The organism is Methanolobus bombayensis, assembly GCF_017873415.1.
In the GTDB taxonomy this organism is placed as follows: Archaea; Halobacteriota; Methanosarcinia; order Methanosarcinales; family Methanosarcinaceae; genus Methanolobus; species Methanolobus bombayensis.
Genome location: NZ_JAGGKD010000017.1, coordinates 1 through 44,375, shown reverse-complemented (window position 1 = coordinate 44,375; position 44,375 = coordinate 1). Strand labels below are relative to the sequence as shown.

43 protein-coding genes and 2 pseudogenes are annotated in these 44,375 nt (G+C 40.7%); 24 read left to right on the top strand and 21 right to left on the bottom strand.

The window, feature by feature from the left end; genetic code table 11:
- Nucleotides 1–203 precede the first annotated feature (203 nt).
- The gene (locus J2746_RS13030; RefSeq protein WP_209621872.1) at nucleotides 204–482 is read left to right on the top strand and encodes a ribbon-helix-helix domain-containing protein; all 279 of its coding nucleotides are present in this window, start codon (nucleotides 204–206) and stop codon (nucleotides 480–482) included.
- 188 nt (nucleotides 483–670) lie between these two features.
- Here J2746_RS13030 and J2746_RS13025 read toward each other — a convergent pair whose 3' ends face one another.
- Complete coding sequence (locus J2746_RS13025; RefSeq protein ID WP_342451847.1) at nucleotides 671–820, bottom strand: DUF4258 domain-containing protein; 150 nt, start codon at nucleotides 818–820, stop codon at nucleotides 671–673.
- A gap of 412 nt (nucleotides 821–1,232) precedes the next feature.
- Here J2746_RS13025 and J2746_RS13020 point away from each other — a divergent pair, with 412 nt between their 5' ends.
- Complete coding sequence (locus J2746_RS13020) at nucleotides 1,233–4,013, top strand: tetratricopeptide repeat protein (RefSeq protein ID WP_209621869.1); 2,781 nt, start codon at nucleotides 1,233–1,235, stop codon at nucleotides 4,011–4,013.
- 6 nt (nucleotides 4,014–4,019) lie between these two features.
- Here the strand turns inward: J2746_RS13020 and J2746_RS13015 are convergent, their stop codons facing one another.
- On the bottom strand, nucleotides 4,020–4,190 hold the full coding sequence (locus J2746_RS13015) for a hypothetical protein (protein ID WP_209621867.1): 171 nt from the start codon (nucleotides 4,188–4,190) through the stop codon (nucleotides 4,020–4,022).
- Nucleotides 4,191–4,431: 241 nt separating this feature from the next.
- Between J2746_RS13015 and J2746_RS14770 the strand changes: the two genes are divergently transcribed.
- The 3 genes from J2746_RS14770 to J2746_RS13000 all read left to right on the top strand — a co-directional run bounded on the left by J2746_RS14770 (nucleotide 4,432) and on the right by J2746_RS13000 (nucleotide 5,443).
- The gene (locus J2746_RS14770) at nucleotides 4,432–4,545 is read left to right on the top strand and encodes a type II toxin-antitoxin system HicB family antitoxin (protein ID WP_245250169.1); all 114 of its coding nucleotides are present in this window, start codon (nucleotides 4,432–4,434) and stop codon (nucleotides 4,543–4,545) included.
- A 247-nt stretch (nucleotides 4,546–4,792) separates the two neighbouring features.
- Nucleotides 4,793–5,101, top strand: a complete 309-nt coding sequence (locus J2746_RS13005; RefSeq protein ID WP_245250168.1) for a nucleotidyltransferase family protein — start codon at nucleotides 4,793–4,795, stop codon at nucleotides 5,099–5,101.
- A 51-nt stretch (nucleotides 5,102–5,152) separates the two neighbouring features.
- On the top strand, nucleotides 5,153–5,443 hold the full coding sequence (locus J2746_RS13000; RefSeq protein WP_209621865.1) for a HepT-like ribonuclease domain-containing protein: 291 nt from the start codon (nucleotides 5,153–5,155) through the stop codon (nucleotides 5,441–5,443).
- Between the two features lie 90 nt (nucleotides 5,444–5,533).
- Here the strand turns inward: J2746_RS13000 and J2746_RS12995 are convergent, their stop codons facing one another.
- The 3 genes from J2746_RS12995 to J2746_RS12985 form a co-directional block, all read right to left on the bottom strand.
- Nucleotides 5,534–5,800, bottom strand: coding sequence for a type II toxin-antitoxin system RelE family toxin (locus J2746_RS12995; protein ID WP_209621862.1), 267 nt, complete (start codon nucleotides 5,798–5,800; stop codon nucleotides 5,534–5,536).
- Nucleotides 5,797–6,033 (bottom strand): DUF7557 family protein, encoded by a 237-nt coding sequence (locus J2746_RS12990; protein WP_209621853.1) that lies wholly within the window; start codon nucleotides 6,031–6,033, stop codon nucleotides 5,797–5,799. The genes J2746_RS12995 and J2746_RS12990 overlap by 4 nt, the downstream gene beginning before the upstream one ends.
- A 298-nt stretch (nucleotides 6,034–6,331) precedes the next feature.
- Nucleotides 6,332–6,472, bottom strand: coding sequence for a hypothetical protein (locus J2746_RS12985; protein ID WP_209621836.1), 141 nt, complete (start codon nucleotides 6,470–6,472; stop codon nucleotides 6,332–6,334).
- Nucleotides 6,473–6,650: 178 nt separating this feature from the next.
- Here J2746_RS12985 and J2746_RS12975 point away from each other — a divergent pair.
- Nucleotides 6,651–6,842, top strand: a pseudogene (locus J2746_RS12975) (type II toxin-antitoxin system HicB family antitoxin); the annotation flags it as partial.
- 98 nt (nucleotides 6,843–6,940) lie between these two features.
- Here J2746_RS12975 and J2746_RS12970 read toward each other — a convergent pair.
- The 5 genes and pseudogenes from J2746_RS12970 to J2746_RS15020 all read right to left on the bottom strand — a co-directional run bounded on the left by J2746_RS12970 (nucleotide 6,941) and on the right by J2746_RS15020 (nucleotide 8,094).
- Nucleotides 6,941–7,174 carry a type II toxin-antitoxin system HicA family toxin gene (locus J2746_RS12970; protein WP_245250166.1) on the bottom strand — a complete coding sequence of 78 codons (234 nt, stop codon included), beginning with the start codon at nucleotides 7,172–7,174 and terminating at the stop codon, nucleotides 6,941–6,943.
- Nucleotides 7,171–7,395 (bottom strand): type II toxin-antitoxin system HicB family antitoxin, encoded by a 225-nt coding sequence (locus J2746_RS12965; protein WP_209621834.1) that lies wholly within the window; start codon nucleotides 7,393–7,395, stop codon nucleotides 7,171–7,173. Before J2746_RS12965 ends, J2746_RS12970 begins: the two co-directional genes overlap by 4 nt.
- A gap of 218 nt (nucleotides 7,396–7,613) precedes the next feature.
- Complete coding sequence (locus tag J2746_RS12960; RefSeq protein WP_209621830.1) at nucleotides 7,614–7,787, bottom strand: YgiT-type zinc finger protein; 174 nt, start codon at nucleotides 7,785–7,787, stop codon at nucleotides 7,614–7,616.
- 39 nt (nucleotides 7,788–7,826) lie between these two features.
- Nucleotides 7,827–7,886, bottom strand: a pseudogene (locus J2746_RS15025) (hypothetical protein); the annotation flags it as partial.
- A 46-nt stretch (nucleotides 7,887–7,932) separates the two neighbouring features.
- Nucleotides 7,933–8,094 carry a hypothetical protein gene (locus tag J2746_RS15020; protein ID WP_425342654.1) on the bottom strand — a complete coding sequence of 54 codons (162 nt, stop codon included), beginning with the start codon at nucleotides 8,092–8,094 and terminating at the stop codon, nucleotides 7,933–7,935.
- Nucleotides 8,095–8,310: 216 nt separating this feature from the next.
- Here J2746_RS15020 and J2746_RS12950 point away from each other — a divergent pair, with 216 nt between their 5' ends.
- The 6 genes from J2746_RS12950 (at nucleotide 8,311) to J2746_RS12925 (ending at nucleotide 13,836) form a co-directional block, all read left to right on the top strand.
- Nucleotides 8,311–8,808 carry a PH domain-containing protein gene (locus J2746_RS12950; RefSeq protein ID WP_245250165.1) on the top strand — a complete coding sequence of 166 codons (498 nt, stop codon included), beginning with the start codon at nucleotides 8,311–8,313 and terminating at the stop codon, nucleotides 8,806–8,808.
- Complete coding sequence (locus J2746_RS12945; RefSeq protein WP_209621827.1) at nucleotides 8,801–10,270, top strand: PH domain-containing protein; 1,470 nt, start codon at nucleotides 8,801–8,803, stop codon at nucleotides 10,268–10,270. Before J2746_RS12950 ends, J2746_RS12945 begins: the two co-directional genes overlap by 8 nt.
- Nucleotides 10,252–10,479, top strand: a complete 228-nt coding sequence (locus J2746_RS12940; protein ID WP_209621824.1) for a hypothetical protein — start codon at nucleotides 10,252–10,254, stop codon at nucleotides 10,477–10,479. Before J2746_RS12945 ends, J2746_RS12940 begins: the two co-directional genes overlap by 19 nt.
- 261 nt (nucleotides 10,480–10,740) lie before the next feature.
- A complete protein-coding gene (locus J2746_RS12935) occupies nucleotides 10,741–11,622 on the top strand; it encodes a DUF1638 domain-containing protein (protein ID WP_209621821.1) in 882 nt (293 codons plus the stop codon).
- 146 nt (nucleotides 11,623–11,768) lie between these two features.
- The gene (locus tag J2746_RS12930; protein WP_209621818.1) at nucleotides 11,769–13,364 is read left to right on the top strand and encodes a BCCT family transporter; all 1,596 of its coding nucleotides are present in this window, start codon (nucleotides 11,769–11,771) and stop codon (nucleotides 13,362–13,364) included.
- 97 nt (nucleotides 13,365–13,461) lie between these two features.
- Nucleotides 13,462–13,836 (top strand): hypothetical protein, encoded by a 375-nt coding sequence (locus J2746_RS12925; protein WP_245250164.1) that lies wholly within the window; start codon nucleotides 13,462–13,464, stop codon nucleotides 13,834–13,836.
- Nucleotides 13,837–13,895: 59 nt separating this feature from the next.
- Here the strand turns inward: J2746_RS12925 and J2746_RS12920 are convergent, their stop codons facing one another.
- The 7 genes from J2746_RS12920 to hdrA2 form a co-directional block, all read right to left on the bottom strand.
- Nucleotides 13,896–15,161: an argininosuccinate synthase gene (locus J2746_RS12920; RefSeq protein ID WP_209621816.1), complete on the bottom strand. Its 1,266-nt coding sequence runs from the start codon at nucleotides 15,159–15,161 to the stop codon at nucleotides 13,896–13,898.
- Nucleotides 15,136–18,360, bottom strand: a complete 3,225-nt coding sequence (gene carB / locus J2746_RS12915) for a carbamoyl-phosphate synthase large subunit (protein WP_209621814.1) — start codon at nucleotides 18,358–18,360, stop codon at nucleotides 15,136–15,138. The genes J2746_RS12920 and carB overlap by 26 nt, the downstream gene beginning before the upstream one ends.
- Nucleotides 18,360–19,457, bottom strand: a complete 1,098-nt coding sequence (carA, locus tag J2746_RS12910; RefSeq protein WP_209621811.1) for a glutamine-hydrolyzing carbamoyl-phosphate synthase small subunit — start codon at nucleotides 19,455–19,457, stop codon at nucleotides 18,360–18,362. Before carA ends, carB begins: the two co-directional genes overlap by 1 nt.
- Before the next feature lie 93 nt (nucleotides 19,458–19,550).
- On the bottom strand, nucleotides 19,551–20,648 hold the full coding sequence (locus J2746_RS12905; RefSeq protein ID WP_245250170.1) for a TolB family protein: 1,098 nt from the start codon (nucleotides 20,646–20,648) through the stop codon (nucleotides 19,551–19,553).
- A gap of 10 nt (nucleotides 20,649–20,658) precedes the next feature.
- Nucleotides 20,659–22,560 carry a Glu-tRNA(Gln) amidotransferase subunit GatE gene (gene gatE / locus J2746_RS12900; RefSeq protein ID WP_209621806.1) on the bottom strand — a complete coding sequence of 634 codons (1,902 nt, stop codon included), beginning with the start codon at nucleotides 22,558–22,560 and terminating at the stop codon, nucleotides 20,659–20,661.
- Nucleotides 22,561–22,668: 108 nt separating this feature from the next.
- A complete protein-coding gene (locus tag J2746_RS12895; protein WP_209621803.1) occupies nucleotides 22,669–23,988 on the bottom strand; it encodes a 4Fe-4S binding protein in 1,320 nt (439 codons plus the stop codon).
- Nucleotides 23,985–26,339, bottom strand: coding sequence for a CoB-CoM heterodisulfide reductase HdrA2 (hdrA2, locus tag J2746_RS12890; RefSeq protein ID WP_209621800.1), 2,355 nt, complete (start codon nucleotides 26,337–26,339; stop codon nucleotides 23,985–23,987). The genes J2746_RS12895 and hdrA2 overlap by 4 nt, the downstream gene beginning before the upstream one ends.
- Nucleotides 26,340–26,752: 413 nt before the next feature.
- On the opposite strand from hdrA2, the gene J2746_RS12885 reads away from it, so the two are divergent.
- The 4 genes from J2746_RS12885 (at nucleotide 26,753) to J2746_RS12870 (ending at nucleotide 31,738) form a co-directional block, all read left to right on the top strand.
- Nucleotides 26,753–27,166 carry a peptidase domain-containing protein gene (locus J2746_RS12885; protein WP_209621797.1) on the top strand — a complete coding sequence of 138 codons (414 nt, stop codon included), beginning with the start codon at nucleotides 26,753–26,755 and terminating at the stop codon, nucleotides 27,164–27,166.
- A gap of 57 nt (nucleotides 27,167–27,223) precedes the next feature.
- Nucleotides 27,224–27,886, top strand: a complete 663-nt coding sequence (locus J2746_RS12880; RefSeq protein ID WP_209621794.1) for a winged helix-turn-helix transcriptional regulator — start codon at nucleotides 27,224–27,226, stop codon at nucleotides 27,884–27,886.
- Nucleotides 27,887–28,182: 296 nt separating this feature from the next.
- Nucleotides 28,183–28,986, top strand: coding sequence for a dienelactone hydrolase family protein (locus tag J2746_RS12875; protein WP_209621791.1), 804 nt, complete (start codon nucleotides 28,183–28,185; stop codon nucleotides 28,984–28,986).
- A 1-nt stretch (nucleotide 28,987) separates the two neighbouring features.
- The gene (locus J2746_RS12870; protein WP_209621787.1) at nucleotides 28,988–31,738 is read left to right on the top strand and encodes a UPF0182 family membrane protein; all 2,751 of its coding nucleotides are present in this window, start codon (nucleotides 28,988–28,990) and stop codon (nucleotides 31,736–31,738) included.
- Nucleotides 31,739–31,846: 108 nt separating this feature from the next.
- On the opposite strand, the gene J2746_RS12865 is transcribed toward J2746_RS12870, so the two are convergent.
- On the bottom strand, nucleotides 31,847–33,421 hold the full coding sequence (locus tag J2746_RS12865; RefSeq protein ID WP_209621784.1) for a right-handed parallel beta-helix repeat-containing protein: 1,575 nt from the start codon (nucleotides 33,419–33,421) through the stop codon (nucleotides 31,847–31,849).
- 355 nt (nucleotides 33,422–33,776) lie between these two features.
- Between J2746_RS12865 and hcp the strand changes: the two genes are divergently transcribed.
- From hcp to J2746_RS12835, 6 genes are all read left to right on the top strand, one after another.
- Complete coding sequence (hcp, locus tag J2746_RS12860; protein WP_209621782.1) at nucleotides 33,777–35,462, top strand: hydroxylamine reductase; 1,686 nt, start codon at nucleotides 33,777–33,779, stop codon at nucleotides 35,460–35,462.
- Between the two features lie 70 nt (nucleotides 35,463–35,532).
- Nucleotides 35,533–35,871, top strand: coding sequence for a cupin domain-containing protein (locus J2746_RS12855; protein WP_209621777.1), 339 nt, complete (start codon nucleotides 35,533–35,535; stop codon nucleotides 35,869–35,871).
- A 153-nt stretch (nucleotides 35,872–36,024) separates the two neighbouring features.
- Nucleotides 36,025–36,303 carry a ferredoxin-thioredoxin reductase catalytic domain-containing protein gene (locus J2746_RS12850; RefSeq protein ID WP_209621774.1) on the top strand — a complete coding sequence of 93 codons (279 nt, stop codon included), beginning with the start codon at nucleotides 36,025–36,027 and terminating at the stop codon, nucleotides 36,301–36,303.
- A gap of 79 nt (nucleotides 36,304–36,382) precedes the next feature.
- Nucleotides 36,383–36,844, top strand: coding sequence for a (Fe-S)-binding protein (locus J2746_RS12845; protein ID WP_209621771.1), 462 nt, complete (start codon nucleotides 36,383–36,385; stop codon nucleotides 36,842–36,844).
- Between the two features lie 36 nt (nucleotides 36,845–36,880).
- The gene (locus J2746_RS12840; protein WP_209621768.1) at nucleotides 36,881–38,131 is read left to right on the top strand and encodes a formylmethanofuran dehydrogenase subunit B; all 1,251 of its coding nucleotides are present in this window, start codon (nucleotides 36,881–36,883) and stop codon (nucleotides 38,129–38,131) included.
- Entirely contained in the window at nucleotides 38,131–38,535 is a 405-nt protein-coding gene (locus J2746_RS12835; protein ID WP_209621765.1) for a molybdopterin dinucleotide binding domain-containing protein, read from the top strand. Before J2746_RS12840 ends, J2746_RS12835 begins: the two co-directional genes overlap by 1 nt.
- 36 nt (nucleotides 38,536–38,571) lie before the next feature.
- On the opposite strand, the gene J2746_RS12830 is transcribed toward J2746_RS12835, so the two are convergent.
- Nucleotides 38,572–38,778: a hypothetical protein gene (locus J2746_RS12830; RefSeq protein WP_209621763.1), complete on the bottom strand. Its 207-nt coding sequence runs from the start codon at nucleotides 38,776–38,778 to the stop codon at nucleotides 38,572–38,574.
- A 351-nt stretch (nucleotides 38,779–39,129) separates the two neighbouring features.
- Between J2746_RS12830 and J2746_RS12825 the strand changes: the two genes are divergently transcribed.
- Nucleotides 39,130–39,600 (top strand): SRPBCC domain-containing protein, encoded by a 471-nt coding sequence (locus J2746_RS12825; RefSeq protein ID WP_209621761.1) that lies wholly within the window; start codon nucleotides 39,130–39,132, stop codon nucleotides 39,598–39,600.
- On the opposite strand, the gene J2746_RS12820 is transcribed toward J2746_RS12825, so the two are convergent.
- The gene (locus J2746_RS12820) at nucleotides 39,575–40,672 is read right to left on the bottom strand and encodes a citrate/2-methylcitrate synthase (RefSeq protein ID WP_209621758.1); all 1,098 of its coding nucleotides are present in this window, start codon (nucleotides 40,670–40,672) and stop codon (nucleotides 39,575–39,577) included. The genes J2746_RS12825 and J2746_RS12820 overlap by 26 nt on opposite strands.
- Before the next feature lie 161 nt (nucleotides 40,673–40,833).
- Nucleotides 40,834–43,617 carry an aconitate hydratase AcnA gene (gene acnA, locus J2746_RS12815; RefSeq protein ID WP_209621755.1) on the bottom strand — a complete coding sequence of 928 codons (2,784 nt, stop codon included), beginning with the start codon at nucleotides 43,615–43,617 and terminating at the stop codon, nucleotides 40,834–40,836.
- A 369-nt stretch (nucleotides 43,618–43,986) separates the two neighbouring features.
- On the opposite strand from acnA, the gene J2746_RS12810 reads away from it, so the two are divergent.
- Nucleotides 43,987–44,375: RNA-guided endonuclease InsQ/TnpB family protein (locus tag J2746_RS12810; RefSeq protein ID WP_209621751.1), on the top strand; the 389-nt coding region annotated here is incomplete at its 3' end.

Genomic DNA, 44,375 nt, shown 5'->3' with positions numbered 1-44,375 from the left:
CTTTGTGTTTTCGGTAGCAGATAATGCTAAGGGGACTAATCCTTTTTAAATTATTATGTTAAAATAAAATGGAAAGTAGGTTTTCTACAAAGCCGAAATTTTATTGACTTATACCATTGTTTGAATGTGAAGGATTTCTACAGAGCTCTTCTTTCTTCTTCAACGGAATTTATATTTACTTAAAGGCAAATACTAGTATTAAGATGTCAGAAACGGCTACAGATGTGAATATTGGTGAATATCTGGTCCGCAAGATAGATTCCCGGGTAAAGGCAGGTTATGCTCATTCCAGGGAAGAACTTGTAAAAAAGGCTATAGTTCACTATCTTGAAGACTTTGATCTAAGTAAAAGACACTCCGAACTGTTCATGGAAACAGGTCATTCAGCAGAGCTTATGCACAATGCCTGGAAACAGCCTGTTCCGGCAGATGAAGCTCTGGAAATCCTTGCGTCTGTTGGCAGGGATCTGGAGAACAAATGATATTTCTTGACTCTTGCATATGGATACATGCCTTCTTAAAATGAGTTTGCCTTTACAAAAACTACATTTATCCGGGATTATTGATTATCAATCCTTATTTTGTCTTCAACCAATTTATCTTTTGCCGGTTAATAAACGGTTATTATTCTGAAATTATCAATACAATCTGCCACTACTATATGACATGCTTAATTGTTCACAAGATCTAAAAGAAGAACCAAAGGACATGGTTTATCTTCAGGATATTCTTCTATAATAGTTGAGTTGTTAACAACTTCGATCAATTCATCAGTTGAGACATTTCTTTGGAACATTCTTGTTCTTGCATGATCTGAGATAATGAACTTATCCTGTAAAACCAGATGTTTTTTCTACTGGCATCTTTTCCGTAACTTGTTCTGTCATAATATCAGACGGTGGCCAGTGTTTTACAAAATTTGCTTTGCACATTTGTTATTATTCTTCTAAAAAATATAATTCATCACTATGTGACTATTTAGATGCAAGTTAAAAACAGAAATTTCCTCGATACTAACTAGCAAAATAAGCGAACCAAGTGATAAAGACCAATACAACTTTACGCCTCATGCGGCATATTTCTTCATCACAGACAAAGAAAAATGTTGGATACATAAAGAACTATCTCTAAAATGATACTATTTTAAAAATAAATATATTCATTAATAAAAATTAATTCGAAAGTTAAATATAGATTTGAAGCTAATACTTAATTGGGAGTGGAGTAGAGACATGAAAGTAAATGAGTTTATTGACGAATGTCTCACTGTATACGATGAGTCTCTTGGTTTTCAGGCTAATGTAAGTGAAATTGAAAAGAGAATACAACAAAATCGATTTTGGGTTCTGATGATATATCCGGCATTAAAGACATTTCCGGATAAGCTAAGATCGAGATTGGATTATGAGCCCGAAAAAGCTTGTGCTATTGAATGTATTGTATATGCACTTTTAATTAATACAAAGCTGCATCATTTTAGATCAGATCTCTATGAAATTCTTAATGATTGCATAATCTCTTGTTGCCGTAATGAGCTATACAAAGAAGATGCCAAATTAGATATTTGTATCAAAAGTTTTACACATAAACTAAATATCCTAAAGCCTGATTTCGATCAGCTATTCAATAGAATAATAAAACTTTCTGATAGTGAATACAACCTGGCATATGCTCTGGCTCGTGCTCTTGCTAAATATTACTTTTTCAGTGCAGTACACACATCTAAAGCCAGAATACTTGCTACCTATATCAATTCGAGGATAGCTAAAAAAATAGTTTTGAAAGATGATTTTGAAAATGTTCTTAAATCACAAAAAGATTTTGAACTTGCATATTATACATATGCGCTTTTCCTTAGAGATGATGATAAAAACATAGAGGCCGACAAAAGGATAAAAGATATGATTAAAAATTGTGGAAATAATCCAAAGGCACTTACATTATACGCCATCTATCTTTATCGCTACAAAAACAATCTTACAAATGTATTCAAAGAGCCTATTTTACCGGAGATCGAAGCAAAGTTGAAAGATGCTGTCAAAATAAATAATGATATAGCAGATAAACAGTTTACTACAGTTAAGCGATCCACTACACATAAAAACTACCCCCTGGCTTACTACACATACGCTACGATCCTTAAGGAAAATGGAAGGAAAAGAGATGCTTGTGAAATATTTGAAAAGGCCTTGGAAAAAAAAGCAAATCAAAATAATGAATTGGTACATTTTTATTATGCATATTTTCTGGCTGAATATTGCCTCTATGGGAAAAATGCTAAAGATGCCAAAGCTTGTATTTCAGAAGCCAAAAAGCATTTTATTAAGGCAATAAAACTTGATGGCAACAATCCAAAGATACATTTTAAATATGCAACTTTTCTTTACGAGATCTGTGGAAAAAGTTATGAAGCTAAAGAACAGTTTTCCTTAGCTGTCAAGCAAGATCCTACTTTAATGATGGCACGTTTCAGGTATTCAAGTTTTCTAATTGATTGTGTAAATAAAGTAAAGTCAAAAAGAAAGCATAAACCAATCCGTGTTAATTGCTGGTACCAAACACTGATACGAAAATTACATCGAATACTGGCACATAAACTCTATATTTATTTAAAATCAAATTTTCTTATTGATTGTGCTAATAAAATAAATTTAAAAATAAAACATAGATCAATCAGTGTTAATTGCTGGTACCAAAGACAGATCTATAAGCCCTATATTTATATTGACAATTATGTTGACAGTTTAAAGTGTTTGCATTATTTTAGAGACACTAAACGTACCAACGACGCAGTAGAATGTTTTAGAAGAGCATTGACTTTCGACCCGGATGATTTAACATATGCTCTGTATGCAGCTTTGCTCAAGGATATAACAGGGATGGATAAGGAAGCAGAATGGCACTTTAAGCATGCAATAAGTCTGAATAAAAAGAATCTCATTGCTCGCTTTTATTATGCCCTGTTCCTGAATGATTGCGGACGTAATAATGAAGCTGAAACACAGTGGAAAGAAATGTGGGAAATAATTCATAAACAGAGTGAAAAAACAGATCAGATTGCTCCAGAATATTCTGTTTTGATGGCAGCATACGCCAACTTTTTGTCAAAATCTGCAATTGAGGAGGAAGAACTATGCAACTATCACCTTCTAAAGAACAAATCTGGAAAGGAAATAGTACCCTATATCAATGCTCAGTACCAGATCTATTCCGCAAACAGAAAAAGAGAGGCAAGCAAAAGAGAATACGAAAACGCTCTCAAGTCTGACCCAAACAATGTTGTAATAAGGTATAGCTATGGACTTTTCTTAAGTCAGCAATATGAATTGCACTATGATGCCATGCGTGAAGTTAAAAAAGCAATGGAAATGGAGCCTTCAAATCCGTATGTACTCTTTGCATATGGGGATATTGCTGCAAATGAGAAGCAGTATAGTGAGTCTATAAAATGGTATAAAAAAGCACTTAAAAATCCAATCGCATTACACTTTGTTACAAAATCGGCTATTTATAACAATCTGGGGTGGTCCTATGCTAAATTAGCAGATACTTCATCCTTCTGGAAACTATGGTATTATAGTCAGGCGAAGAAATTTATCAGGAAGGCAATTATAGAAGATATGTATAACATCAAAGCTCTTCGTAATCATCAATCATTTAAAAATAAGTGGAGTCTTTGTGCAAAGACAAAAACCATACTTTACAGGGCATTTCCCTCCATACTTATGGTAATAACTATAACATCTGCATTCCTGCTTTACTTGGGGAACATAGATTTTGCAATAGATATCTTTGGGCGGTGGATGCTGGAAGGAAAGTTGCTTTTACTGTCATTCTTTATGTCGACACTAATTCTGTTCTATATGTACATAAATAAGATCAGAGGTATGAATGTAGCCGGAATACAAGTTGACTTTAATCTTGAGAAGAACAATCCACTAAGTAACGAGAGGATCGATTCAAGGCCTTGTGAGATCCTTCAGCCCAGATTTTTGTTCCTAGGGTATCTATGATGCTTGTTATTGTAAACTGAAGGGATTAAGGGTCCCATCTTTTCTTCCTGCTGAGACCCCACTGATGCTCACTGCTGTGCATGTACGATAATTGGGCTTTGGTGCACGGGCAGGATCTGCGGTGAGGTGAGGCATAATCAGACAATACAACCATACTCCGAAGGCGGAGCATTCCATAACTTCCACTAGAAAAATAGAACTAAAGATTACATGACTATAAAATCAAAATTGCCTTTTTATTCTATCTAAAGAGAATTGAGATCAGATATCTAAATGATTCCTCTTGATTTTTCGATAATCTCTATAGTTACTTTATCAAAAAATGACCATACTCTATTATGCGTTTTAAAGTGATCCTTGAGGAAGACGAAGAAGCAGGCGGTTTATTGTAAGTTGTTCCGGTTTACCAGGTTGTGTTTTGCAGGGTGATAGCATTGAAGAAGCACTGGATAATATGAAAGAAGCTATACAGGCACGTCTGGAATCCCTTGCAGAGGATGAGCTAAATGTTTGTATGGCACGGTCTTTTTAGCATCTGCCAGCAGTAGCCTGCTCATACGGTGACCTCGATCTGCTGTAGACCAACAAACTCAGGGATGTATCCTTGTCCTCCTTATGCCATTGCCTGTGCAATCATTCCGCCGCAAGCGGCGTATTCCATAACGTCTGATCAACAAAACTAAAAGAGAGGCATTATATATCTCATTCGATACTTCTGACAGGGCAAACAATTATACATATGAAACTACTATATAAAAGCAAATAAGACATTTTTAACGATGCACATGGCGCAAAGGAACGACGTTGAAATATACAGGAAGAAGCTCCGGGAAATGCTGCCGGAACTGGAAGAGGAATATAATGTCAGTTACATAGGACTATTTGGCTCCTTTGTACGGGGAGAGAACACACCGAAAAGTGATCTCGATGTTCTGGTGGAATTCAGTCGAACCCCTACTATTTTCAGTTTCGTTCATCTGGAAAACTATCTTTCTGATGTTCTGGGAATTAAAGTGGATCTTGTCATGAAGGATGCGCTGAAACCAAATATAGGCAAATACATACTTAAAGAAGTCAAAGCAATTTGAGGGATAAGCATTCGTGATGTAAGGGACTATGTACAGGACATCTACAATGCTATGGAAGCAGCAGAGGGCTTTGTGGACCAATGTACTTTTGAAGAGTTTGCCGAAGATGTCAAAACCCAGTATGCTGTGATAAGAGCTCTTGAGATAATTGGTGAAGCTGCAAAGAACATCCCTTTTGAAATCAGGCAAAAATATACATCTGTTCCCTGGAAGGATCTGGCAGGAATCCGGGACAAATTGATACATGCTTATTTCGGTGTGAATCTTGAAGTGGTCTGGCTAAGTGTAAAAGAAGGGATTCCCGAAGTAAAACCAGTGATTTGGGATTTGCTGAATCATTGATTTTTTGCGAATTAACCACCAAAAGCAACAGTTCCGCCGCAAGCGGCACATTCCACAACTTCTTATGACAGATACTTAACAGTTATCAGATCAATATTTTCTGTATATCTTACTTCGATGGCCCATTTCAAGTATCAGAATTAGTAATCTGTCATTCAATATATCAAGAATGACCCGGTATTCTCCCACTCTGTGGGTATACAAAGGATGTCTTTTTGTTCCTTTAAGTTTCTTAACAGCAGCAAATGGATTATCTTTTAATTCATTTACAGAAAGAATTATCTGCTTTGATACCTCTGGCGGCAATTTATGAAGTTCTTTTCTTGCCCTTTCAGTATATTCTACCCTGTAACTCATAGCAATCCGAATTCTTTCATAATGGCTTCTTCAGAATGAATTCTTCCTGCTTTGATATCTTCCAGAGCCTCTTCCAGACCTGTTATAGCCTCATCACTTAATTTATCATTATCACATGCCATATCAACAAGCCTTGATATTACATCGTTATAAGATTCACGGGGATTCTGTTTCAATTCAGAAAGGACATCTTTAAGATCAGAATTGACTTTGATAGTAGTGCTACCTGCCATATACTTAAGTTTACTCCGATATACCATATAAAACTTAGCACCATGAAAGATTCCCTGCAACCAAACATAGGCAAATGCATACTTAAGGAAGCCGAAGCTATTTGAGGGTTCTCTATTCATAAATTGACTTGTTATATTATAATAATCCTTCAAGGTATAAGCAAAATAAGAATGAGCCTGACTCCCTTCCCGATGAAATCGGTTTCCAACCTTATCTTATGTGTCATTCTGACACGTCAAACGTTGTATGGTACACATAGTATTCCGAAAACCTCTAGTAAAAATCCTTTCCTCATTCTTAAAGCTCGATCTCATTGAGGCTGATCTCTCCCGCAGCAAGTGGATGAACCCGTAGGGAAGAATCATGGAATTTTTGCATAACCTTATCTATACGCTTGACGTTTCCGGTGTATAATATGCTTCTTCGCATTCCTGGCAAATGAAAGCATCAACATCCTGAATGGCAAGCACAGTTTCACCTATCTTAACAACGAATTCATGTTTGCCTTCATTACTACATGATATGCCTCTCTATTGACAAAAAAGGTCATTAAAGCGTTGGGTTCTGGTTTTTATTCTTATTCGTCTGAAAGGTAGCCACTTTTCATGCAGCTCTTGAAAAAGCCAGATATGATCTCATTGAGGACGATGAACCTTACTATGGTGAGGTGCCTGAGCTTAATGGTGTGTGTGCCACAGGGAACACTCTTGAAGAATGCAGGAAAAACCTGGAAGAGACAATTGATGAATGGATAGTTTTCAGGCTCAGAAAAGGATTTACATTACCATTTATTGAATATGACTATTAGATTCATGGTATTGTCTGTCAACACTTCCACTACAGGCTTTGTTGCATTTTACAGGTATTACATCTCTGTCGGACTAATATTCCCGAAAAAAGTCACAATCAAAGATTCCTGATCAACTCATTGTACTCTTCAATAGAAATGTTGATCTCATTAAGAATAACTCTTATTAGGGGTCTGGCAAGCTTTTTACTTGAATGGAAAGGGATAGTAGTTGTCCTGCCATCAATATGTTTGTAAAAAGCATGACTTCCTTTTTGCCTTGTTTTTTCAAATCCGAGTCGAAACAATATCTTTTCCATTTTTTTAGCATCTACCAGCGGTAGCCTACTCATACGGTGACCTCTATTTGCTGAAGACCAACAAACTCAGGGATGTATCCTTTGTCCTCTGGATCCATTTCTTCAAGACAGAGTTCGATCACTTCTTTTAACCTTACCTGTAACTCATCCAGCGTATCCGCCTGTGTATGAGCTCCTGGGATGCCCGGAACAATTGCAACGTAACAATCTGTTTCTACGTCTTTCTCAATGTATGCGGTGAATCTGGTCATCATTTTCAATCACTATGATATTTACATTTGTACTATATATGGACTCTGGAATAGAATGATTAAAACATTTCACTCAGGAAAATTGTCACATTAGATTTCTGTGTGCTATTGCCAGTGCAACCTCTCCGCCGAAGGCGGCACATTCCATAACTTCTAAAAAACGAATAGGAACAAGTAGTTCCGTGATTATCTTAAAACCACACATCTATTCTTAACAATTCTTAAGCCTCGATGTCATTGAGACTAATTTCTCCTGCAGCAAGCGGATGAACTCGCAGAGAAGAATTGTGGAATTTTTGCATAACCTTATCTATACGCCTGGAAGTTTCCGGTGTATAATATGCCTCTCCGCATTCCTGACAGATAAAAGCATCGGCATCCCTTATAGCAAGCACAGCTTCACCTATTATCTCTATCCTTCTGATAACAGCATCCTGTAGCTGTACATCTTCAAGAAAGTCATCCTTAGACTTGTTGTTTGTGAAATCCTCTATTTTTCTATAGAGTCTATTATATGTACAATAAAGACTTAAGGATCCTTCATAATATCTTCACTTCTTCTTTAAGGACCCGTTCTTTTATAAGTGGGGTTATGGAGTCATAAGTAATGACCTCAACCTTTCTCAGAGCTACCTTCTCAAGTTCCATTTCTAATCTGGCAAGATCGAAGAGACCTTTTCTCTCTTTGAAATGAAAAAGAATATCAATGTCACTATCTTTTTTTCTTCATTTTTTGCAAAAGAACCAAATATGCCAGTTTTATCTACATCATTTTTCAACAGTATTAGAACTATTGTCTCCCTATACTCATTGATTTGTATTTTCCATGTTATCACATTTCATTGTAAATTACAATGAATAAAACATATATGCAGACACATACATTAAGTTCTTTTGAAATGAATAACAAAAAATGGAATGAAGACATTGCTTGCTAATGAACCTTCTGAACGTATCGATCCGCGGGCATTGAAGGCCTGGTTTATCGGAGGGATACTGAAAGGACTTGTTCTCCTTTTCGTCCCTGTAGTGTATCTTGTACTGATAAAGGATATTTTCCGGAGCCTGCCTGATATATGGGGATGGATAGGTGTTGGGGTTATTGCATTTTATACCATATGGGATGCAATAATAGCACCTCAGCTCAGGATAAGGTTCTGGCGTTATGATATCCGGGAAGACGAGATAGATATACAGCATGGTATCTTCATAATAAGGCGCACTCTCATTCCAATGATCAGAGTTCAGCATGTGGATACTGAGTATGGCCCTCTGATGCGATATTTCGGATTGGCCACATTAAGGATATCAACAGCTGCCACGGATCACCGGATTCCGGCACTTTCAAAGGAAAAGTCCTCACAACTTATGGGGGAGATAGCTGCTCTGGCCAGAGTGAGTGATGAAGATGTCTGATATAAAGCGTCAGCATCCTTTAATGATAATAATGGAAGCTGTAAGAAGTTTTGTCTATATGCTTCCGCCTGTTTTCCTGTTTCTGCTGTCGATAAGCGAAGACATAGAACTGAGTGCTGTTCTCTCATATATCTGGATATTAGTCATTCCTGCTGTTGCTTTTTTTGCGCTTTCAACGTTAAGATGGTACCTTTATACTTACAGTTATGAAGAAGGATACCTGCACATAAAACGAGGTCTTGTATTCAAAAAGGAGAGGTCTCTCAAAAAAGAGAGGGTACAGACCGTAAATATCCGCACCGGTCTTCTGCAGCGTTTACTGGATGTTGCGACTGTGCGGATAGAGACAGCCGGCGGTGGAATGGAATCCGAGGTCATCCTTAAAGCGGTAAAAATGGAAGAAGCACAAAGGATCAGGTCATATTTAGAGAGCGGACCAAAAAGCAAATCTTATACAACTGATGAGGAAAGCACAAAAACGACATCTGGCACAGGATCAGAACATGACACCGAATATGGAATAACAGCAAGCTATGTTTTACCTATGAGGGAGATATTCCTGGCAGGGGCAACTTCCGGAAGGTTCATGCTGTTATTTTCCTTTATAGCAGCTGCGTTTTCTCAGTTCTATCCTTACATTCCGGAATATATCACTGATCTTCTTATTGAACAACTGATCCCTGAAAGCAGCACTGACATACTTTTGGTCGTGATAATATTACTGTCATTGCTGATACTTTCATGGCTTGTGTCAGTTCTTGCCTACATGGTAAAATATGCGAACTTTACCATACACAGGCAGCATGAATATCTCAAGATCTCATGGGGACTGATAGAGCAGAAGGAATTCACATTAAAGATCAACAGGATACAGGCCCTGTCAATACAGGAAGGATTGTTCAGACAGCCCTTTGGTCTGTGTGCGATCAATTCAGAGGTTGCAGGCGGAGGTCTTCGGGATCAGGAATATGTGACCATTATCTGTCCTCTTTTGCATAAAAGGGAACTGGCAACCTTTCTGGAACAAATATTACCGGAGTATAAAATACCCGCATCCATGACATCAGTACCCCGAAGAGCCAGAAAACGTTATCTTTTCCGCACAGTTGGAATTGCAATTATAATTATTCTGCCCCTGCAATTATTACCATACGGCTGGATGGCATTGTTTTTATTGTTACCTGCGTTCATATTGGGACTTTCACGTTACAGGGCAGGAGCTACATCCATAGATGATAAGCAACTGACCTTCCGTTTTCGTAACATAAACCGATATATCGTCCTTATGATGAAAAACCATATTCAGTCTCTGGAATCCGGTTCTAATCCTTTCCAGCGAAGAAGTGATCTGAGCAATATAAGTACATCAGTGTTATCATCTCCTTCAGGAAAGACATTTCATGTGGATAATGTTGATGACCGGGAAGCAAAGAAGATATGGAAATGGTTCTCCGGAAATTGAAAGCTATTGCATTGTTTGCGTTCTCTGTCATAGCTGTGTCTTGCCCTTATTATGCTGACCACCGATTCCAAAACCCGTTTACATCTTATGAAAGTACTACATCTGATACGGTCACATTCAGTGCGATCAGCATTAATATCGTACTTGCGTTTGATCCCGGCAGGACTTACATAGAAGGATTTGATGCAGAATATTCTATAGTTTGGTAGATCAGGCTCAGCTAAAGATCATCCCGATTTCTGAAGTTCTAATTTTATTAGCTTTTTCTGTATATTATATTTTACAGTTCACTGCGTTAACAGCATACTTATATGCAATAATCAATAAAGCAAAAATAATCAAAGTCATTGATATTATCAACAATATCTATAAAGTCACATGTTTTGTAAATAATAACAGTGTCGATAAAACAAATGGTATTACCAATGTCAAAGGCTCCGATCTGTAATTCATGTCATAGAGGACCAAAGATGACAGTAATCAATATAACAGGATGCCGGATGTTTGAGGACGAGATCATTGATACGCTATGTAATGATCCTAAAATTGATGACATAGTTGTTATTGAGAATGACGAGTCCTCGGGCATAACAGAGAAGCTGACAGAGTGTGGTCTTTCTTACAATATCATGTCTTTAGATGATGTTTCAAAGGTATACGATTCAACAGATACCGCTAATTATGTTGTAACTATCAATATCCTTGGTCTTTCATTACATGGGGAACCCCGCTACCTGAGAGAGCAGGTTTACAGGAATGTAAAAGAGATCTCCGAATTCTCCGATGGCATATTTTTATTCTATGGCCTGTGTGGCAACGTACTCAGGAAAATAGAAAAGGATCTGGAACAACTCTCATGTCCGATTTCGATTCTGAAAGATAATGAAGGAAAGATCGTTGATGACTGTATCGGTGCGGTAGTTGGCGGAAGAAAATCCTTTTTGAAGATGGTATCCGGCTTTAAAAGAAAGAGCACCATCGTAATGACTCCTATGTGGGTTCAGAACTGGCAGGAGATGTTCAAACACAGCGGTTTCATTGAAAATGCTGAAGATACTGATATGGCTAAATTCGTTCTGGATTCCATGGGCTATGAAAGTGTCGTGAAGATAAACACCGGTTCACAATATACTGAAACTTATCATGAACAAATACAAGAATTTGCTGACATATTCCAGTTGAATATTCTTGAGGTAGAGGGCAACCAGGAATTGGTCAGCAAATCATATGCCGATTTCAGAGATACTATTATGAGAGGCTGGTCGATAGAATCTGCGACGGTGTCTGTTTCACGGGATATATTCACTGATGCTGGAAACGAGAGTAAAGGTCAGATAGTTAAAACCGTTTGATCTCATTTTGGTAGCACTATGTCAGCAAAAGGAAATTTTTGCGCTACTTCATGTGAATATTTATTGTGTGTTATTGGACCAAAATATCGAAACTTTTTTGTATTTTGTTCTCTGCCATTATTATCTCAAACCTGAGGATCGATTTAATGGACAGAAAACCCGCTTTCAAGCTTAACTTTCATGTATTTTCCGTATCGTCAGCTCTGGTGCTATTTTTTGTACTTACAGGAGTTCTTTTTACTGAAAAGTTAACCTCAGCGTTCACAACTGTGCAGGATCTTATAGTAGGCAATTTCGGATGGTTCTATATTCTGTCAGTGGCTTTTTTCCTGTTATTTGTTATCTGGCTTTATTTCAGTCCCTATGGTAAGATAAGGCTGGGAAAAAGCTCTGACAGACCTGAATACAGGGATACTACCTGGTTTGCAATGCTTTTCAGTGCGGGAATGGGGATAGGTCTGCTTTTTTACAGTGTTGCCGAGCCAATAATCCATCTTGCTTCTCCCAGAGATGCCCCACCGGGAACCATCGAAGCAGCGATCGAAGCCATGAATCTCACCTTTTTCCACTGGGGACTCCACGCATGGGCGATCTATATCATCGTTGGTCTTTCTCTTGCATATTTTTCCTACAGGCATGATATGCCACTTACCATTCGATCCACACTGTACCCTATATTCGGTGACAGGATATACGGAATACGCGGCAATATAGTCGAAGTGCTGGCTATCTTCGGCACACTTTTCGGTGTTGCCACTTCACTTGGCCTGGGTGTTATGCAGATCAATTCCGGTATGGATTATCTTGGTCTGATGTCAGTATCAGTAAATAATCAGATTATTCTCATCGCGTTCATAACACTTGCAGCCACAACTTCAGTAATGTCGGGACTGAACCGCGGAATACGCATATTGAGTCAGATGAACATTTTTCTGGGACTGATACTTGTTATCTTTGTCTTTGTGATGGGGCCCTCTGTCTTTCTTTTGAGTTCCTATGTTCAGAGCATAGGTTATTATCTGCAGCATATTGTTTTCCTTACATTCCAGACCGATGCCTTTACAGGTATTGAATGGCAGAAGATGTGGACCATGTTCTACTGGGGATGGTGGATATCCTGGTCTCCTTTTGTTGGAATGTTCATTGCCCGTATATCCCGGGGACGTACTATAAGAGAATTTATTCGCGGAGTACTTATAGCTCCTGTACTGGTAACCTTCATATGGATCATCGTTTTCGGGAACACGGCAATATATATGGAGATATTCGGGAACGGAGGAATTGTTCAGGCAGTGGAGACGAGTATCCCCACAGCTCTCTATGTCCTGCTGGATGAACTACCAGGTTCTCTGCTCAGTTCCGCTCTTGCAACAATAGTTGTCATGACATTTTTTGTAACTTCCTCTGATTCAGGATCTCTTGTGATCTCCATTCTCTCTTCAGGAGGCGACCCGAAACCTGCAAAACCTCTCAGATTATTCTGGTCCCTGTTACAGGGTGCGGTTGCAGCAGTCCTTTTATTGACCGGGGGTCTGGTTGGCTTACAAACCGCTGCACTTACCACTGCTTTACCTTTCTGTATTGTCCTGATCCTGATGTGTTACAGCATTTACAAAGGACTTAAAGCCGAAACAGATGGTATTGATACTCCGGATCATGAAAAAAGATCACCGGAAGATACATCAGGTAATAAAGCCAAAAAAATGGTTGGCGAGCTTTTAGGGGGTAAAACAAATAAGTAGCTGGAAACGAAAACTGAGAGATATATTTCAGGTAGAGCAGGAAGATGAGAGAAACAGGACTCCTGAAGAAACGCATAAGAAATTTTCAGAGCTTAATATGCGGGATTTTTTCAAACATGTTGTTTTCCCTGTTTATGATGATCTAAAAAAAGAGATAGAAAAATATGGAAGAAAAGCCGTCATAGATGTCGATGATACCGGTCTGATATCTGCTTCACTGACCGTTTATGCTCCTGCGGATAACACTTCTGATGAAATGATAGAGGAATTCTATTTTGAGATAAGGGGAAGAGCCTATCAGAAAGGTGAGTTTGCTTTTCCTGTGCATGCTGATGAGGATCAGCCACGTATTCCAAAGGTGGAAATATTACTTAGAAGCGGCACTATAAGTGAATATGATATTAAGGATCTGTCCGGGGCTGACATAGTAGAATGCTTTGTAAATGAATATTCCAAGTGGATAAAATATTAATATCAAAAATCAAGAAAAAAAGAGTATGCATGCCTCCACGGCACACAATCAAAAAAGAATCATTTCTCAATAACCTTCTTATACATCCTTGCCTGGAAGCCATGGTACTTTGCAAAGCCCTCAGCATCCTTCTGGTCAATGGTTGCACTGTCAAAGGATACAAGATCTTCTGAGTAGAGTGCATACGGGGATGTACGTGCGAGAATGATCACACTGCCCTTGTGTAGTTTCACGGTCACAGTACCGCTAACACGCTGCTGTGTCTTGTCGATGAAAGCATTGAGGTCTGCGTAGAGAGGTTCGTCCACAAGACCGTAGTAGGCAAGCTCTGACCACTGCTCGTCCACATTCTTCTTGAACTTCAGCTCTGATCTTGTGAGCACAAGTTTCTCAAGGTCTTTGTGAGATGTGAGTAGAACTGTAGCTGCAGGGTGCTCGTAGTTTTCACGTGCCTTAAGTCCAAGGACACGGTCCTCGATCATATCAGTCCTGCCGACACCGTGGGAACCTGCGATCTCGTTGAGCTTGATGATAAGGTCAACACCGTTCATCTCTTCACCGTCAAGGGATACAGGAACACCGTTCTCAAAGCCGATCACAAGTGTCTGACCTTCAGGAGCTGCTTCAGGGGAAACTGTCCACTGGTAGATTTCCTCTGGTGGAATAAATCCAGGGTCTTCCAGTTTGCCACCTTCAATACTGCGGCTCCAGATGTTCTCATCAACACTCCATGGCTTTGCGGTTGTAACACCTACTGGTATGCCGTGTTTCTTAGCATACTCGATCTCCCAGTCACGGGTGAGGTTCATATCCCTCATTGGTGCAATGACATCCATGTCTGTAAGACGGAAAACAGCCTCGAAACGAAGCTGGTCGTTACCCTTTCCGGTACAGCCGTGTGCAAGTGCAACGGCACCTTCCTGCTCTGCGATCTCAACTACCTTCTTGGCGATAAGTGGACGTGCAATGGATGTACCCATTACGTATCCTTCATAGTCACCATTGGCTTTGATAAGTGGGAAGATGTAATCGTTAACGAACTCCTCACGCACATCAAGTGTGAAGTGCTTGTCACTGATCTTCTGTGCCTTCTCTGTAGCCTGTTTTACGTCTTCCTGAGGCTGTCCTACATCAACGGCAACTGTGATTACCTCATCGTAGCCGTATTCTTCTTTGATAAGCGGGATGCACACTGAAGTGTCAAGCCCGCCTGAATAAGCAAGTACTACTTTCTTTGTCATAATAATCTGACCTATGTAATCCTTAAAAATAATATGGAGACCTGGGAATCCTGAAAACTCAGGCCATCTCCCTGTGATATTCATTTATTGATTTGACCTCGCCTTCACCCTGCTTCATTGCTGCAATTGCGTTGGCTGCTGCAATTGCTGCCTGGATAGTGGTGATGTAAGGTACCTTGAAGTCAACTGCTGCACGGCGTATCCTTGAACCGTCCTCACGTGAGAGCTTGTCTTCCGGTGTATTGATGACCAGTGCAACCTCGTATCTGCGCATCATATCGATGACATTCGGGCTGCCGTCATGCACCTTCTTGACAATTCCCATCTCTATTCCATGCTCTGAAAGGAAATCAGCCGTACCTTTTGTACCAAGAAGTTCGATGCCTGCACTCACAAGATTCTGTGCTACATCAAGGAGTTCATTCCTGTCTTCATCCTTTACTGACAAAAAGACCTTTCCTGTAAGTGGTAAAAGGTTGTCAGCACTTAGCTGGGCTTTGAAGAATGCCCTTCCGTAATCCGGATCAACACCCATTACCTCTCCGGTACTCTTCATCTCCGGACCAAGCAGGGGGTCTGCTCCGGGGAGCTTGTCGAATGGCAGGAGAACTTCCTTCACGGAGACATGTTCGACCTGTGGCTCATCACATGTTGAATATCCCTGCTCTTCAAGTGTCTCTCCCATGATAACACGGGCTGCAATCTTTGCAAGTGGTAGTCCTACAGCCTTGGAAACAAATGGTATTGTCCTGCTTGAACGCGGGTTTGCTTCAAGAACATATATCTTGTCTCCTCTCTTTGCCATCTGGATATTTACAAGTCCTTTAACATTCAGTGCAAGGGCGATCTTGCGTGTATAATCGCGTACAGTTTCAAGTACTTCCTCAGAAAGTGACTGTGGCGGGATCACACAGGCAGAATCTCCTGAGTGGACACCAGCTTCCTCGATGTGTTCCATGATCGCACCGATAAGCACATCCTTACCGTCACAAACTGCATCAACGTCGATCTCAACTGCTCCCTCAAGGAAGTCGTCAATAAGGATCGGATGTTCAGGTGAAACCCTTACAGCTTCACGCATGTATCTTTCAAGGTCTGTCTGATCATAGACTATTTCCATTGCACGGCCGCCGAGAACATATGAAGGACGTACAAGTACCGGATAACCGATCCTTGTAGCAATCTCTATAGCCTGGTCCTGTGAAGTTGCATAACCTGCATCAGGCTGGTTGATACCAAGCTTTCCCATCCTCAGGTTGAATTTCTCACGGTCCTCTGCAACATCAATATCTTCAGGTGATGTTCCAAGGATAACTGTCTTAAGATCTGTACGCCTCTTGAGCTCTTTCTCCAGTGGGAGTGCAAGATTCACAGATGTCTGTCCACCAAACTGCACAAGCACTGCATCAGGATTCTCCTTATCGATGACATTCATCACATCTTCAAGTGTAAGTGGCTCGAAGAAGAGCTTGTCTGATGTATCGTAATCAGTTGAAACAGTTTCAGGATTGTTGTTAATAATATGAGCTTCGATTCCTGCTTCACGGATCGCAGCTACTGCATGTACTGTACAGTAGTCGAACTCTATTCCCTGTCCTATGCGTATAGGACCTGAACCAAGGATCACTATCTTCTTGCGATCAGATGGCTCGGCTTCACACATCTGCTCGTAGCATGAGTAATAATAAGGTGTTTCTGCAGCAAATTCCGCAGCACATGTATCTACCATCTTATAAGTAGGAATGATGCCTGCCTCACGCCTCTGGTCATTGATCTCTTCGCGTGTCTTTCCGGCAAGTTCAGCAATACGGGCATCGGTAAGTCCCATTTGCTTTGCATCCTCTAGCAGTTCGTCGGATAACTTTCCTGCAGAAGCTTCCTCCCTAATGGTATCTTCCATATCAACGATGTTCTTCATTTTTCTGATGAAGAATATATCAATACCTGTAAGTTTTGAAACCTCTTCCATTGTAAAACCATTACAAAGTGCATGGTACATAACGAACAGGCGCTCACTGGTAGGTGTCTTGAGAAGGGTCTTGATCTCGTTATTCGACCATTCGTCACTTCCAAAGTCCATATCAATGTCAAGTGAACGTACAGCTTTCAGCAGTGACTGCTCGATGGTTCGTCCAATAGCCATTACCTCTCCGGTACTTTTCATCGAAGTTGTAAGGGTCTTATCGGCTGTGACGAACTTGTCAAATGGCCACCTTGGGATCTTGGTAACAATGTAGTCAATGGTAGGCTCGAAGGATGCAGGTGTCTTTTTTGTCACATCGTTGAGGATCTCATCCAATGCCATTCCTATTGCTATTTTTGCTGTTACCCTGGCAATTGGGTATCCTGTTGCCTTTGATGCAAGGGCGGATGAACGTGAGACACGTGGATTTACTTCCACTATACGATATTCACCGTCTTTTGCAGCGAACTGGATATTACATCCACCTTCAATACCGAATGTCCTGATTATCTTGATAGCTGCAGTTCTCAGCATCTGGTGCTCTTCATCGTTGAGGGTCTGTGATGGTGTAACTACAATGGATTCACCTGTGTGTACTCCCATTGGGTCGAGGTTCTCCATGTTACATATTACTATACAGGTGTCATTTGCATCACGCATGACCTCGTATTCGAATTCCTTCCAGCCCAGTACACTTTCCTCAATAAGTACCTGACTGATACGACTGCGGCGAAGTCCTCTTTCAGTTATCTCAAGGAGTTCTTCCTTTGTGTGTGCAATTCCTCCTCCAGCGCCACCAAGGGTATATGCCGGACGGATGATAAGTGGCAATCCAAGCTCGTCAATAAGCTCTTCTGCTTCCTTGAGTGTGGATATGGCCTTGCTGCGTGGAACTTTTTCACCAATGTTCTCCATTGTCTGTTTGAACAGCTCACGGTCTTCGGTATTCTTGATCGCTTCAAGGTTTGTTCCAAGAAGCTTGACGTTATACTTCTCAAGGATTCCTGCTTCAGCAAGTTCACTTGTAATATTAAGACCTGTCTGCCCTCCAAGACCTGCTATGATACCGTCAGGTCTTTCCTTGGCAATGATCTTCTCAATAGCTCTGGCTTCCAGGGGCTCTATGTAGACCGCATCAGCCATTTCCGGATCGGTCATTATAGTTGCAGGATTTGAGTTCACAAGAACAACTTCAAGTCCTTCTTCCCTGAGTGACCTGCAGGCCTGGCTGCCTGAAAAATCGAACTCAGCTGCCTGTCCTATCATAATAGGTCCGGAACCTATCAGGAGTACTTTCTTAATGTCTTCACGTTTTGGCATTATTTCTTACCTCCTGCAAGTTTGAGAACCCTGTCAAAGAACAGTTTTTCAGAATCCATTGGTCCCGGATGTGCATCCGGATGGTACTGGACACTGAACATATCGAGGTATTTGTGTTCGATACCTTCCACTGTTCTGTCATTAGTATTATACTGGGTTACAGTCACCTCAGCCTCCTCAAAAGAATCAGCATCAACGGCAAAGCCGTGATTCTGGGATGTAATATGCACTACTCCTGTTTCAAGGTCCTTTACAGGCTGGTTCGCCCCCCTGTGTCCGAACTTCATTTTATATGTTTCTGCTCCAAGTGCAAGGGAGATTATCTGGTGACCCAGACAAATTCCAACTACCGGAAGTTCACCTGTAAAGTTTTTTACCGCAGAAATTGCATCCTGAGCCTGCAATGGGTCTCCGGGACCATTAGAGATAAAGAGAAGGTCCGGATCATATGACTCGATTGTGGAAATTGATGAATTCCCGGGTACTACCGTTACATCCATTCCCCTTGCCATCAGACTCCTTTCAATACTCAACTTGCGGCCGCAATCTATCAGGACCACATTGATAGGGTTATTGGGATCTCTGCTTGGACTTTCAAGTTTAAAGGGTTCAGGACATGTTACCTGAGACATATAATCTATCTCGGAAATGCTCTTCTGTGCACGGGCAAGTCTTACTGCTTCCTCACCGTCATCACTGCCATTGATGAGGGCTGCACGCATTGTTCCGTGTTCACGTGTCTTAATGGTAAGCATTCGAGTGTCAACGCCTGCAATGCCGGGCTTGCCTTCTTCCTCCATAAGCTCAAAAATAGTCTTTTTAGATATGTGGTGAGACGGCTCGGGACACGCCTCCCTGACCACAAGACCTTCGGCTTTTACACCATCGGATTCCATACAGTTGCCACTGACACCGTAATTACCGATGAGAGGATAAGTAAACATAAGAATCTGGCCTTTATATGAAGGGTCTGTAAGTGCCTCCTCATAGCCAGTATATTGGGTTGTGAAAACAAGTTCGCCGGAAACGATACCTTCGGCACCAAAACCAGTGCCTTTTATAATTGTCCCATCTTCTAATCCTAATACTGCATTCATCTTAAGAACCTGCGAATACATGTAAGGAATAGGCTATAAGCGTTGCGATGGCCTTTGTATTTTTTGCAGAGAGTGATTGCGGGTTGTTAATGATTATGATATCTTACGCAGGAATGTACCTACTATCATAACTACAAACAGGAATGATCCCAAAAGAACTATACCAATGAACTCTCTGGGATTGTTTGCAGCATAGTCCCGCAGTTTGAGTACATACTGATTGTCGATGACCCTTTCCTTTATTTCCGGGACTTCTTCAACTTCCTCAAGCTCGATACTGCCATTCTCAACTGTCATGACCCATATATTGAACTCTCCATCTTTGTTGGAGGCATAAGCTATTTTACTTCCATCCGGACTCCACTCAGGTGCTCTTTCATCTGCAAAGTCACTGGTGAGTTTCATATGTGAACTTCCATCGGCACTCAATATCCAGAGGTCGTAATCCCCCCCAACATTGGAGGAATAGACAATGGAGTTCCCATCCGGACTGTAGGATGGTTCTATATTATTATATGTATCACCTGTAAGTTGAACAGGTCTTATGGCATTTACACCAATGGTAAAAATATCTCCCATTGCGGAATAAACTATAGTGTTCCCATCCGGACTCCAGGCAGGAGAACTTTCATCCCCTTCTGCATCAGTAAGTCTTTCCCTGTCCTTCCCGTTTGTTGACATGGTCCATATATCATAATTTCCGGATTCTCTTGATGCATATACTATTCTGCTCCCATCCTGACTTACAGACGGATTCCGTGAATCAGCTGTTTCGGTAAGTTTCACACCATCGCTGCCGTCGCTGTTCATCACATGGATGCTGATGTAACGTGCAGAAAATGCCTTTTTGCTCTCGGCTGCAAAATAGATCTTTGAACCATCTTCATTAAAAACCGGTTCACCTTCCCACGCCATGCCGTCGTAAAGTTTCTTTTTTCCGGAACCGTCACTGTTCATGATCCATATGGCCTGGTTGGCTGCATAAACAATTTTCTCCCCATCCGGGCTCCATGAAGGGTGATTGGCATTGGAAGTGTTCGTAAGTTGTACATCGCTCTCAATAACAGGAGCTGCTGCCGTACATGAAATGAATAATATAAAAAAAGTGAGCAGGAATAAATTTCTGCTTTTTTTGCTTATGATCTTCCTGCCTGTTAATTTCCTTGACCGAATAGTAAAAAGTACACACATCAAAAATATATTATGCACTTATATGTTCATTAATCTTTTGTTTTAACATTTCACTCAAGGTCTTGCCGTCTACCTTTCCTCTTACTTCCTTCATGACAATTCCCATGAGGGGACCAACTGATGCCATGCCTTTTTCATTCACAAAGTCCTGGCGCTCTTTTATCACAGACTCAACCATACTTTCCACATCGGACATATCAAGGCTTCCAAGTCCCATCTTTTCAGCAGCATCCTTTGCACAGAGTGCAGGTTCACATGCAAGCGCACGGAGCAAGCCATCAATGGCTTCCTTTGCTGCTCCTCCTTCTGCTATCAGGGTACAGACATCAATGAAGTGTTTGTCCTCAAGATTATCGATATCAACACCATCACGTTTCAGTTCTGGTAACGTTCCTGTAAGAGTTCTCACAACAAGTGTTGCATTGACATTCTCATTGTCACCGAGTATCTCCATTATCTCTTCAAAGAGAGGGAGATAGGTGGAATAGACTATCTTCTCTGCAAGTTCCCTGTGAAGTCCGAATTCAGACTCAAAACGCTTTGCACGTTCTGTGAGCAATTCAGGCATCTCTACGGATTCGAAGTATTCAGAAGAGATATTCACCTGTGGAACATCGGTTTCAGGATACATCCTTGCTGCTCCCGGAAGTGGTCTCAGGTATGAGTTATTACCGTCCGGAAGTGCCCTGCGGGTTTCCTCCGGAACGCCTTCAAGAGCTTCCTTTGCACGGATGATCACACTTTCCATGGCTCCTCTTGCACGTACTTCACGGTCAGCTACCATTACTACAGCATCGTTCTCATCTGCACCAAGTTCTGTGCGCATTGCCAGGACTTCCTCTTCACTAACACCATAAGCAGGAAGTTCATCTGTGTGGAAGATCCCTCCAACACCTGATGTCTTTGCACGGTCTGAGAATTCAGTACCAAGACGTCTTCCGGGTTGCACTTCTCTTCCAACAAAACTGTCAAATCCACGAAGCAGGACAGCATAGACCTTGCCTTTCTTGATGGTATTCTTGATGACCTTGGATTTTGTTTCCCTGAAAATATCTGTTACATCGAAAATAGTGTCACATACGGATGCACTACGCTCAAGTAATTCGTCTCTTATTGCAAGGAGATTTACCTGGCGTTCGACCTCACGCTCAACAATGGTCTCTATCATGTCAAGTGCCTGCACACCTTTCAGTTCTACACGTGCACCCTTTGCGATTGAAATATTAACATCCTGACGTATGGTTCCGAGGCCACGTTTGACCTTTCCTGTGGAACGAAGCAGCATACCTATCTGCTGTGCAGTTTCCTTTGCATGCTGTGGTGAGATAATATCAGGGTCGGTTCCGATCTCAACAAGTGGGATACCAAGACGGTCAAGAGAGTATAATATAGAATCTCCCTGGTCTTCGATCTTCTGGCATGCCTCTTCCTCAAGACAGAGCACACCGACACCGACAGGTCCGACTGATGTGTCAAGGTAACCATCCTTTGCAAGGAAAGCTGTTCTCTGGAAACCGGATGTGTTGGAACCGTCAACTACGATCTTCCTCATGACATGAACCTGATCCACAGGAACCATGTTCAAAAGTTTAGTTATACTAAGAGCGATCTCAAGAGCTTCCTTATTAACCTCTGTCGGAGGCTCATCATCGTTCTCTACAAGACAGGTCGTGTCGTATGCCTTATAGATATACTTACGTCTGAGCTTGGACTGTTCAAGGGCAGCCCTGTCAGTTTCTCCCATTTCACTGGCTGTTGGGCGTAGATAACGGAAGAACTCATGGTTTGATTCTTCTATGTTTCTGATCTGTGTCGGACAGTTGCAGAACAACTTACATTTAGAGTCAAGTTGCTGGTGGATTTCAAGCCCGCATTTCAGGCCAAGTTCTCTGTAATCGAATTTATCACTCATGGATGATCTCACCGATATAAATGAATAATTGTAATTGGTCGTAATTGATCTATTTCAACTAACTGACCGTGGATATCTACACAAGAAAACACACACGCATGTAAATAGTTATTGTTCGCTCTCAGTTTTGAATCTCTTGCGGACCTCTTCTTTCAGCTCTTCAGATGAACTGTCCTCAAGCATTTTTCTAAGTTTTACATTATCAAGCAGTGGTTTTGTTTTTTCAATACGCTCTTTTGCAAGCTTGAGCAATGAACCATCAACCTGTGGAAGTTCAACTTCAAAATGCTCCTTGGGAGTTTCAGGTTCAACTTCAAGGGTTCTGGAAACATCAGGATGCTTTCTCTTTCCGGTAACCATGGAATCTATTGCATCCTTCCATTGTCCTGCCCACGGAGAATCAGGAACTGGTGTGTGATTCACCTTTGTTCTGGAAACTGTCATAACATCCTTGGGACATGCGTTGACACAGGCACCACAATAGGTACAGTAGTCAGATTTTGCTGCGATCTTTGCACCTTCTTCAGGTACATACCATAAATGAGACGGGCAGACATTAAAACATCCATGGCAGCCCTGTGGGTCGCATTTGTCAACGTTGACATCTATGAGATTTAGCTCGCCCTCAAATTGCTTTTTGATATCAACCGCATCATAAGGGCAGACAACCTGACACCAGGTGCAACGTGTACATTTTTCATCATCTACAGTGACGTTCCCTTTTATCTCTGGTGCTTCGCCTCGTTTCTCACCTTTGACTTTGATGGCATCCTCTGGACAAAGGTCCTGACAGAGCACGCAGTAATCACATTTATCCTCATCAACCAGGAGCATATCATATGGCTGCGGGTCGGTTGGAGTTTTCTCCTTTTCTACAAGGAGGAAGGCTTCACAGAATTCAGCGCAGAGTCCGCAGAAATTACATTTCTCGGTATCGATCTCTATCTCGCCTTCTGCATCTTCTTTAAATGGTGCGATCTCCTCTTTCTTCGGGAAAGTAAATTCCACCTCAATTGCTTCCTCAGGACATGCAGCCTTGCAAAGTGCACATGGCAGGCATTTCTCGTTCATACTGACAAATGAATCGAATGTAGGGAACTCTTCTTTCTCAGGAAGTTCACCTTCCTCTGTCATTTTGAAAGCATGGACCGGGCAGAAATTAGCGCACATGGAGCAGAATGTGCATTTTTCAAGGTCCATCATCACAGGAGGAGCATCCAGACCTGTGGAAATCTCCTGCATGGGACCAAGTTCCAGTGCTTTGGTTGGGCAGAGGTCAACACATATCCCACAACCAACACATCGTTTGTAATCATAATCAAGGAACTTTATGGATTTGCTGCTTATCTGGCGGTAGATGAAGTGTGAACCATCCATATCCATGTCCTTCTCAACACAGAGTGAATCCTCCTTGCATTCCTCACTCATTGTTCACCCTCCTTGAGCTCGGAACCGATAGGTCCTATCTTCTTCAGGTAGTCTACAAAGCTTTCGATGGAATTGGCAAACCTTTCACCTTCAGAGGCAGAGATCCATTCAACATTGAGACGTCCGGGGTCTATTCCGACATCAGCAAGGACTTCTTTTAAGGCTTCCATTCTTTGTTTTGCGTTATAGTTCGCGAAAATATAGTGACACTCTCCAAGACGACATCCGGCCACCATTACGCCATCTGCTCCTCTTTCCAGTGCTTCAAGCACAAAGGATGGGTCAACACGTCCCGCGCACATGACACGAATAACACGGATGTTGGTTGGATATTGTATCCTTGAAGTTCCTGCAAGGTCTGCACATGTGTAGCTGCACCAGTTACATAGGAAAGCAACGATCAATGGTGATTCAGATCTGATTTCGGTTGCAGCATGTATCTGAGCTATTATCTGTGCATCGGTGCTGTTTCTCATCCATATGGCATCAGCAGGACATGATGCACTGCAGGAACCGCATCCCATGCATGAGAGTTCGTCAACCACTGCCTTGTGGTCAACCATTGTGATCTTATTGAATTTGCAGGAGTCAGCGCAAATTCCGCACCCAATGCACTTATCTGGATTCACATGGGCGCTTAGTGGGTCCATTTCCAGCTCGCCTTTTGAAAGCAACTGCATTGCCTTTGCTGCTGCTCCGCTTCCCTGGGCGATGGATACCTGTATCTCCTTAGGACCGGATGCGCAACCTGCTATAAATACTCCTTTTACATGTGAATCAACAGGTCGCATTTTCGGATGTGCGATGGAGAAGAAACGGTCTGTACGTCTTGTAAGGTTTAAAAGTCTGGAAATCTTATCAGCATCTTTGACGTTTTCCATTCCTGTTGCAAGGACTACAAGATCTGTGTTTTCTTCATAAAGTTCACTGCTTAATGTGTCTTCATACCTTAGTTTCAATTTACTGTCAGTATCCTGAAGTATTTCTCCGACTTTTCCACGGACGAAATTGACTCCCATTTCCTGGCTGCGGATGTAATATTCCTCGTACATCTCACCGGATGCACGGACATCGATATAATGAATTGTAATATCAACTTCAGGGTATCTTTCCTTGAGCAACTGGGCATTTTTCATGCTGGACATGCAGCATACCCTTGAACAGTATGGGTTTCCAACCTGTTCATCTCTGGAACCGACACACTGGATAAATGAAACTTTTTCAGGCACTTTAAGTGTTGAGGGTGAAAGTACCCTGCCTTTTGTTGGACCTGCAGCGTTGAGAAGGCGTTCCAGTTCCATATTTGTGATGACATCCGGATAGATTCCGTAGCCATATTCAGGCTTCCTGCTCGCATCGAAGTGACTGTAGCCGGTTGAAAGTATTATCGCTCCCACAGTGAATTCGAGCTTTTCTTCTTTCTGATGATAATCAATTGCATCAGCAGGACATGCAAGTTTGCAGAGTCCGCAACCGACGCAGTATTCATTATCAATATAGACCACCTGTGGAACTGCCTGCGGTATTGGTATGTTGATGGCTTTGGTTTTTCCAAGGCCTGAATCAAATCGGTTTGGAACTTCTACGGGACATACACGTCCGCATTCGTCCACACAGCCTTTGCACTTATCCTCGTCAATGTACCTTGGATGTCTGGTTACTGTAACCTTGAAATTACCTACCGGACCGCTTACAGCAGTTACTTCTGCAAGCGTTATTAGATCGATGTTCGGGTGCTGGTTCACGTCTGTCATCTTGGGAGCAAGTACACAGATGGAGCAGTCGTTGGTTGGAAATACTTCATTGAGAAGTGCCATCTTTCCGCCAATGGTGGGTTCCTTTTCGACCATAATTACATGATGATCGGAATTTGCCAGTGTGAGAGCTGCTTCAATTCCAGCTACACCGCCACCGATTATCAGTATATCTTTTTTTGCAGGGACTTTTTTGAGCTGCAACGGGTCCAGCAGTTTGAGTCTGGCGATCCCCATTCTTATGAGATCTAAAGCCTTCTGGGTTGCCATCTGTGGATTATCCATATGGACCCAGGAGCACTGTTCACGGATGTTGACCATTTCAAGCATGAAAGGATTGAGGCCTGCTTTTTCAAGCACTCTTTTAAATGTCTGTTCATGCAGATGAGGAGAACAGGCTGCAACAAGTATATGATTAAGATCAAGGTCGGTTATGTCCTGGACAATGGAATCCTGTCCCGAATCGGAACACATGAACTGTATGTCTTTGACCAGAGCAACATCATTTAGTTCACTGATCTTATCCCTGAGTGATTCAACATTGATGGTATGTGCGATATTCAGTCCGCAATGGCAGATATAAACTCCGATTCGCATATTGTTGGCTCCCTATAGCAGGAAATGATGACCCGGATGAAGATATAGTTTTGCATGATCTTCACTATAGCAATAACATCAGAGACTTATTGTTTCTTTAACCTGCAGGATGTAATAAACTATCCTGGATATATAAATCAGTTTAAACGATGGCCATAATGGTTTTATTATAAATCTGAATTCTTTGAATTGTTTGTACCCAACCAGCACAAACCTGCACGGAATTTGAGGGACGTGAGGAGGACATTTCCATGTCCTTCTGCTCCCTCATTCCACTTGAAACTACATCCAACTCCACAATAAAATTACTTCTTATCATTACTTTTTTTTAGTTTAAACGATGGCTAGAAAAGTTATATACTACTTTTTTTCATCTTTTTGAATAACTAGTGAAAGCTAGTAGGAGTACAAACATGAAAAGAATAGCAATAGCATTTCTCGTATTCTTGCTCTGCGTTTCCATCGCAAGTGCAAGCTCATCTGAAAAGAGCAGTGATTTAGTATCCGATTCAATAGGAATAATTGGTATCAGGTCTATTTCTGATACTATTACTCAGGGTGAAACAAACTGGCACAGTCAGTATATCGGTAGTTATACTGAAACATTAGCAGTTGATCTTAATTGGGGCGATACAAGTGATTCTTTAAAGCTATATATTTATTCTCCAAGCAACGAACGCTTTGGTCCTTACTATGATTCATCTGACGGAAGAATAAATGGTAGAATAAAAGTATATATCAATAATGATGATGGAATTGAACAAGGAACTTGGATGTATAGAGTATATGGTTATTCTGTCACAGGGACAGAAGATTATTCTATCTAATACGTGATTATGATGGGTATGAAAATATTACCTATCATCCTTATATTTTTACTAATTTTGACAGGTATATGTTCAGCTGAATACTCCATTTCATTTGATGAACGTTCACGTGACTCAGTTAATACTATGGGTTCTGATACCAATTACTCATTTTGGGACCTCCCATTATACTTCAAAATTATAGCAATCTCCACGATCATCCTCGGCCTCAGCTGGAAAATAGTAGCTCTCCTTACTGCATGGGCAAAAAAAGATTCAAATAACAAGAATCGTCAGGAGATACTTAGTTTCATAGAGAACAATCCCGGCAGCACTGTAAATATGATAGGGAGCGACCTTGGTATTAAACGTGGAACTGTTCGATATCATGTTACCAATCTCAAAGATACAGGCAAGATTCTCATGTTCAGGAACGGGAACTATGTGAGCCTGTTCAGGAATAAGAGCGCTTTGTGGAACAGGAATCACAGGCATATTGAGCCTCATCTGCCGGGTGTTACCTGCAAGAAAGTCTGCCGCAAAATCTATGAGAACCCCGGGATAACTAACATGGAACTTTGTGAGAAGCTTGGACTTTCCAAAGGTGCGGTAAGTTCCCATATCAAAACACTTGATGACATAGATTGTCTTGAAGTGGAAACCAATGGCAAATTCAGAAACTATTACTTAAAGGAAGGTTATCATCCCGATGAATTGCCACTGTTCGAAAGGATAAGATAAATCTGTTTTGACTGCCAAACATGGTTTACAGAACAGATATGATCTTATCTGAAACTCATGGATTTGCTCTATTCTTATTTCCTTACCGATAACAACATCAGAACGAAATGAGGCTTTTGTTGAGGAGAAAATAATCAGGTCTTACTGAAAAATGACCACCACTTCATGCTAAAATTTAATATGATGTTCTAATTTTCAAAATAAACATTAAGCGCATCATAAATATAATATGGCCTTCATCATTTAAGTGGGAACGGAATCAATGTGTATCAACACGTTTCTATGTGGGGTTTAAAATGAAACATTTACTGCTTTATCTGTTGCTAATATCCTTTGTAGGTATGTCGGGTTGTATAGATGACACAGGCGAAATTGATGATGTAAACACGGTACAGGATGATAACCTGACATCATTTGAAGCAGAAGGATCGGAAATAGAGATTGTTAGTGATGGCATGACCTATCCGGCTTATACTGCAGCGCCTTCTACGGAAGACAAGAAACCTGCAATAATCCTTATCCATTCATTCAACGGACTGGAACAGGGTTATATCGATCTTACAGATGAAATGGCTGCCGAAGGATATGTAGTATTGTCACCTGAATGGCAGACCTATGAAACTTCACCTTCTGATGCAGTTGTCGAGCAACTTATCAGGGAATGCATAGCTTATCTTGAAACCAGACCTGATGTGGATATAGAAAGTATCGGACTTACTGGTTTTTGTGCAGGAGGACGCTACACTATGCTTTTATTGCCTGAAATAGAAGAATTCAAATCAGGAGTAGCATGGTATGGTTTTCCATATTCAGGAGGAGATGAGAACAGACCTGAAAAACCTTCCGATGTGGTGGAGGATCTTAATGATCCAATGCTGATAATTCATGGTACAAATGATCAGGCAAGTAACATATCCGACATTTACAGATATGCACGCGGTCTCGATGCTGCAGATAAATACTTTGAATTAAAAATATATCAGGGTGAACCCCATGGTTTTATGCTTGATGATGGCCAGTTATCCCGGAGTTTTGCAGCCCGTGATGCTTACTGGCAGATGACCAAATTCTTTGACCGGACGTTAAAACAAGAGGTATAATATGAAAGATATAAGAATTGTTTTTTTCCTTATCCTGGCGCTTTTTATAGGTATAGGCCCCCTTGCAGGAATCTATACCGAGTACCTATGGTTTGAAATGATAGGATATACATCCATATTTACAACCATATTGCAGTGGAAATTACTTACAATTATTCCCGGATTCATACTTGCATTTATCTTTCTTTACATAAATGCTAGATTTGCAAGAGATTCGATAAGTAAGATACTTGCCAAAGAAAATATTTCATACGAAAAACTGGACTCACAGGCAGTTCTAATAGCAATTCTGTTATTTTCATTTATTTTCGGTCTGGTATTCAGTGGTAACTGGAAAACGATCCTGCTATATCTTAATAGCACTACTTTCGGACTCTCTGATCCCATTCTCATGAACGATATAGGATTCTATGTATTTCAGCTACCGTTCTTCCATTTGATAAGAGGGGTGTTCTTCTGGCTTACTGTTATCTCTCTTGTAATGGTATTCTTGCTTTACCTGTACAGACTTGAACCTGTTTTCGGTTCAGAGACCGTGGAAATAGAAGACGATGAAGGATTCTACCAGTTTGATCAGGGAGGTACTTTCAAGGAAATAATGGATAATCTGCCTGAAAAAGTGCTTATACACATATCAGCACTCCTTGCGTTCCTGTTAGTACTTTTTGCAGCTGGCTTTTTCCTTAACAGGTATGAAATACTTTTCTCCCAACAGGGAGTGGTAGCAGGTGCAGGTTATACGGATGTTCATGTAAGGCTTCCCATATACAATATTCTGACAATACTTTCTTTTCTGACATCCATTGTTCTTCTGGCTAATGTTAAGATGAAGAACATAAAGATCCCTGTTGCCAGTATAGCCTTAATAGCTATATTCATTCTGGCAAGTTCTTTTGCACCGGGTGTATATCAGCAGTTCAAAGTAGAACCAACTGAGGTTCAGCTGGAAAAACCATACCTGGAATATAACATAAATTATACAAGAATGGCTTATGGTTTATCAAATGTTGAAGAAAGATCCTTTGAAGCAAACTCCGATCTGACTTTTGCAGAACTTCAAAATAATTCTCAGATCACAGATAATATAAGAATATGGGATCGTCGGGCGCTTGAGCAAACTTACAAGCAACTTCAACAGATCAGAACATATTACACCTTCAATGATGTTGATACAGACCGGTATCATATGGATGAAGGTTATAAGCAGTATATGATCTCAGCCAGGGAACTGGATATAATGCAACTGGCTCCCGAAGCTAAGACCTGGGTCAACGAACGTCTTGTATATACCCATGGTTTTGGTGTAGTGATGAATCCTGTCAGCACTAAGACCAATGACGGAAGACCTGAATTTGTATTGAAGGATATCCCGCCGGTTGGTGATTTCAATGTCACTAACCCGCGAATATATTATGGAGAGATCACAAGTGATTACAAGATAGCTGACAGTGGAAAAGAGGAATTTGATTATCCGCGAGGAGGCCAGAATGTATTCACTCAATATGAAGGAAAGAGCGGAATTTTGCTGGATTCATTTGCTAAACGTGCTATATTTGCGTTCACTTTCAGTGAAATAAAATTCATTCTTAGTGAATATATGAATGATGATTCCCGACTGATGTATCATCGTCAGATCACAGAAAGAGCTCAAACCATAGCACCTTTCCTGGAATATGATAGTGATCCCTATCCTGTTATCAGTGACGGAAAGATCTACTGGATAATAGACGCCTATACAACGGCTGATAAATATCCTTATTCTGAAAGTTATTACGATTCCAGGTTCTACAACATCAATTACATCAGGAACTCCGTAAAAGTAGTTGTAGATGCCTATGACGGAACTGTGGATTTTTACATGATGGAAAATGAGCCAGTAGTAGACACCTATTCAAAGATATTCCCAGGTCTGTTCAAACCTTTCAGTGAAATGCCGGAGGGTCTTCAGAAACACATAAGATATCCAAAAGATTTCTTCAAGGTTCAGATGGACCTATATGAGAATTATCATATGAAAGATGCAGAGACCTTTTACAATAAGGAAGATGCCTGGGAAATCCCAAAAGAAGTCTATAGAGGAGGCAGTATCGATATGGAACCATATTACATGATCACCAAGCTTCCGAATGGCGGTGGACTGGAATATGTATTGCTTCAGCCTTTTACACCCCGTAACAGAGAGAATATGATAGCCTGGATTGCGGCAAGATGTGATGAGCCGAATTATGGGGAATTAAAACATTATGAACTTCCGAAAGGTGAACTGATCTACGGACCGACCCAGATCGAATCAAGGATAGATCAGGATCCGGATATTTCCGAACAACTGACACTCTGGGGCCAGACAGGTTCACGTGTAATAAGAGGCAATCTGCTGGTAGTACCAATAGGAAACTCGATATTGTACACTGAACCTATATTCATAAGTGCCGAAGAGTCTGAGATCCCGGAACTCAGAAGGGTCGTAGCTTCTTCAGGACAGAAAGTTGTCATGGATGAAACCCTTCAGGCTTCATTACAGATGCTGGTTGATGGCAGGATCGATACTGAAGAGGGAACAACCGGACAGACGGAAGTTCCGACAAGTGCCAGAGAACTTGCCCAGCAGGCCCTTGACCACTATAATACTGCACAGCAATATCTGGCAGACGGTGACTGGGCTGGTTACGGAGAGGAGATAAACCGTATGGAAGAGACTCTTAACCAGCTTTCTCAGGTCCTTGAAGAGTCAAATGGTAATACAACGGCCTGATATGAAAAAGAATAAAAGAGGAAAGCAAGATTAATTGCTTTCCGATTACTTTTCTATTTTTGTCTTTAGATTTCGATAATAATATCAATTCTTTTTATTCTTCAGTTTTCATTTCTGATAGTCACCTGCAAATTCAACAAAATCGTTAAAATCAACGTCATAATCACCTTCAAAATCAAATATGCGCTGATAATTGTTTTCGCCTATCATAGAATTATAACAGGCTGCAAATTCAACGAAGTCATCAAAGTCTACATCTCCATCGTGGTCATAATCACCTTTCCATGAAGTAGTGGGGTCATAGAGAGGCAAAAGGTCTTCATTTTCACCGTTTATCTGATAGGGGAGATCACAAATTCCGTCCAGGTCCAGGTCTTCACAAATCTGACTATGTCCTGTATAATAGGGATCTGACCAGAAATTACCACCTTTCAAGTCACCATTCAGAATGTTCGTTTCTTCTTTAAGACTGGTATTCCACTGGTTACCGAAGTTTAAACCTGTAAAATCAACATTGACAGGATTATGGAAATAATTATCGTAAATTAAATTTCCATTTGAATATGATATAAGTAAGCCTGTTGACGTGCTGAGAAGTATGTTCCCTGTTATGTGATTCTGTGAAGACTCCTGAATACTTATTCCTGCATCTTTGTTCAGATGTAACAGGTTCCCGATAATTTCATTTTCATCACAATTAGTGAGATACATCCCGTAAGTTGAAACAGACTCTTCATCAGATGATGATCCAGGCATGTTATTTGATACAGAATTATTAATTATTTCATTTCCAGATGAAAATTTCATTAGTATTCCCTGATGGTAATTAGAATCTGCAACATTGTCAGCCAGAATGTTCGAACTTGAATGTTTTAAATATATTCCGGAATTTTCATTCAGGTTTGCTGTGTTCTTTTTCAATTCATTGTTGTTCGAATCAGTATCAAGAGCAATTCCATATAGGCCATTTGAATTGGCAATGTTGTTGCTTAATTTGTTATTCTTTGATTTGTAAAGATTGATCCCTTCAAGATTGGATTCAAGCTGGTTGTATCTGATCTCATTGAAATCCGAGGAATCCAGGTAAATACCTGACCACCAGTTCGAGTTAATAATATTGGAATCCAGTGTATTGGAGTCGGAGTTATGTAAGAATATGCCATTACCGTTTATATTATTGAATATATCATTTGTTTCGATATTGTTATTATTTGATTCAATAAGTATTACACCTTCATAGTTTCCGGTTAATCTGTTGTTACTGATAGTGCAGTTGTGAGCTGAATCTAAAAAAATACCGGCAATTCTGTTTTCCCAGGTACAGTTTATAGCTCCTTCTATGGTCATTCCTTCAATAGACACGTTGTTGGCATTAACATAAAATACATTTTCTTTTTGACTTTCGGCTTTTACAAAAGTATCATTCTTGTTTCCTGTTAGTGATCTGATACTTATCTGTTTGTCTACGTCAACATTTTCATGATAAGTGCCAGGATGAAGCATTATTATATCTTCGTTGTCGGCATTATCTATGGCCTGCTGAATAGATGTATAATTGGCCATTGGGCCGGTACTGTTGTTCACAAAAATAAATGATGATGCAGTAGTTCCTCCAATAAGTAATAACATAGCACAAAAGAAAGATACTGAAATCCTGATCATATTAACTCTGGTAATTGTCATCTAAACCCCACTCCCGTTTCAAAATTCTGTATTCAGAAATTGCTTTCTAAGTTAACTATGAATAGCTCACAACCTTATACTTTTTGAACTTAAATTAAGGAAAACAGATACTTAGAATAACTAAGAAGGAAATGTACAGCTTACTTCAGATCAACTTCTGGGTTATGGGTTGAACAACGTTCTCATTGACAGCAAAAAAGAGGAGTAAGCTTCTCCTCTGATTTTTCTTTTTTGACAACTTTTGTGAGAATATTTCGTATGCAGTATCCAACTGGAAACTGACCTCCTTATATGCAAGTATACACAATATATTGGTATCTAAAAGATACTAATAATAGGAAGCATGGTGAATAAAATGTTCTGCTATCAATGTGAAGAAACTATGAACGGTACCGGCTGTACAAAGAATGGTGTATGCGGAAAGAAATCAGAGGTTGCTGATCTTCAGGATGATCTTATCTATGTCCTGAAAAGTATCGCCTTCTACAATTCTAAAGCAAGGGCAAACAATCTGAATGATGCAAAGACCGATGAGTTTATTCTTGACGGGCTGTTTGCTACTGTTACAAATACAAACTTCAGTAAGTCAGATATTGAGAGACTTATCAAAGAAGGATTTGAAATAAAGGATGACATCAAGCAGAAGCTTATGGATGAAAAGGTCTTAACTGAAAAATCAGGATCATCCTTCCCAAGATGGATAAAGGAAAAACTCCTTGGTGCTGCTCCAAATGCCGGTGATGAACTGCCTGTCATGGCAAAGGTCACACCTGCAACCCTGACCAACATCAACACCGGAATTCTTGCCACAGAGGATGAGGATATCCGTTCTCTCAGGGAATTGCTTGTATATGGTCTAAAAGGTATGGCAGCTTATGCTCACCATGCAAATGTCCTTGGCTACAAGGATGATGATATAATGTCATTCATTGAAAAGGCACTTCTTGCTACAATGGATGATGATATGGGTGTTGATGAATTGGTTCCGCTGGTCCTTGAATGTGGTTCTGTTGGTGTTACTACTCTTGCTCTTCTTGACAGGGCCAACACTACAACTTATGGCAACCCGGAACCAACTGCAGTCAACATTGGTGTAGGAGACAAACCTGGTATACTTATCAGTGGACACGATCTGAGGGACCTTGAACAACTCCTTGAACAGACAAAGGACACAGGTGTTGATGTTTATACTCACGGCGAGATGCTTCCTGCAAACTCTTACCCAGCTTTCAAGAAGTATGATAATTTCGTAGGAAACTACGGTGGTTCATGGTGGAGGCAGAAAGAAGAGTTCGACAAGTTCAACGGGCCTATACTCATGACCACTAACTGTATCGTTCCTCCTAAGGAAAGTTACATCAACAGGATCTACACCACCGGAATTGTTGGTTTTGATGGTGTAACACACATCAATGCCAGTGAGGATGGAGGAAAGGATTTCTCCACAATTATTGAGCAGGCAAAGTCATGTACTGCACCTGAACAGCTTGAAGAAGGCACAATCATGGGAGGTTTTGCTCATGTATCAGCACTTTCCGTTGCCGACAAGATAATTGAAGCTGTAAAAGGTGGTCAGATCAAGAAATTCGTTGTAATGGCAGGATGTGACGGAAGACACAAGGAGAGAAACTACTACACAGACTTTGCAGAAGCGCTTCCTGATGATACTGTTATCCTTACAGCAGGATGTGCAAAATACCGCTACAATAAGCTTGATCTTGGAGACATTGGCGGAATTCCAAGGGTTATTGATGCAGGTCAGTGTAACGATTCCTATTCACTTGTTGTTATTGCACAGGCACTTGCAGAGGCTTTTGGTGTTGAGGATATCAATGACCTGCCGGTTGCGTACAATATTGCATGGTATGAACAGAAAGCATGCCTTGTTCTACTCGCACTGTTGAGCCTTGGTGTCAAGAACATCATGCTTGGTCCGAAACTTCCGGCATTTGTATCACCAAATGTCCTGAATGTGCTGGTTGAGAACTTCAACATAATGCCAAATACAACAGTAGATGAGGATCTCAAAACCCTCATTTAAACTTTTTACAGTAGTTTCAGGAATGCTTATATTAAAACCCCTATTTCTTTTTATTTAAGGAAGTGTATAAATGAAAATAACAAGTTACAATGATGCAGAGAAGAAAGATAACCCTCACGGGGTAACCGTTCACAAGCTCTATGATACCGAACACGCCCAGGTCATGCATATGCAGTTAAAACCTGGTGATGCTCTCAAAAAGCACTCAACTCCTGTGGATGTGTTCTTTTATGTGCTTGAAGGTGAAGGTATAGTAGAGATCGGTGATGAGCAGCAGACCATCACAAAAGATATGTTGGTGGATAGTCCTGCAAAGATCCCCCACAGGCTAATGAATGAAAGTGACAGTCTGTTCCGTTTCCTTGTGGTAAAAGTACCACGCCAGACTGAAAAGACAAAAATGGTATAAACCGGAAATATTTCTGTCTTTCCGGTATTTTTGATTTTTTTGCAGTTGTAGGAATTTTTATTAGGAAGACTATTATTTCTGTTGTGGGAAATAGATAAATAATGATATCCTGAATATACCACTATATTTAATTTATTCTATCGGAGATTATCTATGACAGACCTTGCACCAATAATGGAAAAGACCCACGAATGGGCATCGAAATACGCAAAGAAAAAAGGTTTCATTCTCAATCCTGATGAAGAAATGCTTATGATGGTAATTGAAGGTCTTTCTAAAAACAAAAAAGAACATGGGAAGCAGTATTGTCCATGCAGGCTGAGAACCGGTGATGTTGAGGAAGATCGCAAGATCATCTGTCCGTGCATTTATCACGAAGATGAGATAGCGGACGATGGAAACTGTCACTGTTCATTGTTCTTCAAAGTTTGAACGTCCTGTATATAACAAACAAAACCAAACAAAATTGAATCGATTGTGACAAGTTTAGCATAGGCGAAGGGTGATAATAATGGCAAATGTGATGGAAATATACCAGTTGCTTCCAAAAACGAACTGTAAGGAATGTGGAAAAAGTACCTGCATGGCATTTGCTGTTGATCTGCTGGCACGTAAGGTCAGTGTGAATGATTGTCCACCTCTTGTAAATGATGCCAAATACAAGGCGGGTTATGAGAAACTTTCAGAGATGATAGCTCCGGTGGGAGAGGTTACCGAGACAGGTCTTATTGTCCATGAAGACAAATGCATTGGATGTGGAAATTGTGTAGTTGCATGTCCGGTAGATGTGGCTAATGATCCATTGGGTGCCGGAAGCGGAAAAGCACCAACATCTGACAAGGTTATCTTCAAGGTTGAAGATGGCGTTGTAAAGGCCCGCAATGTTCAGGAATGTCGTCGTTTTGGCGAGAACAAGATACTTTGTGTTGCCTGCATAGATACATGTCCAACCAAGGCCATTGAGTTCGTATGAACTCTTATTTTTATTATTTTTAAGTGTGGTGATGATTTGAGTGAATATTATGTTTGTACGGGCTGTGCACTTCTCTGTGATGACATAGAAGTTGAAACAGAAAATGGCAAAGTAAAGACTGTTCATGCTGCATGTCGTAAAGGAGTCGCACGCATGAAAGGATGCATTGATTCACTGGAATGTACGGTGGATGGTGAAAAAACTGATGTTGAGTCTGCCATTGCAAAAGCCGCTGAGATACTTGGGGAAGCTGCAAATCCTTTGATATTCGGACATGGTAACTCAAGTTCAGAAGCTCAGAAACTGTCCATAGCTCTTGCAAAGAAGGTTGGTGCATATCTGGATGATACTTCATCCTTCTGCCAGGGGCCCATAATTGAAGCAATACTCCAGGAAAAGCTCAAGACATGCACACTGGATGATATCAGGCACAAAGCTGATGTTATTATATTCTGGGGTGCTGACCCTTCAAACTCACATCCCCGCCACCTTTCGAGATATTCTTATTTCCCAAGAGGCAAGGAACGCCAGAGGGGATGGGAAGAGGACAGGACTGCCATTTGTGTAGATGTCAGGAAATCCGAGACTGCAATTATCTGTGGTGACAATCGTTTCTACAAGATACCAATGGGAGAAGATGCGGAGTTTATGGACGCACTGGTAAGTGCACTCTCAAGTAAGGTTCCTAAGACGTCATTCGGATTCGATGCAAAGAAAATACTTGAACTGGCTAATGTGCTGAAGAAGGCAAAGTTCGGTGTAATTTGTGTCGGACTCGGACTCATATATTCACTGAAGGATCTTGAACCGTTATTCAGACTAATGGACAAACTCAACGAAGTTTCAGATTTCAATATCATGCCAATGGTCGGTCAGTATAATATGAGAGGTTTTAACCAGAACCTCTACGAGGAGACAGGGTGCATCAACCGTGTAAAATACAGTCCAGAATCCGGTGAAGCAGAACACGGACCTGAGTTTTCCGTTGTGGAAGCTCTAAGGAACAAAACCGTTGATGCTGCACTGATCATAGGTTCAGATCCTCTGTCAAGTCTTCCATTATCTGTTTCACGATATCTTGCTGAAATTCCATTGATAAGTATTGATCCATGCAGAAATCTTACATCTTCCAGATCCAATGTAACTATTCCGTGTGCTCTTGGAGGAGTGGAATACGGTGGAACTGCCGTTCGTATGGACGGTGTTGATGTCGAGCTTAAAAAGATAATTGATACTGATAATCTCCCGGATGTAGAGATTCTTAAGAAAATCACGGAGGCGATCTGATGGGATTCGGACAATTCCTTGCATCACCTGAGATCAAGCTGAAAGTTGTTACATACAGAGATGTGTTCCAGAACACTGCGCAGGAAACTTCTCGTTTTGGTGAGGAATACGAGAGGTCTTCAGCTGTGATAAAACTGGATCTCAAAGACATTGCAAAACTTACTATCAAAGATGGTGAGACTGTAATCGTCAAAAACAGCTCAGGAAAAGTTGTTGTCACAGCCATGAAATCTGACTATGAAGAATCACATGCAGGGATTGCTTACATGGTCAATAGTCCATGGTCCAATTCTCTTGTACCTGATGAGACAGGAGGCACCGGAGTTCCGAAGTTCAAGGATTTTGAGGTTACAGTTCAGGGTGCGAAGGGAGAAAAGGTAACAGGTATTAGTGAGATATTCTGATTCCTGCTATTTTCCTTCTTATTTCCACAAAATACATTAATTATTGTATGCATCATAGATCTGCCATATCCATACTATAAATCCTATTAGATAACCTACAAGAATAATTTGTAGTAAAAAGCAGATTCCAAGTACTACCCATATACCGATTGCCTTGAATATCTCTCCTTTTATCAATTGTCCAAGTCCTGGGACAAAGAATGATAATAGCGCCGGAACGCCGTAGGTTTTTGTTCCACTCATGATTATTACCTTTTTAATTTTCTCATATGGCATATGATTCATTTTATATAAATAAGTTCAGATTCATTATATTGGTAATTAGCTGTTCAAATTCCGGTGAACATGGTAAGCTTTTTAAACCATGCGCTCTATTAGCGAAAATAGGCGACACATATATGTTTAAAATCCGTACAGATATTTTGTTATTTTTGCTTTGCAGGTGATATTGTAATATATGCACGATATTTTCATATCATCTAAAAATATATATTTGATGAACACTAAAAAGATGAATATAGTAGCAGGTAATTAGTGTGAACGATATATCATTTTCTTCTTGTTTTATCTTTTTTTTCGGAGGCTTACCTCAGAATGCATAAGATATGTACAGATATTGTAATTGACTCTCCCATCAATGAAGTCTGGAACGTCCTGACAGATTTTGACAAATTTGAAGCATGGAATCCTTTTATTACAAAAATAAAAGGCAAACTTGAGCTCGGTTCTAAACTGGAGGTCCATATTCAGGCACCTGGGATGAAAGAAATAGACCTATATCCTGTTCTCACAAAAGTGGAACCGGTCAATGAGTTAAGATGGCTTGGAAATCTCTGGGTAAAAGGAATTTTTGACGGAGAACATGCATTCAGACTGGAAGAACTTGAAAACAACCGTACAAGGTTAATCCAATGTGAAAGGTTTAAAGGCATACTGGCTCCTCTGATATTACATCTGATAGGTGAGAAAACCCGTGAAGGCTTTGAGAATATGAACACAAGCCTCAAAAATAAATGTGAAAAGGAAAGCAGGCAGGGGCTTACACAAAGTGCGCCCTTGGCCTGATTACTTTGTTATCTGAGTATTGTTCCATGCAGTGTGCTATCCAGCCGGAAACTCTTCCAATTGCAAAAATAGAAGTTGCAAGTTCGGCAGGGATATCAAGATACTTATAAACCACTGCGGAATAGAAATCAACATTAGGATAGATCGGTTTTCCTCTTATTTCTATGAACTCATGGTAGAGAATCTGCTCGATCTCTTCTGCAAGATCAAACCAGTAGGTGTCACCATTTTCCTCTGCAAGTTTTCTGGCAATATCCTTGTATATCCTTGCTCTGGGATCAAGTGTCTTATAAACACGATGACCAAATCCCATTATCTTTTCTTTCCGTTCAAGTTTTCCAAGGGCATAATCTCTGGCATTTTCAATGCTTTGAATCTCATCCAGCATGTCCATTACACCTTTTCTGGCACCCCCATGCAGTGGTCCTTTGAGTGTGCACAGTCCGCATATAACTGCAGAATAGAGGTCTGATAATGTTGATGCTGCAATTCTCAGTGAAAATGTGGACGGATTAAGTTCGTGTTCCGCACTGAGGATTAGGTCTTTTTCCATTGCTTCTGCTTCCAGTTCAGTAGGAATCTTTCCGCTTAGCATGTACAGGAAATTAGCTCCATGGGATAAATTATCCATGGGGTCGATAGGTTTCTCACCAAAACTGGCCCTGTGCAGGGCTGCAACGATTGTCGGGAATTTAGCAACAAGTTTTATGGATTTATTCTTGTTTGCATCAGGTGTGTGATGATTGTTCTCTTCATCAAAGTGCGCTGTGCAAGAAATAGCAGTCCTGAGACCATCAAGGGCTTCGGTACCAAACTCAAAATCTTTCAGCACTTCTATCTGTTTTCCATTTATACGACGATTCTCTTTAAGCATCCGGGAATATTCGGACAACTCTGCTTCATCGGGAATCTTTCCATTGATAAGAAGATAGGATACAGCATCATAAGAGAGATCAGCCAGATCCTCTATCTTGATACCCCTATACATCAGGATTCCCTGGATACCATCAATAAAAGATATTTTTGTATCCAAAGCTACTACGCCTTCAAGGCCTTTTTTCATCTCTTCCATTTAAAAATCCCCCGATGGATCAAATGTACGTTTTGATAGAATATGTTCAATATTACCTTTAGTATGTCCATATATTAAAGTTTGCTTGAATATAAAATGCATTAATAAAATACATTTATAATTTCAAACAAAAAATCAAAACGATGTTGGGGAGTGAATTTTCATTCACCCTTTACTCTGTCTCTAAGGAATTTATGCAGAATTCCTCCATTCATATAGTACTCGATCTCAATTTCCGAATTAAGACGGACATCCACATTAAAGCTCTTTTCTTCTCCATCATCGGATCTTGCTATAACAGTAAGTTCTCCGAATGGTTTGAGTCCTTCAATTCCGGTTATGTCGTATGTCTCTGTTCCGGTAAGTCCAAAGGTTTCAGCTGATTCGCCACTCTTGAACTGAAGTGGCAATACACCCATTCCTACAAGGTTGCTGCGGTGTATTCTTTCAAATGATTCTGCGATCACAGCTTTGATTCCAAGAAGCTGGGTTCCTTTTGCTGCCCAGTCACGTGAACTTCCGGTGCCGTATTCTTTTCCTGCAACAACTATCAATGGAATCTTCTGCTCCATATATTTCATTGCAGCATCATAGATTGGCATTTCCTTTTCTTCAGGAATGTACATTGTCCATGAACCTTCTTTGTTTCCAACAAGCTTGTTCTTAAGACGTACATTTCCGAAGGTTCCTCTCATCATCACTTCGTGGTTACCACGTCTGGAACCATATGAGTTGAAATTCTTCTCATCTACACCCTTTGCGATAAGGTACTGACCCGCCGGATACGATGTTGGGATTGAACCTGCAGGTGAAATATGATCAGTGGTTATGCTGTCTCCCACATATGCCAGGGCCTTTGCACCTTTAATATCGGTAAGTTCCTCTACTTCCAGTGGGAAATCTTTGAAGAAAGGTGGTTCCTGTATATATGTGGAGTCGGTGTCCCATTCATAAAGGAGACCTTCAGGAGCATCAAGTTTTTTCCAGAGTTCTGTGCCTTCATATACATTGGAGTATTCTGCCTTGAACATCTCAGGTGTGACTGCACTACGGATGCATTCATTAAGCTCTTCTTTACCTGGCCAGATGTCCTTCAGGTAAACAGGCTGTCCGTTCGGGTCACAGGCGATTGGCTCATTCATAAGATCAATGTCAACAGTTCCTGCCAGTGCGTATGCCACAACAAGCATTGGGGATGCAAGATAGTTCGCTTTTATCTGGGAGTTGATCCTGCCTTCGAAGTTCCTGTTACCACTGAGAACTGCTGCAACAGTAAGATCTTTGTCCTCGATCTTCTTTGATACTGCTTCTCCTAAGGGGCCGCTATTACCTATGCATGTGAGACATCCGTAACCTACAAGGTGGAATCCCAGTGCATCAAGGTATGGCATAAGATCGGCTTTTTCGAGGTAATCAGTAACTACACGGGAACCAGGTGCAAGACTTGTCTTTACAAATGGTTTGACCTTAAGTCCCTTTTCAACAGCTTTCTTGGCAAGCAGTCCTGCGCCGATCATCAGTGCCGGGCTGGATGTGTTAGTACATGATGTGATAGAGGCGATGACAACTGAACCATGTGTTACGGAAACAACATCATCTGCACATTTTATCTTTGTAATGCCTGTGTGATGTGGATGTGTGATCTCTGAAACACTGTAACCACCTTCGTTTAGCCATCGTCCGTAATCCGGATTTGTTTCACATGCTTCTTTTCCGCTCTTTGCAGTGAACACTTCCTTCATTGTCTGGTGGAATGCCCTTGACATCTCAGGAACTGGTATACGGTCCTGTGGTCTCTTTGGTCCCGCAAGTGATGGTTCCACGGTGCTTATATCAAGTTCAAGTGTTGATGTAAATTCAGGCTCTGGCGCGTCATTTTCAAGGAAAAGTCCCTGCTCTTTGCAATATTTCCTGACAAGGTCGACCTGTTCTTCACTTCTTCCTGTCATGGTCATATATTCAAGTGTAACTTCATCTACAGGGCAGAATCCCATTGTAGCGCCGTATTCAGGAGCCATGTTAGCAAGTACGGCTCTTTCTGTAAGCTCTATTGCCTTGTATCCCGGTCCGTAGAATTCCACGAATTTTCCAACGACTCCATGTTCCCTGAGCATCTGTACAACAGAGAGTACGAGGTCAGTTGCTGAAACGCCTTCCCTGAGCTCTCCTGTGAGCTTGAATCCGACAACTTCCGGAATTGGCATGTAATATGGCTGTCCAAGCATTACGGCTTCAGCCTCGATACCGCCTACTCCCCATCCAAGTACACCAAGTCCGTTGATCATGGTGGTGTGGGAGTCTGTACCTACAAGAGTATCCGGGTAAACAACAAGTTCTCCGCATTTTTCTTTTAGGTGAACAACAGATGCAAGGTACTCAAGATTGACCTGGTGGATTATTCCGCTTGCAGGCGGGACTACCTTCAGGTTATCGAAAGCGCTCTGTGCCCAGTGAAGCAGCTCGTATCTTTCCTTGTTGCGGTGGAACTCATATTTCTCATTGCAGTTACGTGCATATGATGTGCCATAATAGTCTACCTGAATTGAGTGATCAATAACAAGGTTTGCAGGAATTACCGGATTGATGGCCGAAGGGTCGCCTCCGAGTCTCTTCATTGCTGATCTTATGGCTGCTATGTCTACTACAGCAGGGACACCTGTGAAGTCCTGCATTAAGACCCTTGAAGGAATGAATGGGATATCAACTGCAAGTACGCCTTTTGAACTCCAGCTTGCAAGATTCTTGACGTCATCTTCTGTGATAACTTTTCCATCAACATTTCTCAGAATATCCTCAAGCAGCACTCTGATTGAGTAAGGTAATTTGGAAATATTGGCAATACCTGCCTCTTCAAGCTTTTTTAAGCTATAGTATGTTACCTCTTTATCAGCGATAGTAATAGTTTGTCTGGATCTAAAAGGATCTTTAAGATCATCACATTTCATAATGTCACCTATTCAAATGTAATTTAAGTTAAGCGATTATCTGCAAAGTTAAAACCGGTGTTAATACCGGGATCATTTAGTATTGTACTCTGGAACAGTCCGATTTTATGTATAAATCTAAGCATCTGTAAGCATTTATGATGCTTTTTGCAGGACTATCTGACCTGGATATAAAAACCCGCATTGGAATAAATAACTTTGCCTGCTCCATTAATAATCTATTATTTTTTTAAATAGTAGAAATAAGTGAGGTTTTACTTTTAGAACAGAAGTCTCCTTGCGTAAGCTGGGAGATGAATGCGTCTAATACAAAAAACATTACTAATATATTAAATAGTTTGAAATCATATAGATGTTTGGTTTTTTTTTATGCAATTGACATTACCAATTAAAATACAGTCTACTCCTGAACAGGAATCTGTTCTATGGGATCTATCAGAGAAATGTAGATTAATTTACAATTTTGGTTTGAAAGAACGTCAAAATGCATATAAGAACAAAACTAAAATCAATTATATCATGCAACAAAATAAGTTGCCTGAAATTAAGCAAAAGTTTCCTGATTACAAAATAGTATATTCCAAAGTGTTACAGGGATGTTTGAAGTGTCTTGATAATGATTATAAGTCTTTTTTCAACTTACTTAAGAATAAAGATACCAAAGCAAAACCTCCTGGATTCAAAGGTAAGAAGTATTTCACTACGATGATCTACAATCAATCCGGATTTAGTATAACTGATTCCAATGATAATGTTCT

Excerpts from the sequence above, each read along its gene's own strand:
- J2746_RS13030 (WP_209621872.1), top strand. The coding sequence starts at position 204 with ATGTCAGAAACGGCTACAGATGTGAATATTGGTGAATATCTGGTCCGC.
- J2746_RS13020 (WP_209621869.1), top strand. The coding sequence starts at position 1,233 with ATGAAAGTAAATGAGTTTATTGACGAATGTCTCACTGTATACGATGAG.
- J2746_RS13015 (WP_209621867.1), bottom strand. The coding sequence starts at position 4,190 with ATGGAATGCTCCGCCTTCGGAGTATGGTTGTATTGTCTGATTATGCCT.
- J2746_RS13005 (WP_245250168.1), top strand. The coding sequence starts at position 4,793 with ATGCACATGGCGCAAAGGAACGACGTTGAAATATACAGGAAGAAGCTC.
- J2746_RS13000 (WP_209621865.1), top strand. The coding sequence starts at position 5,153 with ATGGAAGCAGCAGAGGGCTTTGTGGACCAATGTACTTTTGAAGAGTTT.
- J2746_RS12995 (WP_209621862.1), bottom strand. The coding sequence starts at position 5,800 with ATGAGTTACAGGGTAGAATATACTGAAAGGGCAAGAAAAGAACTTCAT.
- J2746_RS12990 (WP_209621853.1), bottom strand. The coding sequence starts at position 6,033 with ATGGCAGGTAGCACTACTATCAAAGTCAATTCTGATCTTAAAGATGTC.
- J2746_RS12970 (WP_245250166.1), bottom strand. The coding sequence starts at position 7,174 with ATGAGTAGGCTACCGCTGGTAGATGCTAAAAAAATGGAAAAGATATTG.
- J2746_RS12965 (WP_209621834.1), bottom strand. The coding sequence starts at position 7,395 with ATGATGACCAGATTCACCGCATACATTGAGAAAGACGTAGAAACAGAT.
- J2746_RS12950 (WP_245250165.1), top strand. The coding sequence starts at position 8,311 with ATGAAGACATTGCTTGCTAATGAACCTTCTGAACGTATCGATCCGCGG.
- J2746_RS12945 (WP_209621827.1), top strand. The coding sequence starts at position 8,801 with ATGTCTGATATAAAGCGTCAGCATCCTTTAATGATAATAATGGAAGCT.
- J2746_RS12940 (WP_209621824.1), top strand. The coding sequence starts at position 10,252 with ATGGTTCTCCGGAAATTGAAAGCTATTGCATTGTTTGCGTTCTCTGTC.
- J2746_RS12935 (WP_209621821.1), top strand. The coding sequence starts at position 10,741 with ATGACAGTAATCAATATAACAGGATGCCGGATGTTTGAGGACGAGATC.
- J2746_RS12930 (WP_209621818.1), top strand. The coding sequence starts at position 11,769 with ATGGACAGAAAACCCGCTTTCAAGCTTAACTTTCATGTATTTTCCGTA.
- J2746_RS12925 (WP_245250164.1), top strand. The coding sequence starts at position 13,462 with ATGCGGGATTTTTTCAAACATGTTGTTTTCCCTGTTTATGATGATCTA.
- J2746_RS12920 (WP_209621816.1), bottom strand. The coding sequence starts at position 15,161 with ATGAATATCACAGGGAGATGGCCTGAGTTTTCAGGATTCCCAGGTCTC.
- carB (WP_209621814.1), bottom strand. The coding sequence starts at position 18,360 with ATGCCAAAACGTGAAGACATTAAGAAAGTACTCCTGATAGGTTCCGGA.
- carA (WP_209621811.1), bottom strand. The coding sequence starts at position 19,457 with ATGAATGCAGTATTAGGATTAGAAGATGGGACAATTATAAAAGGCACT.
- J2746_RS12905 (WP_245250170.1), bottom strand. The coding sequence starts at position 20,648 with ATGTGTGTACTTTTTACTATTCGGTCAAGGAAATTAACAGGCAGGAAG.
- gatE (WP_209621806.1), bottom strand. The coding sequence starts at position 22,560 with ATGAGTGATAAATTCGATTACAGAGAACTTGGCCTGAAATGCGGGCTT.
- J2746_RS12895 (WP_209621803.1), bottom strand. The coding sequence starts at position 23,988 with ATGAGTGAGGAATGCAAGGAGGATTCACTCTGTGTTGAGAAGGACATG.
- hdrA2 (WP_209621800.1), bottom strand. The coding sequence starts at position 26,339 with ATGCGAATCGGAGTTTATATCTGCCATTGCGGACTGAATATCGCACAT.
- J2746_RS12885 (WP_209621797.1), top strand. The coding sequence starts at position 26,753 with ATGAAAAGAATAGCAATAGCATTTCTCGTATTCTTGCTCTGCGTTTCC.
- J2746_RS12875 (WP_209621791.1), top strand. The coding sequence starts at position 28,183 with ATGAAACATTTACTGCTTTATCTGTTGCTAATATCCTTTGTAGGTATG.
- J2746_RS12870 (WP_209621787.1), top strand. The coding sequence starts at position 28,988 with ATGAAAGATATAAGAATTGTTTTTTTCCTTATCCTGGCGCTTTTTATA.
- J2746_RS12865 (WP_209621784.1), bottom strand. The coding sequence starts at position 33,421 with ATGACAATTACCAGAGTTAATATGATCAGGATTTCAGTATCTTTCTTT.
- hcp (WP_209621782.1), top strand. The coding sequence starts at position 33,777 with ATGTTCTGCTATCAATGTGAAGAAACTATGAACGGTACCGGCTGTACA.
- J2746_RS12855 (WP_209621777.1), top strand. The coding sequence starts at position 35,533 with ATGAAAATAACAAGTTACAATGATGCAGAGAAGAAAGATAACCCTCAC.
- J2746_RS12850 (WP_209621774.1), top strand. The coding sequence starts at position 36,025 with ATGACAGACCTTGCACCAATAATGGAAAAGACCCACGAATGGGCATCG.
- J2746_RS12845 (WP_209621771.1), top strand. The coding sequence starts at position 36,383 with ATGGCAAATGTGATGGAAATATACCAGTTGCTTCCAAAAACGAACTGT.
- J2746_RS12835 (WP_209621765.1), top strand. The coding sequence starts at position 38,131 with ATGGGATTCGGACAATTCCTTGCATCACCTGAGATCAAGCTGAAAGTT.
- J2746_RS12830 (WP_209621763.1), bottom strand. The coding sequence starts at position 38,778 with ATGAGTGGAACAAAAACCTACGGCGTTCCGGCGCTATTATCATTCTTT.
- J2746_RS12825 (WP_209621761.1), top strand. The coding sequence starts at position 39,130 with ATGCATAAGATATGTACAGATATTGTAATTGACTCTCCCATCAATGAA.
- J2746_RS12820 (WP_209621758.1), bottom strand. The coding sequence starts at position 40,672 with ATGGAAGAGATGAAAAAAGGCCTTGAAGGCGTAGTAGCTTTGGATACA.
- acnA (WP_209621755.1), bottom strand. The coding sequence starts at position 43,617 with ATGAAATGTGATGATCTTAAAGATCCTTTTAGATCCAGACAAACTATT.